The sequence below is a fragment of the Stenotrophomonas sp. Steno-Z4 genome, assembly GCF_056393145.1.
In genome coordinates this window covers 284017-341194 of record NZ_JBWJPC010000005.1, presented here as the reverse complement: position 1 = coordinate 341194, position 57178 = coordinate 284017, and the positions used below count along the sequence as shown (strand labels likewise).

Below are 57178 nucleotides of genomic sequence, written 5' to 3'. Positions count from 1 at the left end.
CATCGGCAACGGGCCATCCTTCCTGGCGTTGTAGCCCGGCGGCAGCATCAGCGTCGCGGTCAGGTCGACACCGTCGTTGCGCTTGTAGCGGATCTGTTCCTTGCTCACCCCGCGCAGCTGCGGCAGCGGATGCTCGAAACGGGTCAGCGCGCGTGGCGCGGCGGTGGCATCGGCCAGCGACTGTACGAAGTAGTTGGCCGGCGTATCGGGCGACTCGCGGGTGAGCAGCACCGAGGTGCCTTCCTGGTCGAGCAGTGCCTGCGGCAGCGAATAGGTCGGCGCCTGCGAATGGAACAAACGGGTGGCGGTGCGACTCTCGAGGTCGAAGCGGTCCACGAACGGTCGGTCGCCTTCCGGCGAAGCACCCTGGCCGATCAGGAAGATGCTGCGCCCATCGGCGGTGATCTGCAGGCGCGAACGCCCGTTCACATCGCGCACCAGCGCCGGCTTGCCGGGATCGTTGTAGCGGTCCTGGGATGAGCGCTCGGACAGCAGCTGCGGGGCCTGGTCGAGCTGGTCCGGCGCGATTCGCCACTGCTTGACCACGCGCGATTTCCACCACGATTCGTTGAGCAGCGCCAGGTCGCCCCGGCCCCACTGGATACCGGCATAGCGGCTGCCCAGCTGCGCCAGCGTCACTGGCGGCGCCTCGAACGGCGCGGCCTGCATCAGCACCGCATCGCGCACCTTGGAATCGCGGGCCGGATCGCCGCCGTCCTGCGCCTCGGCCCAGACCAGCGTAGCAGGCGCATCGGCGCGCCAGCTCACCTCGCGCACCCCGGTCGGCACCGCGTCGTTGCCGGTGGGCAGGCCCTCCACCAGCGGCAGGGTGGCCACGGTGTGCTGCAGCCGGCCATCAGCGGCGGACAGCACTTCGATGCGGCGCGGGAAATCATCGGCCGGCACCAGGTAGGAATACGGACGCTGCACGCGCTGGGCCAGCACATGCTGGCCGTCGGGCGAGATGCTGACGTCCAGGTAGACGCCGGCGGTGGACAGCGGCGCGGTCACGCCATTGAGCGCCACGCGTACCGGCTGCGAGCTGGCGTAATGATCGAACAGGCGCGCATCGGCTTCGTTGCTGAGCAGGTCCTGGTAGGTGCGGATCGCACGCACGCCGGCGTCGGCCTGGGTCTGCTGGATCGCCGGGCCGGTCGGGATGCCGCCGGCGGCGGGCGCCGGGCCCTGGCCCTTGACCTGCTGGGTGACCACCAGCCCGCGGCTGTCGGGCAGCCAGTCGTAGCCGCTGCCGAACACGGTGTTGAGGTCGGCCAGCAGGCGGCGCGCCGTGCCGCTGGCCACGTCGATGATCCACAGCTCATTGGCACCGCTGGCGGCGTGCACCTGGTTGAAGGCCAGGTACTGCTGGTCCGGCGACCATGCCAGCGAGGCCACCGACAGCGGCTGCGGCAGGCCGGTGACCTGGCGCTCCTTGCCGTCGGCGATGTTCATCAGCCACAGCTTGTCGGCGAAGGTGAAGGTGCTGGCCGAATACGTGGCCGGATTGATCCGCACGCCGGCCAGCTTCAGCTCGGGCTGGGCCACCTCGTTGATCGAAGGCAGCGGCGGGGTCTGCAGCAGGGCGGCGATATCGCGGCGCGGCGACAGGCTGAGGGTGGGCGCCCGCGGGGCGTTGGCCACCGCCTGCAGCGCCGCCGACGGCAGCTGGTAACCCTGCCCGGCCGGGGCCGCAGTGGCCTGGGGCGCCTTTTTGCCGGCCGTGGGCGTTGCCGCCAGCGCCAGCGGCGCCACCGCCAGCAGGGCCATGCCCACCATCAGCCGGCTGCTCCAGCGCGCGCGGCGCGTACGGTCAGTGCCTGTCATCTTCCCACCCCATCCTGTGCAAACCTTGGACCTTAACAGCGGGGCGCGATTTGCCCCCCTGCCGATGGTTGGGGGCGTACGCCGATTCATGCCCGGGCGGTGCGCCGGGATATAATGGGCATCCCCTCCACCGAGGGGCGCTGCGACCGCTGCCGGACCTGTTCCGCACGGCCAGGCTCGGTGGCAGGGCTGGTTCCAACGGCGCCCGGCGAAGACGAGCCATTCGTCCATTACCGGAGCTTTTGCATGAACGCTGTTGCCAAGACCTTCTCCACCGAAGGTGATTACAAGATTGCCGATATCTCGCTGGCCGACTGGGGCCGCAAGGAACTGGATATCGCCGAGCACGAAATGCCGGGCCTGATGTCGATCCGCCGCAAGCACGCCGCCACCCTGCCGCTGAAGGGCGTGCGCGTGACCGGCTCGCTGCACATGACCATCCAGACCGCCGTGCTCATCGAAACGCTGAAGGACATCGGCGCCGACGTGCGCTGGGCTTCGTGCAACATCTTCTCCACCCAGGACCATGCCGCTGCGGCGATCGCCGCGTCGGGCACCCCGGTGTTCGCCTGGAAGGGCGAGTCGCTGGAAGAGTACTGGGACTGCACCCTGGATGCGCTGACCTTCACCCTGCCCGACGGCACCCTGACCGGCCCCGAACTGGTCGTCGATGACGGTGGCGATGTCACCCTGCTGATCCACAAGGGCTATGAGCTCGAGAACGGCAGCACCTGGGTCGACGAAAAGGCGGCCTCGCACGAAGAACAGGTCATCAAGGACCTGCTCAAGCGCGTGGCCAAGGAACGCCCGGGCTACTGGGGCCGCGTGGTCAAGGACTGGAAGGGTGTTTCGGAAGAGACCACCACCGGCGTGCACCGCCTGTACCAGCTGGCCCAGGCCGGCACCCTGCTGATCCCGGCGATCAACGTCAACGACTCGGTCACCAAGTCCAAGTTCGACAACCTGTACGGCTGCCGCGAGTCGCTGGCCGATGGCCTCAAGCGCGCGATGGACGTGATGCTGGCCGGCAAGGTCGCCGTGGTCTGCGGCTACGGTGACGTGGGCAAGGGCTGCGCCGCGTCGCTGCGTGCCTACGGCGCGCGCGTGGTGGTGACCGAAATCGATCCGATCTGCGCCCTGCAGGCGGCGATGGAAGGCTTCGAGGTCAACACCATCGAATCCACCCTGGGCCGTGCGGACCTGTATGTCACCACCACCGGCAACAAGGACATCATCCGCATCGAGCACCTGAGCGCGATGAAGGACCAGGCCATCGTCTGCAACATCGGCCACTTCGACAACGAAATCCAGGTCGATGCGCTGGTCGGCTTCCCGGGCGTGCAGCACATCAACATCAAGCCGCAGGTGGACAAGTACGTGTTCCCGAACGGCAACGCGATCTTCCTGCTGGCCGAAGGCCGCCTGGTCAACCTGGGCTGCGCCACCGGCCACCCGAGCTTCGTGATGTCCAACTCGTTCGCCAACCAGACGCTCGCGCAGATCGACCTGTGGGCGAACAAGGACAGCTACGAGAAGAAGGTGTACCTGCTGCCGAAGAAGCTGGACGAGGAAGTGGCGCGCCTGCACCTGGAAAAGATCGGCGTGAAGCTGACCACCCTCACCAAGGAACAGGCCGATTACATCGGCGTGCCGGTGGAAGGTCCGTTCAAGCCGGAGCATTACCGCTACTGATCGGACGGTTGCCGACTGACAGTCGGCACTACCGGATACCACGGGCGCCTTCGGGCGCCCGTTTTCGTCATGCGAGCTTCACATCCGCGCCGGGATCATCAGCGCGCGGGGGAATATCTGGGTGCATTCCGGAGATTTCCATGAATATCAAGTTCCTAGTTCCCGCACTGCTGGTGCTGTGCGGTGCCGCTTGCATGTCCCCCGTCCACGCCGCCGACTATCGGTGCATGGTGTTTTCCGGTGCAGATGGCAAAACGCCGGAAGCGAGCTCCAACGCGGACGGGAAATACGCCATCAAGGCGGCCGACCTGAAGGCAGCAGAGGCCGGTGCGCTGGCTGCCGCCACGCGCTACAAGAAGAACAGCGTCACGCTGACCAAGGCCCAATGCGATGCGGTGGCAGGGGCATCGAGCACTGCGACATCTGCACCGACGGCGCCTGCTCCTGCTCCTGCCCCAGCACCGGCGGCAGCCGGAGGCGGCACGACGATGTACTGCATGCTCTACGACGGGCCTGAGTTCGTGAGGCCGCCTGCGGCACTACAGGCGGAAGAGATGATCTGGCGGGTGCCGGCCAAATCAATCCAGAGTGCTGAGGACGATGCGTTGGCACTTGCGAAGGCGCAGGGCAAGAAGGTCGACAGTGCGATGTGCGAAGGCAGTGTCGCGGCATTCAAGAGCGAGAGTCACTGATGCGGGTCCCCCGCAGGCATCCAAGGGTGTCTGCGGGGGCGTCCAGCTGGCCCGCACGATAGTCCTGGTCAAGCCATGTGCGGCGCGCGCCGCTACGATGCGTGCATCCCGGCAACGCGACCTGTCATGACCCCGGCCATCAATCTGCTCAAGAAGCACGGCATCGCCCACCGCGTGCTGTCCTACCACCACGATGCCAGCGCCGCCTCCTATGGCGGCGAAGCGGCGGAGCAGCTGGGGCTCGACCCCGCACTGGTGTTCAAGACCCTGCTGGCCAGTACCGAAAAGCATGAACTGCTGGTGGCGATCGTGCCGGTCAGCGGCACGCTGGACCTGAAGGCGCTGGCCGAGGCGGCAGGCTGTAGAAAGTGCGAGATGGCGGCGGTGGATGCGGCACAGCGTGCCACCGGCTACCTGGTCGGCGGAATCAGTCCGCTGGGCCAGAAGAAGAAGCACCGCGCCTTCATCGATGCCAGCGCGCAGGCGCTGCCGGTGATGCACGTCAGCGCCGGGCGGCGCGGACTGGAGGTGGCGTTGGCACCAAGGGATCTGGCGGCGTTGACCCAGGCCCACGTCGCGAACATCGCCCGGCCGTAGGGACACGCCATGCGTGTCCGCGCAGTCCTGGACGAAGCCCGGCGACGCGGGGCGTGGCGCTACGGCGTGAGGTTACGGCCGCCAGTTCGCGTGGCTATCCCAGTACGCCACGGCGCGCTGGTAGGCCTCACGATCCAGCGGCACACCGGAGCCGCCCTCTTCCACCCCCAGCGCATTGCGCATCATGGTGATCGGCGCCATCGGCACTTCTTCCGGTTCGGCGGTGTAGATGCAGCCGACGATGCCCCAGTCCGCTTCGATCGGCGAGCCTTCCTTCTCCAGTTGTTCTGCGCTGTACAAAATCACCACCAGGTAGTTCGCGCGCGGCGACTGCACGCCCTCGAACCAGCGCACCAGCACCGGCAGTTCGTCGCGGTTGCGCGCCTCATAGGCGCTGCGCAGCTGGTGGCGGTTGGCATCGGTGACCGGCACGCTCAGGCAGCGCGTGGACGTCCAGTTTTCATACACGAACAGCTTGCAGAACGGCGCGTAGCCATCGAGCACCTTGAACGGCGCGTGCGCGTTGAGGTGCGCCTGGAACTGCTCGGCGGTGCAGTCCTGGATGGTGTTGCCACGGGGCACGCGCGGGAACAGACGGGGGCGGGCGAATTCGGTGAGGACAATCGACATGGCGTACGCAGCTGGAAACAGGTGCACAGGGTAACCGGCCTCAGTCGAGGATCGCGCGCAGCGCCTTTTCCAGGGTCGGGTAGCGGAACCGGTAGCCTTCCTGCAGCGCGCGCGCCGGCACCACATTCTGCCCGGTCAGCAGCAGGCCCGCCATCTCGCCGAAGGCCAGTTTCAATGCGAATGCCGGCGTCCGCACCCACGCCGGCCGCTTCAGCACATGCGCCAGGGTGCGGGCGAATTGCGCATTGGTGACCGCCGCCGGCGCGGTGCCGTTGCAGGCGCCACGTGTTTCGGGATCGGCCAGCAGCCACAGGATCAGCCCCACCAGGTCGTCGCGATGGATCCAGCTCATCCACTGCATGCCATCGCCCATCGGCCCACCCGCGCCGATCCGGAACGGCGGCAGCATGCGCGCCAGCGCACCGCCCTCGCGGTCGAGCACGATGCCGGTGCGCAGCAGGCAGGTGCGCACGCCCAGGTCTTCGGCCTTCAGCGCCTCGGCCTCCCACCGCCGGCACAGCATGGCGGCGAAGTCGTGCCCGGGCGAGGCCGCTTCATCCAGCGGGGTGGCATCGCGCGGCCCGTAGTAGCCGATCGCCGAGCCGGACACCAGCACCTGCGGGCGAGTCGGCAACCCGCGCATCCAGTCCAGCAGGGCCCGGGTGGTGCCGATGCGTGACTCCAGCATGGCCTGCTTGCGCGCCGGGTTCCAGCGGCCTTCCACCAGCGGTTCGCCCGCCAGGTTCACCACCGCGTGCACCGGGCCCACATCGCCCAGTGCACCGACGTACTGCACCCCGGCCTGGCCGGGCCGACCCGGGCTGCGGGTCAGCACCGTGACCCGGTGCCCGGCCGCCAGCAGCCGCTGGCACAGGCGCTGGCCGATGAAGCCGGTGCCGCCGGTGATCAGGATGTCCATGCGTGCTCTCCTTGGGGAAGGCCACTTTACCCGCCCGGGTGTAAACGCAACGCCCGCCACCTTTTACATTCATCGCGATGAAGCGATATGATGGACCCACACCCGCTGCCGCCGCCGCCCATGACCGCCCTCAGCTTCGAGTTCTACCCACCCAAGACCGACGACCAGCGCGCCCAGCTCGACCGTACCGCGGCCAAGCTCAAGGCGTACGCGCCGGAATACGTGTCCTGCACGTTCGGCGCCGGCGGCTCGACCCTGAGCTACACCTCCGAAACGGTGCGACACCTCAAGCAGCACCACGGCTTCGACGCCGCGCCGCACCTGTCCTGCGTGGGCGGCAGCCGCGAGGAGATCCGCGAACTGCTCAAGCTGTACCGGGCCATCGGCTGCAGGCGGATCGTGGCGCTGCGCGGCGACCTGCCCTCCGGCATGGGCCATCCCGGCGACCTGCGCTACGCGTCGGAACTGATCGCCTTCATCCGCGCCGAGCACGGCGACGCGTTCCACATCGAGGTCGGCGCCTACCCGGAAACGCACCCGCAATCCGACGACGCGCTGCGCGACCTGAGGTACTTCAAGGCCAAGATCGACGCCGGTGCCGATGCGGCCATCACCCAGTACTTCTTCAATGCCGACGCCTATTTCCACTTCGTCGATGCGGTGCGCAAGCTGGGCGTGCAGGTGCCGATCGTGCCGGGCATCATGCCGATCTCCAACTTCAGCCAGCTGCGCCGCTTTTCCGAACAGTGCGGTGCCGAGATCCCGCGCTGGATCGGCAAGCGCATGCAGGCCTACGGCGATGACGCCGATGCGGTGCGCGCCTTCGGTGCCGAAGTGGTCGCCCAGCTGTGCGAACGGCTGGTGGCCGGTGGCGCACCGGGCCTGCATTTCTACACCCTCAACCTGGCCAAGCCCACCACCCAGGTATTGAAGCTGCTGGGCCGCTGAACATCGCGCACGCCACTGCTTGCAGATAACGCGCGTCCCGCTACCCTGCTGCGATGAGACCGGTCGTTCCGTTGCTGCTGTCGCTGTGCATGCTGTGCTGGGCCCCGTGGGCGCAGGCACAGGCGCAGCGCGTGAACCGTTGCACCAATGCGCAGGGCGAAACGGTGTTCACCGACCGCAGCTGCGATGCGCTGGGCGCGACGGCGCGGATGCCGCCGCGTGGTGATTCGGTGGGCAATACCGGCATCTACCGCGCCGGCTGCGCGCGCCGGTTGAGCGAGCTGACCGGGCAGATCCGCGATGCGGTGAGCCTGCAGGACGTCAACCGGCTGTCGTCGATCTACCTGTGGGGCAACGTCTCCAATGCCGCCGCCAACCAGATCATCGGGCGACTGGAATCGGTGGTGCAGCGGCCCCTGCTGGATATCGCCCCGGTATACCCGGAGGTCGCCGCGCCGACGCCGCTGCCGGTCGACCCGAACGCGACCCTGGTCGAGGCAGTGGAAGCGGCCGCGCCGCAGGCCAGCCGGCCGCGGCCGATCGGGCTGCGGCTGGAGCAGACACTCGGTACGACGGCCACGCCGGCGCGGACGGTGTTTGGATTGCGCCGTCAGTACGGCTGTTTCTGGATCACGCTGTAGGCCACAACGCGCGGATGGCGGCGATGCCCTGCGCGCCGTGGCGGCGCGCCTGGGTGATGTCGTCCGGGTGCAGGCCGCCCAGCGCGTACAACGGCAGCGAGACCTGTGCGCGCAGGGTTTCAAAGGCGTCCCAGCCCATCGGCACGCTGCCGGGGTGGCTGTCGGTGGCCTGGACCGGGCCGAGCACGGCGAAGTCACAGCCCAGTCGTTGCGCGGCCTGCAGCTGGGCCAGGTCGTGGCAGGACGCGGCCACCAGCTGGTCGGCCGGCAACGGCCGCGCCTCCAGCTGCAGCAACTGCTCGCCGCCCAGGTGCACGCCCACGCCAAGCCGGCGGGCCAGTTCGATATCGCGGTTCAGCAGCCACTGCACCCCGCCGCGGTGCCGGGCCACGGCCTGTTCGGCCAAGGCGATGCGGGCCTGGCTGTTTGGCGTGCGCAGCTGCACGCGGCGCACGCCCGCCTCAAGCGCGCGCGCCAGCCGTGCGTACCAGTCCTGGTGCGCGGCATCCTCGTCGGTGTCCGGTTCGGGGGTGATCAGGTAGCGGTCCGGGTGGCGCAGCGCAGCCACTACCGGCAGATCGGCCGGCGGCATCGAATAGCGCGACAGCTTGTCCGGCGCCACCCAGGTGATGGCCTGGCCTTCGCGGCCGCGCGGTGAGCCCTTCCAGCTGCGGATGTGCCGCACTTCCAGGCGAAGGTGCTTGTCCGGGTAGAGCTGCGGTACGTCCATGATCCAGTCGCCGACCTCGGCCTCGATTCCCAGCTCCTCGCGCAGTTCGCGCACCAGCGCCTGCTCGGAGCTCTCGCCCTCTTCGCGCTTGCCGCCCGGGAATTCCCACAGGCCGGCCATGTCGCGGTTCTCGGTACGGCGGTTGAGCAGGATGCGGCCGCGGGCGTCGGTGATGACGCCGGCCACGACGTGGATCGATCGTTTGGGGGATGGCATGCGACCAGAATGCCCAATCGGCCCGGGCATGCGCAATGCCGGACAGACGAAGGGCCCCATGCGGGGCCCTTCGGGTGGTTCAGGAGGCGGGTTCGATCAGAACACCACGTTCCAGTTCAGCTGGGCGCCCACTTCACGCTGGCCATCGCCGGCACGGCCCTGCGCGAACATCGACAGGCGGCTGTTGTCGGAGGTGTTCAGCGATATGCCCAGTTCGGCGATGCCCACGTTGCGCGCCAGCGGCAGGCCGCTGACGGTGAAGCTGTCACTGCCGGCCACGAAGCGGTTGCGCGAGTCGGCACGCAGTTCGCCGGCCGCGTTCTGCCAGGCCAGGCCGGCCTCCAGGCGGGCGCCGTCGGTCTGGCCACCGCTGATGTCCCACGCGGCGCGGATGCCGGCCGTGGTGGTCCAGACCTCATCCTTGCTGGATGCCACCGACAGGGCTGCGGTGCCGCCGGTTTCCGTGGCGGCCTCGCTCGACAGGCGGGTGTAGGCCACGGCCAGGTACGGGGTCAGGGTCAGCGCACTGAGCTGGATATCCCAACCGCCTTCCGCAAAGGCCTGTACCGAATGAGCGTCATGCTGGCTGCCCAGGCTCTGTTCCCAGGAGGTGCCGGCACCCAGTTCACGGCGGGTATCCAGCTCGTAGTCGGCGTAGCTGGCGCCGCCGTTGATCCAGGCCTGCTCACCACGGAAGCCGGCGTACAGGCCACCGTGCACAGCGTCGACCTCGGTGATCGCGTTGCGGTCGCGGATCTGCTGGCGCAGCGATTCCGGGCCACCGGCCACGCCGACGGTCCAGCGGTCGCCGAAGGTCCAGTCGTAGCCCACCATCAGGCCCTGGCGGGTTTCCTGGGTGCGCGAGGCGGTGCCATCGCTGTCCTGGCGCTTGGAGGCGCCGCTGCCGGCCACCCACACCGAGGAGCCGTTGAGCTTGGTGTCCGGCGTCGGGCGCAGGCGCTGGGAGATGCCTTCACGCAGGAAGCGGTCGTCCAGCAGCAGCGCACGGTTGCTGGCGTGCAGTTCGCCGCCGAGGTCATCGAAGGCAACCAGCGCACCTGCCTCATCGAGCATCAGCAGGCCGTTGTACAGCGCCAGCGCGTCGCCAGACTGCTGCAGCGAATCCAGTGCCGCGGCGGTGGCGCGCTGGTTGCCGGTGACGGCGACGGCGCCGAAGACGATCGGTGGGGTCACGCCCGGGGTGCCCGGGAAGCCGGGATCCACCGGCGTGCCGGGATCGACCGGGGTGCCCGGATCGACGGGCGTGCCCGGATCAACCGGGGTACCCGGGTCGACCGGATCCACCGGGGTCACCGGCGTGTTGACCGCGATGGTCAGCACGACCTGGTTGCCGGTCTGGGTCAGGGTGGGGGTGATGAAGGCCGAGCGCGAGATGACATCGTCGAAGCCGCCATTGATGCCGCCGGCCACGTCGAGGATCGCGTAGGTCTGGCCGTTCTGGTAGCTGGCATTCGGGTCCAGCCCGGTCACGCGCACGCCGGTGGCACCGGTGGTGCCGGCGATGCCGACGCCATGGCCGATGTAGGCCTTGCCGGTGACGGCGACCCGGTCGGACTGGCCGTTGCCAAGCAGGTCCACGTCGTAGAAGGCCTTGTCGGCCACGCTTTCGGGCACCGCGCCCGCGGCATTGATGTACAGGTCACCGTTGATGGTGAGCGTGCCGATGCCGGCATCACCCGGCGACAGCACGCCGCCATTGAACACCTGGGTGGTGCCCACGGTCGCATTGCCGGCGAGCACGCCGCCATTGCGCACCATCACGTTCGAGCTGCGCACCACGCCGGTACTGCTGCCGTAATTGATGGTCTGGTCGAAGCCGGAGTTGCCGTTGAGCACCAGGGTGCCGCCGGTGACCTCGATCTGCTGTGCAGCAGCCTGGCTGGTACCGGTATAGCTGCGCCCGGTGTACATGTCGCCATCGATGCGCAGCGTGCCGCCGTTGACCGTGACCTTGCCCCCGAAGTCGGCCAGGTCGCCGGTCAAGGTGGTGGTGCCGGCCACGCTGGTCACGCCGCCGGTGGTGCCGTTGGTACTGCTGACGGTGTTGGCCAGGCTGATGTCGCCGGTGTGGTTGAACACCAGCGCGCTGAGCGCACCGTCCATGACGATATCGGCCGCGCCCAGTTCGCCGGCCGCTTCGGCCGCCGCCCAGGTCGGGGCGCCGTCGGCGACCGACCAGGTATCCAGGCCGCCGCCCACCACGACAAAGCCCAGGGTGCCCAGCTTGAGGTCCCCGCCGGTGGCAACACGGCCGCCATTGGCCACGTTGAGGATGCCGAACGGTTCGCCGACCAGGTGGCTGCCCACCGTGACGTCGCCGGTGGCCTCAATGGCCGAACCCGCGCCGCTGACGCGGACCTGCTCATCGACCGCGCCGATCTTGAAGGTCATGGTGTTGGCGCCGCCGGACACCAGCAGCGTGTCGGTGCCGATCACCGCACCGTCCAGCACGTCCACGCCGGTGCGGATGTCCAGCTCGCCCTGGTTGGTCCAGCGGCTGCCGGTACCGGTGAGGGTTGCGGTCCCGGTGCTGCTGTAGGAGTCCTTGATACGGGCGCTGTTGGACTGGATCTGGCCGCCGTCGTCGACCAGCAGATGCGTGCTCGTCATCACGCGGTCGCCGCTCAGCACGGAGCCTGCACCGGACACCTCGATGCGGCCGATGCGCGCGTGCCTGCTCGGCAGGCCCTGCTCATCCTCGGCGGTGACGTTGCCGGTGACCGCAACGACGGCGCCGTCTTCAACGCGCAGCTTGCCGTTGCCATTTGCGGAAACGCGTAGTTCATCGGCGGCCACGGTGGAACCGGCGCCACTGACCAGCAGCGTGCCGCCCGAGTCCTGCGCCGCGCCGACACTGAGCAGCTGTGCGTTGACCTTACCGCCATTGCGCACGTTGACCGTGCCTTCTGCGTTTTTGGCAGCGCCGAGCACGAGATTGCGACCGACACTGACAGTGCCGTTGTCGATGTTGAGCGTGCCCGTCCCGCCCTCGCCAACCCGCAGCTCGTTGTCGGTGACGACCAGCTCGCCGCCGGTGTTCACGTTCACCACGCCCATGCTGCCGGCTTCAGTGCCGATGCTCATGCCGAAAGATGTACCCGCCAGCGGCCAGGGCTGGGTCACTTCGACGCGACCGCCATTGACGATGTCGAGCAGACCCGCCCCTTCGCGGCCCACCAGCAGCTGGCGTGCGCTGAGCGAGGAGCCTGCACCTTCCACCCGGCCGATGCCAAAGCCATCGGCCCCATATCCGAACGACACGGTGCCGCTGGCAACGGTGGCTGCGGCGCCCTCGCTCAGGCGCAGTTCGCCCTTGCCGGCATCACCCACGCGCACCGATGCGCTGTTAACGGTCAGCGTCGAGGTCGGGCCAGTGAAGTACAGCTTGCCGTCGCTGCCCACCGACGTACCCACCGACACCAGGCCGTTGGAGGTGATCTTGCCGCCGTCGCGGACGTCGACCTGCACCTGTCCATTGGGACCGACGCGGAAGCCGTCCACGTACGCCCGCGAATCATTGACGGTCTCCGGCGCGTTGAAGTCATACACCGCCGCGAACGCCGATGGCAGCGCAGCGGTCGACAGGCCCAGCGCGACCAGCATGGCGGCGCTCAGCGGCGAACGGCGGCGGCGGTGGTCGGTGGCAGGAGAGGAGGAAGAGGGGGACGTGGCGAGTTCGGATGCGACCTGCATCAGGCCGGTGGTGCGGTTGAACACCAGGCGATAAATCCTGTTCATGAAACTCCATGGATGGCGACTCAGGGGAAACGCGACGCTGCCGCAGCCTGCGGAGCGCAATGCGCGTCGAGCCTGCCCCGAATGCAATGCATTCGCGACAGCGCTGAACACGTTAACCCTCTGTCGTATATCCACACGTGGGTCGCATCTGACACTCGCGTGGGGATGCACCACGCTTCTGTGTCAGGTTTTTCTGAAAGATCTGCATAAGAGAAGCCGGTCACAGAACAGCGCCTTCATGCGATTGCATAGCGTTTGTGATGATGCGACGCATGGTCCTCAGTGGACACGTTGAATCGCTACACGTGGCGGGCCGATGACGCCAAGTGGCTCAGTACGTCAAACGCTCTGAAACTCAACATGAAAAGTCGCATCCAACATCCGGTTCGGCATTGCATCCTATCGCCCTGGTGATAGCCACCACACTTCGAGAGCAGAGCGCGAAAATCAGCCCATTCTGAAAGTTCGCCGACCCGATTGCACCCATTCGCCACCGCCGATACCTTCCCCGCACCGACGAGCGAAGACACGTCTCCGCTGATGTCGTCGTGCACTGAACAGGAGGCGAAATGTGCTGGTGAACTGGTGGAAGAATGGACTTCAGTTGAAGCTGCAGATGCGCATCTACCCAGATGGATTACTGCTTGCCGCCCTGTACGCGCTGGCCTGCCTGGCTGCGCGCCAGATATCAGTTGATCAGTTCAACCTGTTGGCCGGCCTTCGGATTGCCGCATTACTACTGTTTCCGACCAGACTCTGGCCTTATCTGATCCTCGGAGAGTATGCCCACCTTGCACAGGTTCGGTATCCCTTGGTTGAAAAGTACGGCATGGCGTGGGCCATCATCAGCTCGGCCCTTCTGATGCCGACTGTTGCGTTGATCGTGCGGCTTCATCGGAACCTGCTTCCCGAGGCCCCAGGTGCAAGGCTGCTCCTGCTTGCCGCAACGACCTCCATCGCCGCCGCATTGATCAACATTGGAACCGCCCAGCTGCTTTGGCCGGTAGCTTCCAGCATTCCCCTTCCAACGAGGGCGGCACATCAGATCCTTGGAAACTTCATTGGCATTTTGACTATGGCGCCACTGGCGCTGCTATGGCTGCAGCGGCAGCGACCGAACCCGACTCCGCGCCTTCCGATTGCCACCACAGGGCTGCTCCTGCTGATGCTTGCCCTTGGCCTGTCTGCGATCCAGCTTCCGGCGGCGTATGAGGGACTTCGACCGAGTCTTCAGCTGATGATGGCGCTTCCTGCCATCGTGCTGACCTGCCTGTACGGGTGGCGCGGCGCTGTGCTCGGAGTTCCGCTACTGAACCTTGTCGTCGGCCTGACCATGCCTACCACCGGTCGCGCTTGGTCCTTCGACGCTGAAACGTTCACCGTTCAGCTGATCCTGGCCGTAGCAGGGTCTGCGCTGCTCGCCTTGGGTTCGACCATCAGTCACTACTACCATCGCTACAGGACGCGGGACTTGCATAGCAGACAGGTCATATCCCTGACGAAGACATCGCACCTGACGGGTGAAAATGATCTTCGGCACCGGGCGCTGGAGATCAACCGGATCGGCGACGGCATTGACGCCTACCTCAGTGAAACAGCCGACTGGCTGAAACGCCAAGGCCATGGGGAGATTGCCAGCAGCCTGATCCGAACCTCCAGCCTGTACTCACTCAAGTTCCGCGAGCAGGCCAGCATGGTCTACCCGACAGCGCTGGAGCATGTTGGCCTGTATCTGGCGCTGCAGGTCGGCGGAATCAGCGAGGCATGGTCGAACACGGGAAGCATCGCCCAACCTCGACTTGTAGGCGATCCGTGCCGGCTGACAGTCCCGCTGCAGCTGGCCACGTACCGCACCCTCACCGAGGCGGTTTCTCTGTTGTTGCAGAATGAGTCCTCGCAGATTAGGGTCAATGCGCGTTGCGGCCGCGTGGGAGGCCGCGACGGCATCGTTGTGGTCGTGGCGCTTCTTGACCCGCGCCATCGCCTTTCCGAAGCAACCCGAACGTTGGCAATCGATCGGCTTTCTGGTCGGGCGCTCGCCTACGGCGGCGCCGTTCAGTGCCGCCACAATCGCATCCGCATGGTCCTTATGGACTCACCCGTCGTTCAACGCTCCGTTACTGGATACTCGACTGACCACACGGCGCCCCCACCCTTTCGATAGCGCACAAGTGTGAATGCTGGGTGCCGGTACACCTCGGAACGATCCATGGCGTCGACGTCCACCACGCGCCGTGGAGGCAGAACGACGTGATCTGATGTCTCCCCGGCAGGCAATGCCCAGAACAGGCCATCCAACGTGCCGATGATCAGCTGGACGCGCCCCATAGCGTCATTGACCTGGAAATATGAGATTCCATCGCGTTTGAATCCATGAACCCGCCACCCTGGATCCACACTCAGGTCTGGAGCTGAAGGGTTCTCCTGGCCCAGGCCGATGCCTTTGAGCTGCGAATTGTTGTCGTCCCCGAGACAGCAAGCAGCAGTCGCCTGCCTCGGTCCAGATCCCTCGGCCGCTGCCTCCGGTATCGGCATCGCTGTGAACAGCACCGCAGCTATCGCAGCACTACGCTGAAATTGGCCCACACCCACCTCCAGATTTCAAAAGTTGTACCCGGAGATCACTGTAGCCAGCGCAATGTACTGAGGCGTTGAACAGCGTCCGAAATATCACAGGCGCCGCCCCAAGAAAAAACCCCGCTTTCGCGGGGTTTTTCTGATCAGCTCAACTGGCCGTGGCAGTGCTTGTACTTCTTGCCGCTGCCGCAGGGGCATGGATCGTTGCGGCCGACCTTGGGCTCTTCGCGGGTCACCTGGCCGACGACGCCGTTGCGCTGGGCTTCCACGTCCGCTGCCTCTTCGTCGGCGCCGTAGCCGCCCACGTTCTGGTGCTGGAACTGCGACTGCAGCAGGCGCGCTTCGGCCTGCTGGCGCTCGGCCGCTTCCAGCGCCGCCACTTCTTCTTCGCTGCGGATGCGCACGCGGGCCAGCAGGGTCACCACTTCGCGCTTGACGTTCTCCAGCATTTCCGAGAACAGCTCGAAGGCTTCCTTCTTGTATTCCTGCTTGGGCTGCTTCTGCGCGTAACCGCGCAGGTAGATGCCCTGGCGCAGGTAATCCATCCGGGCCAGGTGCTCCTTCCAGCTCTGGTCGAGCACGGTGAGCATGACGTGCTTCTCCAGCGCGCGCATGGTCTCTTCGCCGACGCCGGCTTCCTTCTGCTCGAAGTGCTCGTCCACGCGGGCCTGCACCTTGTTGGCGATGGCTTCGGCGTCGAGTTCTTCGTGTTGCTTGACCAGGCCGGTGACGTCCATCTGCACGCCCAGGTCGGAGGCCAGGGTGGCTTCCAGGCCCGGCAGGTCCCACTGTTCGTCGATCGAGTTCGGCGGCACGAAGCGGGCCACGATGTCGTAGATCACATCGCCGCGGATGCCGTCGACGTTGTCCTTCACCGACTCGGCGTCCAGCAGCTCATCGCGCTGGGCGTAGATCACCTTGCGCTGGTCGTTGTTGACGTCGTCGAAGTCCAGCAGGTTCTTGCGGATGTCGAAGTTGTGCGCTTCGACCTTGCGCTGCGCCTTTTCGATCTGGCGGCTGACCAGGCGGTCTTCGATGACGTCGTCTTCCTTCATGCCCATCATGCGCATCGCCTTCTGGACCCAGTCCGAGGCGAAGATGCGCATCAGGTTGTCTTCCAGCGACAGGTAGAAGCGGGACGAACCCGGGTCACCCTGGCGGCCGGAACGGCCACGCAGCTGGTTGTCGATACGGCGCGATTCGTGGCGTTCGGTGCCCACGATGTGCAGGCCGCCGGCGGCCTTGACCTGGTCGTGGCGGACCTGCCAGTCGGCCTTGACCTTGGCGCGCTGCTCGGCGGTGGCATCTTCGCCCAGCGCGTGCAGCTCCGCCTCGTGCGAACCGCCCAGCACGATGTCGGTACCACGGCCGGCCATGTTGGTGGCGATGGTCACCGCACCGGGCATGCCGGCGTTGGCGATGATGGTCGCTTCGCGGTCATGCTGCTTGGCGTTGAGCACTTCGTGGTGCACGCCGGCCTTGCGCAGGTGCTCGGACAGCATTTCCGAGGTTTCGATCGAGGTAGTGCCGACCAGCACGGGCTGGCCGCGCTTGTTGCATTCCTGGATGTCGGCCAGCACGGCGTTGAACTTGCCGTTGCGGTTGAGGAACACCTGGTCCGGCGAGTCCTTGCGGATGGTCGGGCGGTTGGTCGGGATGACCACCACTTCCAGGCCGTAGATGCTCTGGAATTCGTAGGCTTCGGTGTCGGCCGTACCGGTCATGCCGGACAGCTTCTTGTACATGCGGAACAGGTTCTGGAAGGTGATGCTCGCCAGCGTCTGGTTCTCGCGCTGGACCGGCACGCCTTCCTTCGCTTCCACGGCCTGGTGCAGGCCATCGGACCAGCGGCGGCCGGCCAGGGTACGGCCGGTGAATTCGTCCACGATCACCACTTCGCCATCGCGCACGATGTAATCGACGTCGCGCTGGTAGATGGCATGCGCGCGCAGTGCGGCATTGAGGTGGTGGACCACGGTCAGGTTCTGCGCCGCGTACAGGCCTTCGGTTTCGGCGCTGAGGATGCCGGCTTCGACCAGCAGCTGCTCGGCGTGCTCCATGCCCGCTTCGGACAGGTGCACCTGCTTGCCCTTCTCATCGACCCAGAAATCGCCCTCGCCTTCTTCGGCTTCCTGGCGGATCAGGCTGGGCACCACGCGGTTGACGCGGATGTACAACTCCGGGGAATCGTCGGCCGGGCCGGAGATGATCAGCGGGGTACGCGCTTCGTCGATCAGGATCGAGTCGACTTCGTCGACGATGGCGTAGTGCAGGCCACGCTGGTAACGGTCGGCCCGCGACAGCGCCATGTTGTCGCGCAGGTAGTCGAAGCCGAATTCGTTGTTGGTGCCGTAGGTGATGTCGCTGGCATAGGCCTCGCGCTTGTCGCTGTGCGGCATGCCCGGGTAGACCACGCCGACGCTCATGCCCAGCCAGTTGTACAGCTTGCCCATCTGCGCCGAGTCGCGGCGGGCCAGGTAGTCGTTCACGGTGACCACGTGGACGCCCTTGCCTTCCAGCGCGTTCAGGTACACCGGCAGCGTGGCCACCAGGGTCTTGCCTTCACCGGTGCGCATTTCGGCGATCTTGCCCAGGTGCAGGACCATGCCGCCGATCAGCTGGACGTCGTAGTGGCGCATGCCGAGCACGCGGCGGCTGGCTTCACGGCAGACCGCGAAGGCTTCCGGGAGCACCTTGTCCAGGGCTTCACCGTCGGCGATGCGCTGCTTGAACTCCGGGGTCTTGGCCTTGAGCTGCTCGTCGGAGAGCTTTTCGATGTCCGGCTCCAACGCATTGATCTTGGCGACGATGCGGTTGAGCTGGCGCAGCTGGCGTTCGTTACGACTGCCAAAGACGCGGGTAAGCAGGCTGTTGATCATTGAAGGAACCGGTTGGAATGAGACGCCCCAACGGCGACGCTCCCTCGGGAGCCGCCCGCCGCAAACGAAACAGGGCGCATCGCGCCCTGTCTATGGCAACACCCATTGTAGCTTGGGACGAGGGCACTTGGTTTCAAGCGCCCGCGATCCGCCAGATGGCGCCCTCAGCCGCGGGAAACCCGCCCGACCGGGGTGTTGCCGCCATCGCCCAGGAACTTGCGCGGGTTGACCACCTGGCCGCGTTCCCAGACCTCGAAGTGCACGTGGGCACCGGTGGAACGGCCCGTGGAACCGGCCTTGGCCACTTCCTGGCCGGCCCGCACCAGGTCGCCCGGCTTCACCACCAGGCGCGAATTGTGCGCATAGCGGGTCACGTAGCCGTTGCCGTGGTCCACGTCGACCACGTTGCCGTAGCCGCCCTTCACGCCGGCGAAGCTGACCACGCCATCGGCCACGGCCATGACCGGGTCGCCGACCTTGGCATGGAAGTCGATGCCCTTGTGGTTGCCGCGACCGCGACCGAACGGGTCGTTGCGACCACCAAAGCTGGAGGTGATGTAGCTGTTGCGGATCGGCATGCGACCCGGCACGGCGTCCTGCTCCAGCTGGTGGTCGAACATCAGCGATTCCATCACCGACAACTGGCGGCCTGAAGCAGCGAAGCGCTGCTCCAGCACCTGTAAGTCGGCGTTGACCGCGCTGACCGGGATGTCCTGGGTCGGGCCAGGCTCGCCTTCACCGAGGCCGGGGGTCTCGTTGAAGTCGAACTCGCCGTCTTCCAGCTTGCCCATCTGGGTGAGCCGTTCGCCCAGCGCATTGAGCCGGGTCGCCTGCGCCTGCAGCTCGCCCATGCGGGCGGCCAGGGCGTTGACCTGGGTCTGGGCGTCCTTGCGGGCCTGCGCCAGGTCGCGTTCCTGCTGGGCGACCTTGGCGTGGAGCCGGGAATCGTTGAACATGCTGCCACCCAGACCGGCACCGAAGCCGATCAGGCAGCCCAGCCCGAGTACGCTGCCCAGCAGGGCGCGGGGCCTGTCCTCGAAGTAGAAACGCAAACGCGCCAGCGGCGTCTTGGCCTGTCCTTCACGCGTTTTGATTACGATCTTTTTGAATGCCATCAGTGAGTTTTCATGTCTGAGCCGAAATCCAGTGCCCGTCCTGCGTCAACGCCGAAGCCGGCGCTGGATGCAGTCATGGGTGACAAAGCTGGCAATCCGCTGCGTCGTGCCCTGTGGCTCGATGCGCTGGACCGTCAGTTGCGCCCCCATTTGCCGCCCACCCTGGCCACCCGTTGCCGGTTGGCGAATGTGAACGGCGAACACCTCGTTTTTCTCGTCGAATCCCCTGTCTGGCACGCCAAAGTTCGGCTTGCCGAGGCTCAGTTGATCGACGCGGCCCGGTCCATCGGGCTGAAGGTCACCAAGGTGACCGTCAAAACCGCGGCTGCCGCTCCTCCACGCTCCCCAGCGATCGATAACAGGAATGGCCCCCACGCAGTTTCAGCCGCCACGCACAAAGGGCTACGCGACGCGTTGGCCTGTCTAAAGGACGTGGATTCAACCAGGTCCTGAAGCCATCGGGGCATCCCGCCCCTTCCCTACCGTCGTCACGATCACGTGAATCTGGTTGGGAGCCGGCGGCCATCGTAGCCGTGCTGGGTCGTCCAGTCGTTAGTCTTTTATTAAAAGTTCGTTAAATTCAGCTCGAAACCGGATCGGGTTCACAAAAACGTGACCCAGGTACGTACACGGTTCATTGACGTCAACATCACGCCGCGCACACCGCCGAAAACGACGAACGGCGCCCAAGGCGCCGTTCTTTTCCAATCTTTTTAACGAGTTAAGCGTATGCGGGGGCGCCGTAGACGACCGGCACCACGCTGCTGGGCGCCTCATAGCTCACCCATTCCCAGGCGCTGGCATCGGCCAGCAGGGCCCGCACCAGCTTGTTGTTGAGCGCGTGGCCGGACTTGAAGCCCTCGTAGGCGCCCAGCACCTGGCCGCCGGCCAGGTACAGGTCACCAATTGCATCGAGGATCTTGTGGCGCACGAATTCGTCGGCGTAACGCAGGCCGTCGTCGTTGAGCACGCGGAATTCGTCGAGCACGATGGCGTTGTCCATCGAACCGCCCAGGCCCAGGTTGCGCTCGCGCATGTACTCCAGGTCACGCATGAATCCAAAGGTGCGCGCGCGGGAGATTTCCTTGGTGTAGGCGGCGGTGGAGAACTCGATCTCGGCGCGCGACTGCTTGGCCGGGATCATCGGGTGGTCGAACTGGATCGTGAAACCGAGCTTGTAGCCTTCATACGGCTCGAAGCGGGCGACCTTATCGCCTTCGGTGACTTCCACGGTCTTGAGAATGCGGATGAAACGCTTGGGCGCGTCCTGTTCGGCGATGCCTGCCGACTGCAGCAGGAACACGAACGGGCCCGAGGAACCGTCCATGATCGGCAGCTCGGCCGAGGACAGCTCCACGATGATGTTGTCCACACCCAGGCCGGCCAGGGCCGACATCAGGTGTTCGACGGTCTGGATCTTGGCGTCGTTGCAGGTCAGCCCGGTGCACAGGGTTACTTCGGTGACCAGGTCGGCACGGGCCGGCACTTCCACCACCGGGTCCAGGTCCACGCGCCGGAACACGATGCCATGGTTGACCGGTGCCGGGCGCAGGGTCATGTAGACCTTGTCACCGCTGTGCAGGCCAACGCCGGTGGCGCGGATCGTGTTCTTGAGGGTGCGTTGCGGAATCATGGGGGCCAGCCGGGGGAAAGCGCGCAGTCAACGCGACAGTGACAAACAAGAATAACACGCACTACCACCGCTCCTTTCTGAACCGGGGGCGGCAGACTGCCGGGCCTATCCTGGCCCGGCAGCAAGGGACATGGAGGCGCTTACCGGGGAGGACAAGACCCCGGCTGCGTTCCTCAGTCCGCCTGGCGGCGCAGGAACGCCGGGATGTCCAGGTAATCGTTGGGCAGCTCAGCCGCGGCCGGACCCGAGGCCGACGGTGCGGACGGGGCCACGGTGTCGGCGCTCGGACGGCGCAGGCCCAGGCCCATGCCGCCGACGGCCTTGGACACGGCATCGCCGCCGTTGTCGAAATCGCCGAACTCCGGCTGGCCGGTGGTGGCGTTGCGGACCAGCTTGATCGGCGCGCGCTCGCCCGGACGCTGGGACTTGGCGGCCACGGCACGGTTCAGGCCGGTCGCAACCACGGTCACGCGGACTTCGTCCTGCATGTCCGGATCCAGCACGGTACCGACCACCACGGTGGCGTCTTCGGAGGCGAAGCCATCGATGGTACGGCCGATCTCGTCGAACTCGGCCATGGTGAAGTCGGCGCCGGCGGTGATGTTGACCAGGATGCCGTTGGCACCGGCCAGGTTCACATCGTCCAGCAGCGGGTTCTGGATGGCGGCTTCGGCGGCGGCCTGGGCGCGGTCATCGCCACGGGCGGTGCCGGTGCCCATCATCGCCAGGCCCATTTCGGACATGACGGTGCGCACGTCGGCGAAGTCGACGTTGATCAGGCCCGGGCGCACGATCAGGTCGGCGATGCCCTGCACGGCGCCCTGGAGGACGTCGTTGGCGGCACGGAAGGCCTGGATCATGGTGGCGTTGCGGCCCAGCACGGTGATCAGCTTTTCGTTCGGAATGGTGATCAGCGAGTCGCAGTGCTGGCTCAGTTCCTCGATGCCCTTCAACGCGACCTGCATGCGGCGGCGGCCTTCGAACGGGAACGGCTTGGTGACCACGGCGACGGTCAGGATGCCCATCTCCTTGGCCAGCTGTGCCACCACCGGTGCAGCGCCGGTGCCGGTGCCACCGCCCATGCCGGCGGTGATGAACACCATGTCCGCACCCTGCAGGGCGTCCATGATGCGCTCGCGGTCTTCCAGCGCGGCCTGACGGCCTACTTCCGGATTCGCGCCTGCGCCCAGGCCCTTGGTGACGTTGGTACCCAGCTGCAGCTGCAGCTTGGCACCGCAATTCTTGATGGCCTGCGAATCGGTGTTGGCGGTGATGAATTCCACGCCGTCCACGCTGGTGCTGACCATGTGCGCCACGGCGTTGCCGCCGCCGCCGCCCACGCCGATCACCTTGATCACCGCATTGGGTGCCATCTTCTCAATCAGTTCGAAATGCGCCATGTCCGTGTCCTCGTTGTATCCGCTTGTGGTTGGCATGGGCGTGTTGGCGTCCTGCCTTCGCGCTGCATGTTGCCGTTGCGGCTGTGTGGGTTGTGTGTTGCTTTTCTGTTGCGCCGGCGGGGGCCGGTTTGAAACACGCGTCGCCGCGTTGAGGTGCCGCGTCAGAACTCGCCGCGGAACCAGGTTTTCAATTTGTTGAACATGCTGCCTGCGCGCCCGGTGGGCAGCGACGGGCGGCGCGGGTGTTCGATCTGGCTGCCCATCAGCAGCAGGCCCACGCCGGTGGCGTGCACCGGGTTGCCGACCACTTCGCCCAGCCCCGTGACGTGCTGCGGAATGCCTACGCGCACCGGCATCTGCAGCATTTCCTCGGCCAGTTCGACCACGCCTTCCATCTTCGAGGCACCGCCGGTGAGCACCATGCCGGCGCGCACCAGTTCCTCGAAGCCGGAACGGCGCAGTTCGGCCTGCACCATCTCGAAGATTTCCTCGTAACGGCCCTGCACGGCCTGCGCCAGCGCATGGCGCGGCATGCGGCGCGGCGGACGGTCGCCCACGCTGGGCACCTGGATGCTTTCCTCGGCGGTGGCCAGCTGGGCCAGCGCGCACGCGTAGCGCACCTTGATCTGCTCGGCTTCCGGGGTCGGCGTGCGCAGCATGTGCGCGATGTCGTTGGTGACGTGGTCGCCGGCGATCGGCAGCGAGGCGGTGTGGCAGATCGCGCCCTGCACGAACACGGCCAGGTCGGTGGTGCCGGCGCCCATGTCGACCAGCACCACGCCCAGTTCGCGCTCGTCGGCGGTCAGCACGGCCACGCTGGAGGCCAGCGAGGACAGGACCAGGTCATCCACCTGCAGGCCGCAGCGCTGCACGCACTTGCTGATGTTGGCCGCGGCCGACTGCGCGCATACCACCAGGTGCGCATGCACCTCCAGGCGCACGCCGGTCATGCCGACCGGGTTGCGGATGCCTTCCTGAGAATCGTCCAGCACGTATTCGCGCGGAATCGCGTGCAGGATCTTCTGGTCGGCCGGGATCGCCACGGCCTTGGCCGCGTCGAGCACGCGGTCCAGGTCGCCCCAGGTCACTTCACCGTCGCGGATCGGCACGATCCCCGGCGAGTTCTTGCACTGCACATGGTTGCCGGAGATGGAGGCGTACACCGAGCGGATCTCGCAGCCGGCCATCAGCTCGGCCTCTTCGACCGCGCGCTGGATCGACTGCACGGTCGATTCGATGTCCACCACCACGCCGCGCTTGAGGCCGCGCGACTCATGCGAACCGATGCCGATCACCTCGATGGGATTGCCCGGCGAGTACTCGCCAACCAGCGCCACCACCTTGGAGGTGCCGATATCGAGCCCGACGATCAGCGATTTGTCACCCTTGCGATTCATGTCCTGTCCTGCGTGCGTTGCGCCACATTGGCCGGCGCGGCCGGGGCCGGGGGAGTACCCCAGCTCAGCGTGAAACCATTGGTATAACGGAGGTCGGCGCGTTCGATCGGCGCCTGCTGGTTGGCCAGCTGCGGCAGCACGCGCACGAAGCGCTGCAGGCGCGAGCGCGCGTCATCGCGGCCGACCACCACTTCGGTGCCGTTGCTCAGCAGCAGCGACCAGCTGCCGCGCGCATCCATGCTGACCCGGGTGACATCCACCCCGGCCGGCGCGAACAGCGCGCGGGCGTCGTTGTACAGCGCCACCACTTCTTCGGTCTGCGTGTCCGGGCCATCCAGGTCCGGCAATGCCAGGTCCTGCAGCTTCTGCGGGGTGGCGAACAGCTTGCCCTGCTCGGACAGCAGCCGGTCCTTGCCCCAGCGCGCGAAGGGCTTGTGCTCGACCAGGGTGATTTCCAGCACGTCGGGCCACTGCTTGCGCACCTGCGCGCTTTCCACCCATGGCAGCTTTTCGATGGCGTCCTGCGCGTCCTGCAGCTTTACCGCGAAGAAGCCGGACTTCGCATACGGCAGCACCACCTGCTGCAGCTGCTCGGCGGGCACCCGCTTGAATTCACCGTGCACGCGCAGCTTGGCCAACGGCCAGCGTTCGGCACCGACCCAGCCGTTGAGCACCGCCACCACGGGCAGCGCTACCAGCGACAGGGCCAGCAACCAGACGAAGATGCGCAGCACCGCGTTCATGCGTAGGCGGCCTCCGAGGTGCCGAAGCCTTGCGGCAACGTCTGTTCCAGCACGCGCCAGACCAGCTCTTCAAACCCGATGCCGGCCTGGCCAGCCGCCTTGGGCACCAGCGAATGGCTGGTCATGCCCGGCGCGGTATTCACTTCGAGCAGGTAGAACGCGCCGCTGTTGCGGTCGCGCATCACGTCAACGCGACCCCAGCCACGGCAGCCGGCGGCGCGGAACGCAGCCAGCGCGATCCGGCGGATCTCCGCTTCGTCGTCGCCTTCCAGGCCCGGGCACAGGTACTGGGTGTCTTCCGCGATGTACTTGGCGTTGTAGTCGTACCACTGGCCCTTGGGCACGATGCGGATCGACGGCAGCGCCTGGTCGCCGAGGATGCCCACGGTGAGTTCGTCGCCGACCACCATCTGCTCCATCAGCAGCTGGCCGTCGTAGCGGGCCGCCAGGGCGACCGCCTCATCCAGGCCAGCCTCGTCGGTGACCCGGCTGATGCCGACGCTGGAGCCTTCGTTGGCCGGCTTGACCACCACCGGCAGGCCGAGTTCGGCTGCCAGGGCGTGGACATTGGTGCTGTCCACCTTCCGGTACTGCGGGGTCGGCAGGCCCAGCGACAGCCACACCTGCTTGGTGCGGATCTTGTCCATGCCCAGCGCCGAACCGAGCACGTCCGAACCGGTGTACGGCACGCCGAAGGCTTCCATCAGCCCCTGCACGATGCCGTCCTCACCGCCGCCGTTGTGGCCGTGCAGGATGTTGAACACGCGGTCGAAGCGCTTTTCCACCAGCGCCAGGGCCAGGGCCGGAATGCCGTCCACCGCGGTGGCGTTGACACCGCGCGCGCGCAGCGCCTCGATCACGTTGCGGCCGGAATCCAGCGACACTTCGCGTTCGCTGGAGGTGCCGCCCAGCAGCACGGCAACGCGGCCGAACACGGCCGGGTCGGTGGTGCGCAGCGGCGGGAAGGTCAGCGTGCTCATGCGGCGGGTGCCTCGTTGAAGCCTTCGGTGGCGACCAGGTGGGCAACGTGGCCGATGTCGCCCGCGCCCATCATCAGCAGCAGGTCACCGTCCTGCAGCACGTCAGGCAGCACGTGCTGCAGTTCGGCCGCCTGGCCGACCACGACCGGTTCGCTGCGGCCGCGCGCGCGGATGGCGCGGGCCAGCGAGCGCGAATCGGCACCGGGAATCGGCGCTTCGCCGGCCGGGTAGACCTCGCTCAGCACCAGGGCGTCCACTTCGGACAGCACCGCGGCGAACGCGTCGAACTGGTCACGGGTACGGCTGTAGCGGTGCGGCTGGAACGCCACCACCAGGCGCTGCGACGGCCAGCCGCCACGCGCGGCGGCGAACACCGCAGCCAGCTCACGTGGGTGATGGCCGTAGTCGTCAATCACGCGCACCTTGGCACCGGTGCGGGTGGTGACGATGCCCAGGTCGTTGAAGCGGCGACCGATGCCGGCGAAGCTTTCCAGCGCGCGGGCGATCGCATCCGGGGCCACGCCCAGCTGCCAGCCCACCGCAGCGGCGGCCAGCGCGTTGAGCACGTTGTGCGCGCCCGGCAGCGCCAGGGTCACCGGGTAGCTGCTGCCTTCGGGCAGACGCAGGGTGAAGCGCATGCGCGGCCCATCCTGGACCACGTCTTCGGCGCGCACGTCCGCATTGCTGCTCATGCCGTAGCTCATGACATGGCGCGGGGTCTGCGCGGCCAGCGCGGCCACTTCCGGGTCGTCGATGCACAGCACCGCCAGCCCATAGAACGGCAGGCGCTGCAGGAATTCGGCAAAGGCGGCCTGCACGCGGGAGAAGTCGTTGCCGTAGTTTTCCAGGTGGTCCGCATCAATGTTGGTGATCACCGACACCAGCGGATTCAGGCGCAGGAAGCTGCCATCGCTTTCGTCGGCTTCGGCCACCAGCCACTGGCCACTGCCGAGCTTGGCGTTGGCACCGGCGGCCAGCAGCTGGCCACCGATCACGAACGTCGGGTCCAGCCCGCCTTCGCTCAGCACCGCCGCGGTCAGGCTGGTGGTGGTCGTCTTTCCGTGCGTGCCGGCCACGGCAATGCCGCGGCGGAAGCGCATCAGCTCGGCCAGCATGGCCGCGCGCGGCATGATCGGAATGCGCTGGCTGCGCGCTTCCATCAGTTCGGGGTTGTCCTCGCGGATCGCGCTGGACACCACCACGCAGTCGGTGCCCAGCACATTGGCGGCCGAATGGCCGCGCATCACGCGCGCGCCCAGCCCTGCCAGGCGACGGGTGGCGGCGTTGTCGGCATTGTCCGAACCGGACACCTCATACCCCAGCGTCAGCATCACTTCGGCGATGCCGCTCATGCCGGTGCCACCGATGCCGACGAAGTGCACGCGCGGGAAGGCGCGCACCAGGTCATTGGTGTCGTGCAGGCGGCGGATCATGCGCGGCCTCGCGTAACGGTGTTCATTTGGATTCCTCGAGAATGATGTCGGCGATGCGCTCGGCGGCATCGACCTTGGCCAGGGCACGCGCGGCGGTTGCCATCTGCATGCGGCGGGCGGAATTTTCGGACAGATCGCGCAGTACGTCCTGCAGGCGCGTGGCCAGCGTTTCGTCCTGCTTCAGCAACACGGCCGCACCACGTTCGACCAGGTACTCCGCGTTGCGGGTCTGGTGATCGTCGACGGCCGCCGCGAACGGCACCAGCACGCTGCCCACGCCGACCGCGCACAGCTCGGCCAGGGTGGACGCGCCGGAGCGGCAGACCACCAGGTCGGCCCAGGCGAACGCTTCGGCCATGTCGGCGATGAACGGCTCGACGCGCGCAGTGACACCGGCATCCTGGTACGCCTGCAGCGCTTCGGCGTGCAGCTTCTCACCGCTCTGGTGGCGCACGTCGACCGCGATGCGACCGGCCAGTGCGGCGAGTGCCTGGGGCACGGCGTTGTTGAGGGCACGCGCACCCTGGCTTCCACCGAGCACCAGCACCCGCAGCGGGCCTTCGCGACCGGCCAGGCGCTGTTCGGGTCCGGCAATGGCGGCAATCTCGGCCCGCACCGGGTTACCGACCGCTTCTTCACGCTGGGCGAAGCTGCCCGGGAACCCGGTCAGCACGCGGCGTGCGAAGCGCGACAGCACGCGGTTGGTCAGGCCCGGCGCGCGGTTCTGTTCGTGCACCAGCAACGGCAGGCCGTGCAGGCGTGCGGCCAGCCCCCCGGGACCGGAGGCGAAGCCGCCGAAGGCGATCACCGCGCGCGGCTGGCGGTCGCGGATCAGGAAGCCGGCCGAGCGCACGGCGCGCAGCAGGCGGCCAGGCGCGGTCAGCAGCGCCAGCTTGCCCTTGCCACGCAGGCCGCTGATCGCCAGCGTGTCGATATGAATGTCGTGCTGCGGCACCAGGCGCGTTTCCATGCCGCCGATGCTGCCCAGCCAGGTCACGGGAATGCCGCGTTCGCGCAGCACCTTGGCCACGGCCAGGCCGGGGAAGATGTGGCCACCGGTACCGCCGGCCATGATCATCACCGGACGCGGGGAATGCTGGGCGTTCATCCCATCCTCCCCAGGGTCGGCTCGATCCGCTGCTGCATGCGGCTGGTCCCACGCGGGGCGCTGTCGCGCTGCGCGGAGGCACGTGCGCTGCTTTCCTGCATGGCAGCGGCCACGGCGCTGGCACGGGCCGGCGCATCGACGGGCGCGGCATCATCCAGTTCTGCCGCGCCCATGCGCACGGCCTGGCGGCGCTCGGCACGGTCCAGTTCGTAGGACACGCGCAGCAGCAGGCCCATCGCCACGCAGGTCATCAGGATGCTCGAACCGCCAGACGAAATCAGTGGCAGGGTCAGGCCCTTGGTCGGCAGGATGCCCAGGTTCACGCCGATCGAGACGAAACTCTGCATGCTCACCCACAGGCCGATGCCGAAGGCGATGTAGCCGGAGAAGTGCCGCTTCATTTCCACGCAGCGCATGCCGATCCAGAACGCGCGGCCGGCCAGCAGCGCGTACAGCGCCACGATCAGGCAGGTGCCGACGAACCCCAGTTCTTCGGCGGTGACCGAGAAGATGAAGTCGGTGTGTGCTTCGGGCAGGTAGTACAGCTTCTGCACCGAATTGCCCAGGCCCACGCCGGTCCACTCGCCACGGCCCACCGCCATCAGCGCGTTGGACAACTGGTAGCCGTCGCCCTGCTGGTCGGCCCACGGGTCCCAGAACGAGGTGATGCGGCGCATGCGGTACGGTTCGATGATCGCCAGCGCGCTCATCGCCACCAGGCCGAACACGATCGGCATCGACATGCGCGGCAGGTTCACCCCGCCCAGCACCAGCATGCCGGCGGTGATCGCCAGCAGCAGGGTGGAGGAACCGAAGTCGGGCTGAAGCAGCAGCAGCACCACCAGCGCGCCGGCCACGCCCAGCGGCTTGAGCATCGCCGGCCAGGTCGCGTTGACTTCGTCGCGGAAGCGCACCAGGTAGCTGGACAGCCACACGATGTAGAGCACCTTCACTGCTTCGACGGTCTGGAACTTGGAGAAACCCAGGTTGATCCAGCGCCGGGCGCCGTTGACGCTGCTGCCCAGGCCGGGAATGAACACCACCACCAGCAGCGCGAAGCAGCCCAGCAGCAGCATCTGGTTGTACTGCTCGATGCTCTTGAGCTCGGTGCGCATGGCCAGCCCGGCCAGCACGATGCCCACCGCCAGGAAGATCAGATGGCGGTTGAGGTAGTAGAACGGGCTGCTCATCAGGGCGATCGAGCTCGACGCGACCATCACCACGCCCAGCCCGGTGAGCGTGATGATCGCGCCCAGCAGCCACTTGTCGAAGTGGCCTCCGATGGCTTCAAGGCGGGTTGCCTGGCGCGACAGGTCGTTCATCAGCGGACCTTCAACGTGGCCAGGCCGATCAGCACCAGCACCACCGATATGATCCAGAAGCGCACGATCACGCGCGGCTCCGGCCAGCCCTTGAGCTCGAAGTGGTGGTGGATCGGCGCCATGCGGAACACGCGCTTGCCGGTCAGCTTGAACGAGGCGACCTGGATCATCACCGACAGCGTTTCAATCACGAACACGCCGCCCATGATCACCAGCACCAGTTCCTGGCGGGTGATCACCGCGATGGTGCCCAGCACCGCGCCCAGCGCCAGCGCGCCGATGTCGCCCATGAACACCATGGCCGGGTAGGTGTTGAACCACAGGAAGCCCAGGCCCGCGCCGGCGATCGCCGCGCAGATGATCACCAGTTCGCCCGCCCCGGGGATCTGCGGGATCTGCAGGTAGTTGGAGAACACCACGTTGCCCGAGGCATAGGCGAACACGCCCAGCGCGCAGGCCACCAGCACCGTCGGCATGATCGCCAACCCATCCAGGCCGTCGGTCAGGTTGACCGCGTTGGAGAAGCCGACGATCCAGAAGTAGGCGATGGCCACGAAGCTGATGCCCGCCAGCGGCAACGCCACCGACTTGAACATCGGGATGTAGAAGGTCAGCGCGGCCGGCACGTCGGCGGTGTAGAACAGGAACAGGCCGGCGGCCAGGCCGAAGATCGACTGCAGCAGGTACTTCCAGCGCGACTTCAGGCCGTTCGGGTCGCGGCGCACGATCTTGATCCAGTCGTCGTACCAGCCGATGGCGCCGAAGCACAGCATCACCGCCAGCACCACCCACACGTAGCGGTTGCGCAGGTCGGCCCACAGCAGCACCGACAGGGTGATGGTGAGCAGGATCAGCGAACCGCCCATGGTCGGCGTGCCGGCCTTGGAGAAGTGGGTCTGCGGGCCGTCGGTACGGATCGGCTGGCCACCCTTGAACTGGGCCAGCTTGCGGATCATCGCCGGGCCCAGCCACAGCGACAGGAACAGCGCGGTAAGCGCGGCCAGGATGCCTCGCAGAGTCAGGTAGCCGAACAGCCCGAACAGGCTCTCCAACTGCTGCAACCATCGGGCCAGTTCAAGCAACATGGGGGGTTTCCTCTCCTCGCGCCAGCAGCGCTTTTACAATCTTGTCCATGGCGCTGCCGCGCGAGCCCTTGACCAGGCAGCGCACGCCAGCATGCAGTTCGTCGGCCAGCGCGGCAGCCAGCGCGTCGTGGCTCTGGAAATGACGGCCACCGTCGCCGAACGCCTGCGATGCCGCCGCGCTCAGCGTGCCCAGCGTGTACAGCCGCTTCAGGCCGGCATCGCGGGCACGGCGCCCGGCCTGCGCATGCAGTGCCTCGCCATCCGGGCCGAGTTCGCGCATGTCGCCCAGCACCAGCCAGGCCTCGTCCTTCGACGCGGCCAGCGCATCGATGGCAGCGGCCAGCGAACCGGGGTTGGCGTTGTAGCTGTCATCGATCAGCACGGCGCCATTGGGCAGCCGGTACGCGATCTGGCGGCCCGGTACCGGTTCGGCACGGGCCAGGCCGGCGGCAATCGAATCCAGGCCGATGCCCGCCGCCAGCGCCAGCGATGCGGCGGCCAGGGCGTTGCTGACGTTGTGGCGGCCCGGCAGCGCCAAGGCGATATCCACGCTGCCGGCCGGACTGACGAGCAGGAACCGGCTGCCGTCGGCGGTCGCGCGGATCTGCTGGGCGGTCACGTCGGCGCTGTGGTCCAGGCCATAACGCAGCACGCGGCTGCGCGGCGGCTGGCCGACGATGTGCTGTTCAAACCAGATGCCGAAGGCGTCATCGGCATTGATCACCGCCACGCCATCGGCCGGCAGTGCAGCGTAGATGGCGCCCTTGGTGCTGGCCACGCCCTGCAGGCTGCCCATCCGCTCCAGGTGGGCCGGGGCGATGTTGTTGACCAGTGCGTACTGCGGGCGCGCGATGTCGGTGAGGTAGGCGATGTCACCCGGCTTGCCGGCGCCCATCTCGTAGATGGCGTAATCGGCATCTTCCGGCGCATCGATCACCGCCAGCGGCAGGCCGATCTCGTTGTTGCGGTTGCCCGGGTTGGCGTACACCACCGCGCGCTGCTCGCGCGCGACCTGCTGCAGGATCGCCAGCAGCAGGCTCTTGACGCTGGTCTTGCCGTTGCTGCCGGTGATGGCGAACACGCGTGCGGCGCGGTCGCGCTGCATCCCAGCCGCGATCCGGCCAAGCGCATGCTCGCTGTCGCCGACCACGATCTGCGGCACGGCCACGTCGAGCAGGCGCTCGACCAGCATCGCGCTGGCGCCACGGGCCACCGCGTCGGCAGCGAAATCATGGCCGTCGAAGCGCTCGCCACGCAGTGCCACGTACAGGCTGCCCGGCGCCAGCGTGCGGGTGTCGTTGCTGATGGCGTCGATGGCGGTGTCATCGCCATGGATGTCACCCCCGGCCCAATGGGCGATCAGCGAGAGCGGCGTGCGCTTCACAGGATGGCCTCCTTGGCGCTGAGCGCGGCAGCGGCCACCAGGGTGTCGTCGAAGTCGTGCTTGACTCCGCGCACTTCCTGATAGGGCTCATGGCCCTTGCCGGCCAGCAGCACGATGTCGCCAGGGCCGGCCAGCTTCACCGCCAGGCCGATCGCGCGCGCGCGGTTGCGCTGCACGGTGACCGCGTCGGGGGCAGTGAAACCAGCCAGGATGTCGGCCACGATGGCGTCGCCATCCTCGCCGCGCGGATTGTCGTCGGTGACGATCACCTTCTGGGCCAGGCGTTCGGCGATGGCCGCCATCTGCGGGCGCTTGCCCGCGTCGCGTTCGCCGCCGCAGCCGAACACGCAGAACAGCCTGCCCTGCAGGTGGCCCTGCAGGCTCTGCAGGGCCTGCTCCAATGCATCGGGGGTATGCGCGTAATCGACCACCACGGTCGGCAGGCCGCGTTCGCCGCCGAGGCGGTTCATGCGCCCGGCGATCGGCTGCAGCTGCGACACCAGCGCGGCGATCGCCTCGGGGGCATGGCCCAGCGCGTGCAGCACGCCGGCCACGGCCAGCAGGTTGTCCACGTTGAAGCGGCCCAGCAGCGGCGACTGCACCGGGTGACGTGCACCGTCGACCACCAGATCGAAGGCAATGCCACGGCCATCGAGCTTGAGCGAGTCGGCGCGCAAAGTGGCCTGCTGCGCACCGCGCGAGCTGACCCCGATCCGGGCGACGCCGGCATCGACCGTGCGCAGCAGTTCGCTGCCGAAGCTGTCATCCAGGTTCACCACCGCGGCCTTCAGGCCGGCGCGGTGGAACAGCTTGGCCTTGGCCGCGCCGTACTGGGCCATGTCGCCGTGGTAATCGAGATGGTCGCGGGTGAGGTTGGTGAACACCGCCACGTCGTAGTGCACGGCATCCACGCGGCCCTGGTCGAGCGCATGCGAGCTCACTTCCATGGCCACCGCCCTGGCGCCCTGGTCACGCAGCTGCGCCAGCACTTCGTGCATCTGCAGCACCAGCGGCGTGGTGAAGCCGGTCGGCACCACATCGCCGTACAGGCCCACGCCCAGCGTACCGATGCTGCCACTGGCGGTGCCGAGCAGGTGCCAGGCCTGGGCCAGCAGCTGCACGGTGGAGGTTTTTCCGTTGGTGCCGGTCACGCCGACCATGGTCATCGCGCGCGAGGGCTGGCCATGGAACTGGTCGGCCATGGCGCCCATGCGCGTGCGCAGGCCCGGCACGGCAATGGCATCGGCCGGTGCCGGCAGCTCCGCCGGGGCCGGCGGTTCGAACAGGATCGCGGCCGCACCGGCGGCGCGGGCCTGGTCGACAAAGCCCAGCCCGTGCGCCCCGAAGCCGGCAATCGCGACAAAGGCATTGCCGGGGCGTACCGCGCGGCTGTCCAGCACCAGGCCGGTGATGGACGGGTCGTGGCTCAGCACCACATCGGGAAGCAACTGCGAAAGCAACATCATCTGGCTCATTGCGTGCCTCCCTGCGCGGGCGGCAACGTGGCGTGCGCGCTGGGCAGCGCGGCATCGAATTCGGCGGCGGCGTCCGGGGCAACGACCGCCTCGGCCGGCGGCGGGGTCGGCAGCGAGGAGGCGGCGTGGCCCATCTTTCCGGACTGCTGGGCCGCCAGCCAGGAATCGATGTCGTCCGGCGGCACGTCCATCAGGCGCAGCGCGCCTTCCATGACGTTGTGGAACACCGGGGCGGACACCAGGCCGCCGTAGTACTTGCCGGCCTGCGGGTCGTTGATGACGATCACCGTGGCAAAGCGCGGGTTGCTGGCCGGCACCACGCCGGCGAACAGCGCGTTGTAGTGGCCACGCTCGTAGCCGCCCGGGCCGGCCTTGCGTGCGGTACCGGTCTTGCCGGCCACGTGGTAACCCAGCACCGCCGCCTGCTTGGCGCCGCCCTGGGTGACCACCGTTTCCATCATCGCCACGACCTCTTTGGCGATGTTCTCGTCGATGATCTGCTTGCCTTCGTTGCGCTGGCCCTTGACGAAGGTCGGCGCGATCAGCTTGCCGCCATTGCCCAGCGCCGAGTACGCCGTGGCGATCTGCAGCGGGGTGACATTCAGGCCATAGCCGTAGGACATGGTGGTCTTGGACGAACCGCTCCAGCGCGCCGGGCGCGGCAGCACGCCCGCCGATTCGCCGGGGAAACCGCTGTGCGGAGCGCTGCCATAGCCGAAGCTGTGGACGTGGTCGTAGAACACCTGGTCGGGCATCTTGGCCGCGATCTTGGCCGCGCCGATGTTCGAGCTGCGGGTGATCACGCCGGTGACGTTGAGCACGCCGTTGTTCCGCGGCACGTCCTTGATGGTGTAGCGGCCGATCGCCATGTAGCCCGGGTTGGTGTCGACCGTGGTGTCCTTGGTGACCACGCCGGACTGCAGCGCCGAGGCGATGGTCAGCGGCTTCATGGTCGAACCCGGCTCGACCAGGTCGGTCACGGCGCGGTTGCGGCGGGTGTCCGGCGCCGCGCCGCCCACCGCATTGGGGTTGTAGGTCGGCAGGTTGACCATGGCCAGCACTTCGCCGGTGGCCACGTCCATGATCACCATCGAACCGCCCGCGGCCTTGTTCTCGATCAGCGCGTTGCGCAGTTCCTTGAACGCCAGGAACTGGATGCGACGGTCGATGCTCAGGGTCAGGTCCTTGCCCGGTTCGGCGGCGCGCAGCAGGTCGCTTTCGACGGTCTCGCCCTTGCGGTTGCGGATCACCCGCTTGGCCCCGGCCTTGCCGCGCAGCCATTCGTCGAAGGCCAGCTCCAGCCCTTCCTGGCCGCGGTCGTCGATGTTGGTGAAGCCGAGCACGTGCGCCATCGCCTCACCCTGCGGGTAGAAGCGGCGGAACTCGCGCTGCGAGGCCACGCCCGGGATCTTCAGGGCAACCACCTTCTCGGCGTCGTCGGGATTGATCCGGCGGCGCAGGTACATGAATTCCTTGTCCGCCTTCTGGCTCAGCTTCGAGGTCAGCTCGTCCAGCGGCATGCCCAGCGCGGTGGCCAGTTCCGGAATGCGGTCGGGCGAGCGCATCAGCTCCTGCGGGTTGACCCAGATCGAGGCGACCGGGGTGGACACCGCCACCGGTTCGCCGTTGCGGTCGGTGATCATGCCGCGCGAGGTGTTGATGGGCAGCTCGCGCAGGTAGCGGGCTTCGCCCTGGCGCTGGTAGAAATCGCTGTTGATGATCTGCACGTAGGCGGCGCGGCCGACCAGCGACACCGAGCACAGGCCCAGCGCCAGGCCGACCCACTTCAGGCGCTGGCGCAGGTTGAAGGCGTTGCGGGTGCGGTTGCGGCCGGTCTTGTTCATGGCCGTACCACCACGACATCGGCCGCTTCGGGGAACTTCATGCCCAGCCGCTCGCGGGCCACGCGGTCAACCCGGGTGGCTTCGGCCAGGGTGGCCTGTTCCAGCTGCAGGCGGCCGAATTCAATGTTCAGTTCGTCGCGGGCGCGCTCCACGCGCGACAGCTCCACGAAGGTCTGCCGGTGGCGGTGGCGCATGAACACCACCCCGATCGCCGAGGCGATGGTGCAGGCCAGCAGCACGACCAGCAGCAGGCGGCTCATCACACCACCCCGCGCTTTTCGGCCACGCGCAGCACGGCGCTGCGCGAGCGCGGGTTGACCGCCAGCTCGTCGTCCTCGGCCTTGATGGCGCCGCCGATCAGGTCCAGCGTCGGCACGAACGCTGCCAGCTCGGGCAACCGGCGATTGGTCGGCGGGGCCTTGGCGTGGCGGTTCATGAACTGCTTGACGATGCGGTCTTCCAGCGAATGGAAGCTGATCACCGCCAGCCGGCCACCCGGCTTGAGGCGCGCCATCGCCGCGTCCAGGCCGGCTTCAAGATCGGCCAGTTCGCGATTGATGTGGATGCGGATGGCCTGGAAGCTGCGCGTGGCCGGGTGGATCTTGTCTTTGCCACGCGGCATCACCGAAGCGATCAGTTCAGCCAGCTCGGCGGTGCGGGTGAACGGCTGCTTGTCGCGGCGGGCGATGATCGCGCGGGCGATGCGGCGCCCCTGGCGTTCTTCGCCATAGGTCCACAGCACATCCATCAGCTCGCGCTCTTCGACACGGTTGAGCCACTGCGCCGCGCTTTCGCCGCTGTCCGGGTCCATGCGCATGTCCAGCGGGCCGTCCTTGCCGAAGCTGAAACCGCGCTCGGCCACGTCCAGCTGCGGCGAGGACACGCCGAGGTCGAACAGCACCCCGTCCAGGCCGTCGGCGGTTGCGTTCCAGTGCAGCAGGTCGGCGAAACTGCCACGGAAGATCGAGACGCGCGGGTCCGGCGCGAAATCACGCTCGGCTACCGCGATTGCCTCCGGATCCTTGTCCATGACCAGCAGCCGGCCTCCAGGACCGAGTTGCTCGAGCACGCCGCGGGCGTGACCGCCACGACCAAACGTGCCATCGAGATACGTTCCGTTTTCGATCACCCTCAGGCCGTCCAGGACCTGCGTGTACAGCACCGGCAGATGGCCCGCCGGCGACTGCGACACCGGAAGGTGACCGGCCTGCGCGCCTCCGCGCACCCGGGCACCCCGGGTCACAACTTCAGGTCGAGCAACCCATCGCCCAGATCCTCGTCAGACAACGTCTGCTGGATCAGTGCGCGATGAGCCTGCTCGCTCCACAATTCGAATTTGTCGCCCATGCCGAGCAACACCGCCTTCTTTTCAATGCCAACAGCGTTGCGGTGGCTTGCCGGGATACTGATGCGACCGTTGCCATCCAGCTCCAGATGCGCGGCCGAACCGACCAGCTTCTGTTGCAGCAGGCGCACGACGCGCTGTGTGTTGGGCTTGGCCATGACGTCGTCGCGGACCCGTTCCCACTCCTGCTCGGCATACAGCCAGAGGCAGCCGGACTCGAAGGGGTTGTAGGTCAGGACCAGGCGGTTGTTGCTCACACGCGCGACGAGGTCGCGATGCGCGGTGGGGACCGCCATGCGTCCTTTATCGTCAACCGTGATGGCCGTCTCGCCCTGAAACACGACGCGTACACCTTTCCTTCGCCTGGATGAAACATTGAACCACGAAAAACCACAAAAAACCCGGTTTCCCCTCTGTTGCCCACCTTAGCAGTGCCGATTGGGTTGTCAACAGTTTTGCGAAGGGGAAATCACCTTGGACATCAAGGGCTTGCAGCAATGTTTAGAGACTTGTTCAAGGCTTATCCACAAGTTGCTGTTTCGTCTCATTTTTTGAGATTGGGGCGAAGTTCAGGGGTGTGGAGGTGGCGTGAAACATCCCCGCGCATTCATCCGCCCCCATGCCCCAAGCGACCCGTTGCTGCGCAAAACCGGCACAATGCCGGGCATGTGTCTGCTTGCCTTGGCCTGGAAGGTCCACCCCCGCTGGCAGTTGCTGATGGCCGGCAACCGCGATGAATTCCATGCACGCCCCACCGCCGGGTTGGCGGCGTGGCCCGCACCGGACCTGGGCGTGCTGGCCGGGCGCGACCTGCGTTCGGGTGGCACCTGGGCCGGCGTCGGCCTGGATGGCCGGCTGGCGGTGGTGACCAACGTGCGCGACCCGCTGGCCCGGCAGACCGGCCCGTCACGCGGTGCACTGGTGGCCGACTACCTGCGCGGCACCGGGTCTGCGGCCGCCTTTGCCGACGCGCTGGCCGGCAACGCCCCGGCCTTTGCCCCGTTCAACCTGCTGCTGGCCGATCGGGACAGCTGCCAGTTCCTGGGCAACCACCCGCTGCTGCGGCAGACCCTGGCCCCAGGTATCCACGGCATGTCCAACGGCCCGCTGGACGCGCCATGGCCCAAGACCCTGGCCTTGAATGCCGCCCTGCAGGACTGGGTGGACGCCGGCCGCGAGGACCTGGCGCCGCTGTGGGCGGCACTGGCCGACGAGAACCGCGCCGACGACGCCCGACTGCCCGACACCGGCATTGGCCTGGAGCGGGAGCGCTGGCTGTCGGCCGCCTTCATCCGCAGCCCGGAGTACGGCACCCGGGCCAGCACCGTGATCGCACTGGATGCACAGGGCCAGGGCTTCATCCGCGAGCGTCGTTTCGACCCGTCGGGCGCGTGCGTGGGCGAGACCGCGCTCACGGTCGGCCCGCCCGGGCCGTTGCCCAGCCCCGCTGCAGGGTGAATGAAGCGGGGGCGGTCCGGATCGTTCCCGCCCGCTCGTCGCTCTTGTCTGGTACCGGCGCAGTTGGCGCCCTCCAGCCGAGACCCTTGATGAATCGACGAATTACCGTTTTCCTGGCCACCCATGTGCTGACCCTGGCAGCGGGCTTCGGCAGCGGGGTATACCTGTTGCCCATCCTTACCGCACCGGATGGGCCCAGCGCGTCCAGCGTTGCCGAGGCGATGGCCAACAGCACCCATGAAGCCCGCTTCCGCCGCGACCTCAAGGGCAGTGACGCGGTGCATTGGGCCGACGGCAAGGTCAGCGTGAGCCACAGCCAGATCGCCTTCGATGGCCGCATGGGCCCCGGCCCGGATTACAAGGTGTACCTGTCGCGCGAATACGTCGACACCCGCGGCGATTTCCTGCGGATCAAGCAGGACGCCACGCTGATCGGTGACGTAAAGACCTTCAACCGCTTCCTGTTGGACGTGCCCGACCACGTGGACATCGACGACTACACCACCGTGGTGGTGTGGTGCGAAGCGTTCAGCCAGTTCATCTCGGCGGCCCAGTATCGAATGGGCCCGCAAGCCTGACGAACGAGGAGCCCCCTTAGCTGAGGGGGCTTCTTCGCCGTCGGCGGAAAAAGCGGCAGAGCCGGCCGATAAGCCGGGTTTTGTCGTGGACAGTCATTCTTCTAGGCGCCACGTCACCGTGGCGCTCAAGCAACCTACCCGGTCCCGACGCGGGCCGCGCCATGAGGACCCTATTTGGTCTTGCTCCAGGTGGGGTTTGCCGTGCCGGTCTGTTGCCAGACTCGCGGTGCGCTCTTACCGCACCATTTCACCCTTACCGGCTCCCCGAAGGGAACGTAGGCGGTATCTTTCTGTTGCACTTTCCGTCGGCTCGCGCCGCCCAGGCGTTACCTGGCACCTTGCCCTGCGGAGCCCGGACTTTCCTCGGCATTCCCGAAGGAATGACGCGACTGTCTAGCCGACTCTGCCGTGCGCAGTCTACCAGCTCAGCTGCCGTAGAGGGCTTTTCGCGGGGCGCCGGTGAGTTCGGCGGCGAGTTTGGCGGCTGTTGAGGGTGGCAGGTGTTCGCTGAGCTTGGCGTACAGGCGGCGGCCCTGCGCGAGCTGGGCTTCTTCATCGTTGGCCGCACCCTGCACCATCACCACGAATTCGCCTTTGCGCTGGTTGTCGTCGGCTTCGACCTGCTGCAGCAGGCTGGCCAGGTCGCCGTCGAGCACAGTCTCGAACAGCTTGGTCAGTTCGCGCGCCAGCACTGCGGGCCGTGTTGGGCCGAATGCGGCCACCATGTCTGCGAGCGACTCCGCGATGCGGTGTGAGGATTCGTAGAACACCAGCGTGCGGGTTTCCCCTGCCAGCGCCTGCAGGCGTTCGCGGCGGCCGGACCCCTTGGCCGGCAGGAAGCCTTCGAAGGTGAAGCGGTCGCTGGGCAGCCCGGCCACGCTGAGCGCGGCAATGGCCGCACAGGCGCCGGGAACCGGGCTGACCCGGATGCCGGCTTCGCGCGCGGCACGGACCAGCCGGTAGCCGGGGTCGCTGACCAGCGGCGTGCCGGCATCACTGACCAGCGCCAGCGATTCGCCCGCCTGCAGCCGCGCCACGATGCGCTGGGCCAGCACCTCTTCATTGTGGTCGTGCAGCGCCACCAGCGGCTGCTGGATGCCGAAGTGGGCCAGCAATTGGCCGCTGCGGCGGGTGTCCTCGGCGCAGATCGCGGCCACCGAACGCAGCACCTCCTGCGCCCGCGGCGTCAGGTCGGACAGGTTGCCGATCGGGGTGGCAACGACATACAGCGTGGGGACAGCACTCATCGCAACGGCACTCACAGGTCAAGGGTAGAATCCTAACGTGTACGAGCCACCCTCGAATGGACCTGATGATGAACAAGCCCGCCGCACGCATCTCCGCCCTGTCGTTGTCGCTGCTGCTGCTTGCCGGCTGCGCCACGACCAGCCTGACCAGCGCCCCGGAATCGCCGGCGCAGAGCCAGGCCCTGGCGCTGATCGACCAGGGCAAGCCGCGTGACGCCGCCGTACAGCTGGAAGCGCTGGCCAACACCCTGCGCGGCAACGCCCGCGGCGCCGCGCTGGCCGATGCGGCCTTTGCCTGGCGCGAGGCCGGCGACAACGCCCGCGCGCGCAGCCTGCTGGCCCAGGTCACCGCGCGCCAGCTCAGCGGCGCCAGCCTGCAGCGCTTCCAGCTGACCAGCGCCGAGTTGGCCCTGGCCGACAAGCAGCCGGCCCAGGCACTGGCCTTCCTGAACGAATCCTCCGACACCGTCTCCGCGCCGCTGCGCACGCGCTGGCAGCTGGCGCGCGCCAACGCGCTGCAGGCCACCGGCGATGCAATGGGTGCGGCCACCGAGCGCGCCCGTGCGCACGCCGCGCTGACCGGCCAGGCACGCACCGACAACCAGCAGGCCATTGCCGGCCTGCTCGGCACGCTGGACGATGCCACCCTGCGTGCCCGCGCGGCCGCGCTGCCGGCCAACGAGCCGCTGTACAACTTCGCCGGCCGCGCCCTGATCGCACGTGGGCTGCCGCTGCCGCGCCCGTTCGACCGTGATGGCGTGGCCCAGTTCGACACCAGCAAGCGTCCGCCGGCGATGAGCGATGGCTACCGCCCGCCGGTGAAGATGGCCGTGCTGCTGCCGCTCAGCGGCCGCCTGGCCACCGCCGCCCAGCCCGTGCGCGATGGCCTGCTCAGCGGCTACTACGGTGAAAGCCGGCAGCGCCCGGATATCCAGTTCATCGATACCGCCGGTACCCCGGCCGGCGCCGTGGCCGCGTATGACAAGGCCGTCGTTGCCGGCGTGGACTTCATCGTCGGGCCGCTGGGCCGCGATGAAGTGGACGCCGTGTTCGGCCGTACCGAACTGCCGGTGCCGGTGCTGGCACTGAACCGCGGCAAGAGCAGTCCGCCGGCCGGCAGCGCCGGTTTTTCGCTGGCACCGGAAGACGACGGCATCATCGCCGCCGAGTACCTGCGCAGCCGCGAACGCAGCAAGGTGCTGGTGCTCCACAGCAATGACGACAACGGCCGCCGTACCGCCGCCGCCTTCCGCGAGCGCTTCACCCAGCGCGGCGGCCAGGTGCTGGCCACGGTGGGTGTGAGCGACACCGTGGGCGACATCGGCGCGCAGCTGCGTGCCGCCGGCGCGGTGGACGGCGTGCTGCTGGCGGTGAAGGCACCGCAGGCGCGCGCGCTGGCCCCGCAACTGGCGCTGGCCGGTGTGGGCGGCGCCACCCGCGTGGGCACCTCGCAGCTGACCCTGGGCACCGGCAAGCCGGAAGAAGACATGGCGCTGGACGGCATCGTCTACCCGAACGAAGCCTGGAACGTGCGCGGCGTGGCCGGCCTGCCCCCAGCCGCGACCGCCGGGCAGATCCTGCCGACCGCGCGCGGCGCGGCCGGTCGCCTGTTCGCATTCGGTTTCGACGCCTGGAAGATCAGCGCCTACCTGGACAAGGTCGCGACCGAAGGCGGCCTGGCCGGCGCGACCGGGACGCTGTTCCTGGACAGCAATGGCAACGTCCTGCGGGTGCCGGCGTGGTCGACCTTCAGCGGCGGCCGGCCGATGCCGGTGGGCAACAACTAAGGCCATGCCCACCCAGCGGGCGCAGCGCGGGGCGGCGGTGGAAACCGCCGCGCTGGCGCACCTGCGGCGCGCCGGGCTTGCTCCGGTTGCGCGCAACGTCCGCTACAAGGGCGGTGAGCTGGACCTGGTGATGCGCGATGGCGACACCACCGTGTTCGTGGAAGTGCGCTATCGCGCCACCGCCGATTTTGGGGGTGGCGCGGCCTCGGTGGACCTGCGCAAACGCCGCAGACTGGTGTTGGCCGCACAGCTGTTCCTGCAGTCGCATCCCACGCTGGCGCAGGGACCCTGCCGTTTCGACGTGATTGATGCCAGCGGCGACCCACCCCGCCTGGACTGGTTGCGCGACGCCTTCCGGCTGGAAGACTGCGGTTTCGATCGATGACTATGAGGGCCGCCCAACGGGCGGCGCTACCGGATGGCTGCAATGACGACGACCCTGCCTGCTGAATTTTCCGCCACCCTGCAGGCGCTGCTCGGTGAGGATGGCTGGCGCACCGATGCCACCACGCTGGCTGCACATGCACAGGACAACTCCTGGCGGCATGCGCTGCCCAACGGCGTGGCGCTGCCGCGCGACCGCGAGCAGGTGCAGCAGATCGTGCGCGCCTGCCGCGCACACGGGGTGCCGGTGGTGGCGCGCGGCGCCGGTACCGGCACCACCGGTGCGGCGGTACCGGTCAACGGCAGCATCGTGCTGTCGTTCGCGCGCATGGACCGCATCCTCGACATCCAGCCGGGCAACCGCTGCGCGGTGGTGGAACCGGGCGTGCTCAATGGCAACCTGCAGCACGCCCTGGTCGGGCACGGGCTGTTCTGGGCACCGGATCCGTCCAGCGCCGATATCTGCAGCATCGGTGGCAACCTGGCCTGCAACGCGGGCGGCCCACGCGCGGTGAAGTACGGTACCAGCCGCGACAACGTGCTTGGGCTCGTTGCGGTCACCGGCGCCGGTGAACTGATCCAGTGCGGCGGCGCCTATACCAAGGACGCCACCGGCTACGACCTGACCCACCTGCTGGTGGGCAGCGAAGGCACCCTGGCGCTGATCGTGGAAGCCACCTTGAAGCTGACCCCGTTGCCGGTGGCCCAGGCCGGGCTGCGGGTGCTGTACCGCGACGCGGACGCGGCGGCGGCGGCGGTGTCGCGGCTGATGGCGCAGCCGGTGGTGCCGACCCGGCTGGAGTTCATGGATGCGCGCAGCCTGGAGCTGCTGCGCCGCAATGGCGCCGAGGTGCCGGAGGCCGGCGCGATGCTGCTGGTCGAAGCCGATGGAGACCACGACACCCTGCCCTACCTGCTGCAGGCCTTGGCCACGGCCGCCGAAGGCGACGGCATGCTGGCGCTGGATGTGGCAATGGAAGGCAGTGCGCGCGAGAAGCTGTGGGCCGCGCGCAAGGCACTGTCACCCGCACTGCGCAGCATCGCGCCGGGCAAGATCAACGAAGACGTGGTGGTGCCGGTGTCGCGCATTCCGGACCTGGTGGCCGGTGTGCAGGGACTGGCGCAGCAGTACACGCTGACCATCGTCACCTTCGGCCATGCCGGCAATGGCAACCTGCACGTGAACATCCTGTACCACCCCGACGACGCGGACGAGAACGCGCGTGCGCAGGCGGCGTTGCCGAAGATCTTCGAACTCACCCTGGCGCTGGGCGGCACGCTGTCGGGCGAGCATGGCATCGGATTGGCCAAACGCGACTTCATGACGCAGGCCTTTACGCCGGCTACGTTGGCGGCGATGCGCGCGATCAAGCACGCACTCGACCCGGACGACATCCTCAATCCGGGCAAGGTGCTGCCGCCGCTGTAATCGACGACGTTTTCGCCACGTCGTCGCAAAGGGCGGAGCGCGTCACGCGCAAAGTGTGATGCTTTGCAATTCCTTGCATGGGCCGCGCGCGCATCGCTGCGCATTCTTGTCGCCCCCTGGACATCCGGCCTGCCTGCGCAACAGCGTGCTGCGCGACCGGCCTGCCTGCATCCCAACGCTGTGCCGATGGTCGGGTGTCCCTCTGCCCTCCGACCAGAACGCCCGACGATGATGCCAAACCGCTCCTCCTCCGCCCGTGTTTCGATGCGCCCGCTCGCGTCCTCCCTGATGCTGGCCCTGCTGATGCTCCCACCGGGCGATGCCAGCGCACGCGAACTCGACGGCGAAGCGCACGAAGTCACGCAGGGCGATCCCCAGGAATGGTGGCTGCTGACCAACGGCGCGGACCTTCTGGTCAATGGAGGCCGCACGTACAGCATCAGCGCACGGGACGGCAGCCTGGTCACGCTGATGAATGCACAGGTCGAACGCGAGCATTCCAACGCGGAAGCCATCGAACTGCGCGGTGGCTCCGCGCTGATGTCCAGCTACTCGCGCATCGAGCACGGTGGCATCCGCTCATGGACCAGCTCCTCGGTATACCTGCACTACAGCCGGGTCACTATTGGCGAGGAGGCCCCCGAGTCCGTCCCGACGGTCGGCATCATGATGATCGACAGCACCACCGACGCCCGGGTGACGCTGGATGCCTCGACCCTCCACGTGGTGGACAGGCCGGATCACCCGCATTACGCCACGGGCATCGGCATTCGCCACGGCGCGGGCGTAGTGGAACTGCTGAACGGCTCGCACATCGATGCGGGCAACGTCGGGGTGATGCTTCACGACAGCCGTGGCGACGGCCGCTTGATCGTCGAGGAGTCGACGATCCTCTCCCGCCGCGGTGCGGCGATCGAGGTCCTGGATGCCAATCACACCTATGACGTGCGCATTGCCAACGACGCCCGCCTCACCGGTGGCGACGGTCATCTGCTGCGCGTGCGCAACTCGACCGACGCCGCAGGTGGCGGCCAACCGCATGTCAACGTGGTGGTCGACAACGCACGCCTGCAGGGTGACATCACCCTCGATGACAGTGCCGCTGGCGGGCGTATCGACCTGCTGCTGGAGAACAACGCGCGCATCGAGGGCCGCCTGTCCAACGTGACCTCGGCGGGAATCGGCAGCGGCAGCAGCTGGCTGCTGACCGGCGACAGCAGCGTCGGCCACCTGCAGCTGGACGGTGCCGGCACGGTTGCGCTGGGCAGTGGCGTCGCATTCAACACGCTGAGCGTGGACAACTTCGTGGGCAACGGCGGCACCCTGGCCTTCAACACCGTGCTCGGCGATGACGCCTCGCGCACGGACCGCCTGGTGATCACCGGTGATGCCAACGGCCAGGCCAACGTGCGCGTGCTCAACGTGGGCGGCGCCGGCGCGAAGACCGACCGTGGCATCGCGCTGATCAGCATCGTCGGCGAATCCAACGCGCAGTTCGACCTGGTCGGGCGTGCCGTCGGCGGCCAGTACGAGTATTTCCTGGTCAAGGGCATCGACGGCAGCTGGTACCTGCGCTCGGAGGGCGGCCCCACGCCGGATCCGTGCGAGGTTGATCCCAGCCTGCCGCAGTGCGAGCCGATTGATCCGATTGATCCGGTCGACCCCGTTGATCCGGTGGACCCGGTGGACCCAATTGATCCGGTAGATCCCGTCGATCCAGTGGATCCGGTCGATCCCGATGAGCCCGCGGATCCCGTCGATCCCGGACAGCCGGCTCCCGTGCTTCGCCCCGAAACCGGCGCCTACCTGGCCAACCAGTTCGCGCTCCACCATCTGCTGCGCCACAGTGCGCGCGAGCGCACCGCGCAGCACGCGTCTACCCGTGGGAACGTGCGCGCGTGGGCGACGCTGGATGGAACCCATACCCGGCTGGGCGCGGTCAAGGACCAGCTTGCGCTCGATGTGGACCGCTCGCGCCTGCTGGTCGGCACCGACATCGGCGCGTTCGCTGCCGACCGGGGCCGCGTGGGCGTGATGCTCACGGCCGCGCAGTCGCAGGCGACCTCGCGCTCGTCCCTCACCGGCTACCGCGCACGCGGCAAGGTGGAAGGCGGCGCGGCAGGTGTGTACGGCAGCTGGCGCAATGACGCCGTGTCCGTGGATGCATCGGTGCAGCGCGGCCGGTTCCGCAACCGCGTGGAAGGCGATGGCCTGCAGACCGAGCGCTACGACGCGGACCTGTGGCAGTCGTCGCTGGAAGTCGGCTACCGCGTGGATGTCGGTCGCATCGGCGCCACGGCGCTGAGCCTGCAGCCGGAGCTGCAACTGCTCCATACCGATGCTGCCATGGACGTGCATCGCGAGGGCAACGGCACCACGGTACGCAGCCTGGGCGACCACGGCCTGTCGGGCCGGCTGGGCATGCGCCTGGAAGGCGCGACCGAGCGCAGCAGTGGCACCATGTCCCTGCAGCCGTACGCAACGGCGAACTGGTATCGCGACGGGGCCGGCAACGGCATCGCCTTCGACGACGAGGCGCTGCGCGCCAGCACCCCGCGCAACCGCTACGCGCTCGGCGCGGGCGCCCGCGTCGGTGTCGGCCGGGGCGTTTCGGCATGGGGTGGGCTGGCGCTGACGCGCGGCGATGGCGGCTACCGGGAAACCGCCGCGCAGCTGGGGCTGTCCTGCGACTGGTAAGCACGTCACGCGCAAAGTGTGACGCTTTGCAATTCCTTGCATGGGCCGGGCGCGCATCGCTGCGCATTCTTGTCGCCCCCTGGACACCCGGCCTGCCACACGGCCCCGCGGTGGATGCGCGGACTTTGGCCACGTCGTCCCACGCCCTCCTGCAGCCAACGCCGTGGTGATGGTCGGGAGTCCTCTGCCCCCGACCAGGACGCCAGACGATGATGCCGCCCCGCCGTACCCGCCCCACCCCTCTTTCGATGCGCACCTCGTTGGCCAACAGCGTGATGCTCGCGCTGCTGGCGCTGCCGTTGGGCGGCCTCGCCGCGCGCGAACTCGACGGGGAAGACCAGACCGCCGTGATCGGGCCCGGGGACGGCAGCGAGTCGTGGTCCCTGCGCAACGGCGCCTCACTGGTGGTCCATCTTGGCCAATCGCGCTCGATCGATGCCGACAGCGGATCGCACGTCACCTTGTCCGGTGCCACCGTCACCCGCAATGCCAACTACGGCCGGACGGCCGTACTAAGCGGCGGCGCCAGACTGGAGGCAGCCGGCACCCGGTTCTTGGGCGGCGGGCTGTGGCTCAACGGTGCGTCTTCGGCCCACCTGGTCGGCAGCGACATCCTGATGGAGAACCTCGGCGCGGACTTCGTCGGCGGGAGCGTGGGCATTGCGCTGCTGCCCTTCGATGGGTCCGACCACGGCCCGATGCAGGTGGTGCTGGATTCCAGCCGCGTCCACGTCCGCGACGTGGAAGGCGTTGCCGACCGCGATTCGGGAGTGGGCGTGCGCCTGGACCACGGCCGGGTGGACATCCTCGACCGCTCGCACATCGAGGCCGCGAACGTAGGCGTTCTGTTCGAAGGCTTGGTCGGCAGGGACGGTGTAGGCCACGTCCGCGTGGACAATTCGACCATCCGCTCGGGCCGTGGCGCCGCCATCCATGTCAACGCGCTCTACACCGATGCCTCGGATCGCCTTTATGACATCGAGATCGTCAACGGTTCCCAGCTGTTCGGCGGCGATGGCAATCTGCTGCGGGTTGACGGCAACCCGAACGCCGGGCAGCGCTGGATCAACTTCAGCGTGGACGATGCGCAGCTTGCAGGCGATATAAGCGTGAACGGGGCGGGCGACAACCTCCATGTGGACGTGGCCCTGCGCAACAGTGCGCGCATCGAGGGCCGATTCCTCGGTGTCGGATCGGCCACGCTGGGCACGGATGCCTCCTGGCAGTTGACCGGCGACAGCAGGGTGGGCCGCCTGCGGATCGACACCACCGGCACCGTCGCGCTGAGCGATGGAACCACCTTCAACACCCTCACCGTCGATGATTTCCTGGGCAATGGTGGCACCCTGGCGTTCAATACCGTGCTCGGCGATGACGCCTCGCTCACGGACCGCCTGGTGATCACCGGTGATGCCAACGGCCAGGCTGGCGTACGCGTGCTCAATGTGGGCGGTGCCGGCGCGAAGACCGACCGTGGCATCGCGCTCATCAGCATCGTCGGCGAATCCAACGCGCGGTTCGACCTGGTCGGGCGTGCCGTCGGCGGCCAGTATGAGTATTTCCTGGTCAAGGGCATCGACGGCAGCTGGTACCTGCGCTCGGAGGGCGGCCCCACGCCGGATCCGTGCGAGGTTGATCCCAGCCTGCCGCAGTGCGAGCCGATTGATCCGATTGACCCCGTTGATCCGGTGGACCCGGTGGACCCGGTGGACCCAATTGATCCGGTAGATCCCGTCGATCCAGTGGATCCGGTCGATCCCGATGAGCCCGCGGATCCCGTCGATCCCGGACAGCCGGCTCCCGTGCTTCGCCCCGAAACCGGCGCCTACCTGGCCAACCAGTTCGCGGTCCACCACCTGCTGCGCCACAGTGCGCGCGAGCGCACCGCGCAGCACGCGTCTACCCGCAGCGACGTGCGCGCCTGGGCGACGCTGGATGGAACCCATACCCGCCTGGGCGCGGTCAAGGACCAGCTTGCCCTTGATGTAGACCGCTCGCGCCTGCTGGTCGGCACCGACATCGGCGCGTTTGCTGCCGACCGTGGCCGCGTGGGCGTGATGCTCGCGGCCGCCCGGTCGCAGGCGACCTCACGCTCCTCCCTCACCGGCTACCGCGCACGCGGCAAGGTGGAAGGCGGCGCGGCAGGCGTGTACGGCAGCTGGCGCAATGACGCCGTGTGGGTGGACGCATCGCTGCAGCGCGGAAAGTTCCGCAGCCGCGTGGAAGGCGATGGCCTGGAGACCGAGCGCTACGACGCGGACCTGTGGCAGTCGTCGCTGGAAGTCGGCTACCGCCTGGATGTCGGTCGCATCGGCGCCACGGCGCTGAGCCTGCAGCCGGAGCTGCAACTGCTCCATACCGCTGCTGCCATGGACGTGCACCGCGAGCGCAACGGCACCACGGTACGCAGCCTGGGCGACCACGGCCTGTCGGGCCGGCTGGGCATGCGCCTGGAAGGGGCGACCGACCGCGGCAGTGGCGCCGTGTCCCTGCAGCCGTACGCAACGGCGAACTGGTACCGCGACGGGGCCGGCAACGGCATCGCCTTCGACGACGAGGCGCTGCGCGCCAGCACGCCGCGCAACCGCTACGCGCTCGGCGCGGGCGCCCGCGTCGGTGTCGGCCGGGGCGTTTCGGCATGGGGCGGGCTGGCGCTGACGCGCGGCGATGGCGGCTACCGGGAAACCGCCGCGCAACTGGGGCTGTCCTGCGATTGGTGAGCGCTTCGGTTCGGCGCTACAGCTCGGTGAAGTGCTCGTAGCCGCGATGGCCGGTGGTTTCGCCACCGGCATCCACGCCCTGGCCTGCCACGATCGCGCCGATGCGGGTGAGTGGCAGCGCCAGGCGCGCGGCGATGGCCTCGACCGCCCCCTGTTGCGCAGCGGCGGCGGTGAAGCAGAGTTCGTAATCGTCGCCGCCGCGCAGCGCGGCCTCGCGCGCATGGGTCAGACCCACCCGTGCCCGCGCTGCGTCGGACACCGGCAGGCGCTCGGGGTCCACGCGCGCGCCTACGCCACTGCGTTCGCAGATGTGTCCCAGGTCCGCCAGCAGGCCATCGGAGATATCGACGGCCGCATGCGCCACACCCACCAGCGCGGCGCCGAGGGCCACCCGCGGTGTGGGCCGGGCCAGGCGCTGGCGAAGGTAGTCCACCGGCGCATCTTCGGCGGGCCGACGCACGTCGAGGGTACCGCCCTGCCAGGCGCGCAGGGCCACGGCGGCGTCGCCGAGCGTGCCGCTGACCCAGACATCGTCGCCCACCTGCGCGCCATCGCGGCGCAGTGCCGCACCCGGCGCCACCTGCCCCATCGCGGTCACCGACAGCGACAACGGGCCACGCGTGGTGTCGCCCCCGATCAGCACGATGTCGTGCGCATCGGCCAAGGCGAAAAAGCCGTCGGCAAACGCATCCACCCAGTCCGGGTCGGCGTCGGGCAGCGACAGTGCCAGCACGCACCAGGCCGGCTGCGCGCCCATCGACGCCAGGTCGGAAAGATTCACCGCCAAGGTCTTCCAGCCGATGTCATACGCCGGGGTTTCCGCAGGGAAATGCACGCCGCTGTTGAGCGTATCGGCGGTGACCACCAGCTGTTGGCCGGCACGCGGCTGCAGCAGCGCGGCATCGTCGCCGATGCCGAGCACCACATCGGCACGCGCGCGGGTGCGCGTGCGGATGCGTTCGATCAGGGAGAATTCGGCGAGGGACATGGGCGTTCCCCGACCCGGCTCAGTGCCCGCTTTCGACCTTGCGCCACTCCACCGCAGCGCGATCCAGCACGCCGTTGACGTAAGTGTGGCCGTGTTCGGAACCAAACTTCTTGGTCGATTCGATCGCTTCGTTGATCACCACGCGGTACGGCACGTCCATGCGGTAGCGCAGCTCGAACGCGGCCACGCGCAGCGCGGCACGCTCGATGGCGTCCACTTCCTCGATGCCGCGGTCCACGAACGGATCCAGCGCCTCGTCGAGGTCCTTGCGGTGGTCGAGCACGCCGCTCACCAGCGCCTCGAAATACGCCAGGTCGGCGATCTCGCGCGCCTGCTCGTGGGCGAACTGGGCGATCAGGGCCTGCGCGTTGCCGCCGGAGATCTGCCAGGCGTAGATCGCCTGCAGGGCACGACGACGCGCGCGCGAGCGCAGCACCGGGTCGATGCCATCGCGGCGGACCGGCTTGCCGGCGGGCTTGCCCGGGTTTGACTTGTTCACGGCAACTGCTCCAGAAGATTGACCATTTCCAACGCCGTCAGTGCGGCTTCCTCACCCTTGTTGCCGTGGCTGCCACCGGCGCGGGCCTCGGCATCCTCGGCGCGTTCGACCGCCAGCACGCCATTGAGCACCGGCACGCCGAAATCCAGCTGCACACGCATCAGGCCTTCGGCGCAGCGGTCGGCCACGTGTTCGTAGTGGCGGGTGTCGCCACGGATCACACAGCCCAGGGCGATGATCGCGGCATGTTCGTGCGCTGCCGCCAGGCGCGCGGCCACCAGGGGCAGTTCCCACGCGCCCGGCACCCGGATCACGTCGATGGCCGCTTCCTGGATCCCGTTGCCGGCCAGGCTCTGGCGCGCGCCGGCCACCAGCACGTCGGTGATGCGGGCATTCCAGCGGCTGGCGAGGATGGCGAAACGGGCCTGTTCCGGTGTCCGGAGATCGCCTTCGTAGTGGCTCATGATCGGCGTGGGGTCCATTTAATAGATGAATATTCTAGCGCATGGCCGCGCGTAGCCGGATTGCGGCACGCTGCGGGACGGGTCGGGTGGAAAAGCCCCCTGAGTCAGGGGGCTGCCGCGAAGCGGCGGGGGTCTGGGTGATGGTAAGAGGGGCCCGCGGTTTGCGAAGCAGATCGTGGGGCGTCAGCGCGCATGCGATGACGGGCTCCCCACCGTTTCGATGATCTCCAGGCCGTAGCCGGCCAGGCCGATCTGGCGGCGCGGGGTGCCCAGCACGCGCAGCTGGCCCAGGCCCAGGTCGGACAGGATCTGGGCGCCGGCACCGTTGCGGCGCCACTGGCTCACGTCCTTGTCCTTGCCCGGGGTGACCGGCTGCGGCTGCTGGCGCAGGCGGGCCAGCAGGCTGTTGCTGTCACGCGGGGCCGACAGCACCACCATCACGCCGCGCTCGGCGGCCGCGATGGCGCGCAGGGCGTCGGTGGACGCCACGCCGAAATCGTCGCGGCGCCAGTGCAGCAGATCGGCCAAGGGGTTCTCCACCTGCACCCGGACCAGGGTCGGCTGGGTATCGGGGGTGCCGCGGACCAGGGCGAAATGCAGGTCGTGTGCGATCCGGTCGCGGTAGGTCACCAGCTTGAACGGGCCGAATTCGGTGTCGATCTCACGCTCATCGACCCGTTCGACCGTCTTCTCGGTGGCCAGGCGGTAGGCGATCAGGTCGGCGATGGAGCCGATCTTCAGGCCGTGCTCGCGCGCGAACACCTCCAGCTCCGGGCGGCGCGCCATGCTGCCATCGGGGTTGAGGATCTCCACCAGCACCCCGGCCGGCTCCAGCCCGGCCAGCATGGCCAGGTCCACACCCGCTTCGGTATGGCCGGCGCGGGTCAGCACGCCGCCCGGCTGGGCGATCAGCGGGAAGATGTGCCCCGGCTGGTGCAGGTCGGCCGGCTTGGCATCGGGCTTCACCGCCGTGCGGATGGTATGCGCGCGGTCGTAGGCCGAAATGCCGGTGGTGACGCCTTCGGCGGCCTCGATGCTGACCGTGAAGTTGGTCTGGAACTGGGCGGTATTGGCCTGCACCATCGGCGCCAGGCCGAGGTCGGCGGCACGTTCGCGGGTCAACGGCAGGCACACCAGGCCACGGCCGTGGGTGACCATGAAGTTGATGTCCGACGGCTTGACCAGTTCGGCGGCCATGATCAGGTCGCCTTCGTTCTCGCGGTCTTCGTCATCGACGATGACCACCATGCGGCCCAGGCGGATGTCCTCGAGGATTTCGGGGATGGGAGCGAAATTCATGCGCGGGTGTCCTGTACCTGGGGGGCGACCAGCCGTTCGACGTAACGGGCGACCAGGTCGATTTCGAGATTGACCGCACTGCCCACGCCGGTGGCGGCAAAGGCGGTGTTGGCCACGGTATGCGGAATAAGCGCGACCTCGAAGCCGGCGTCATCCACCTCGTTGACGGTCAGGCTGACCCCGTCCACGCAGATCGAGCCCTTCTTGGCGATATAGCGCAGCAGACCGGCCGGCGCGGCAAAGCGCCAGCGCTGGGCGCGCGCGTCCTCGTGGATGGACAGCACCTGGCCGAGGCCGTCCACATGGCCGCTGACCAGGTGGCCACCGAGGCGGTCGGTCGGGCGCATGGCGCGCTCCAGGTTGATCACCGCACCCGGCGCCAGCTGGCCCAGCGTGGTCAGGCCCAGGGTCTCGGTCGAGGCATCGGCCTGGAACGAAGTGGCATCATGGGCGATGACGGTCAGGCACACGCCGTTGATGGCGATGCTCTCGCCGAGCTGCACGTGCTCGAACGGCAGGCTGCCGACGTGGAAGGTGAAGCGGACATCGCCGCCGAGGGGATCGCGTGCGGCCACATGGCCGACGCCTTCGATGATTCCAGTAAACACTAACGTTCTCCGCGAAAAGTGAGCGAAAAACGCCGCAAGGCAAACAGGCGGGCGCAGGGCCATGCAGGCCCTGTAGCACCGTCTTCTTTCATCCGGACTATACCGTCGGCTCCGGCATCGGACCGGATCTGCTGACCTTCCGGCGGGGCCGGAAGCGCTCGCGGGCTCGTGCTTGCGCACCTACCGCCGGTGGGGAATCGCACCCCGCCCTGAAGACGTTTGTATACCGGCGAACCGGCGCGGCCATTGTAGCAGCGCTGGCTGAGCGCTCGCTTTCTGTAAACAATTTGTTAAGATGCGCCGCGCGGCGATGATCGCCGCCCTGCCGCCCACGACGGGCTGGCTGAAATGGACCTCACTTTCCAAGGAATTCCGATGCGCAAGATGCTCGTCCTGGCCGCCGCCCTGCTGGCCGCCGCTCCGATGGCCGCCTCTGCTGCCGACGCCATGAGCTACACCTATGTTGAAGGCGGCTGGACCCAGCTGCAGGTCAGCACCCCCGGCAGCAACCCCAAGCTGGACGGCGGCTTCATCCGCGGTTCGTTCGCCATTGCCGAGCAGGTGTACGTGTTCGGCGGCTACAGCACTGTTTCCGAGACCTACCACCTGGAAGACAGCATCGGCGAGTACCGCATCAAGAACACCATCGACCAGCCGGAGGCAGGCATCGGCTACCACATGCCGTTCACCGACCGCCTGGACTTCACCGCGGACATCGCGTGGATGCGCATCAACAACGAAGTGAAGTTCGAGGACGGCGAGTTCAGCGAAACCGAGAAGGTGCATACCAATGCCGGCCGCGGTGCGCTGGGCCTGCGTGGCAAGCCCTCGCGCGCGACCGAAGCCTGGCTGAAGGCCGGCTACATCGACGGCAGCGACATGGACGGCGAGTGGATCGGCACCCTGGGCGGCCAGGTCAGCTTCAACCGCAACTGGGGCCTCATCGGCGAAGTCCAGTACTTCGACGACATCACCCAGTACTCGGTCGGCGTGCGCGCCAGCTTCTAAGTTACTGATCGGGCAGCGCTAACCCGCGCCATGATCGACGGGCCCCGCAAGGGGCCCGTTTTTTTTGGGCAAGCGGTGGCAACCTATCGCTTTCCGGAACTTGATCGAATACTCGAAAAATACACAGAGTGAGGTGTGAACGGCTGCCCCTTCTGGTGTGATGGTGCAAGGTAAGGTGGCTGGCAACCCTACGCAGATAACGTATACTTATGCACGCCGTGTTCGTGGAGATGCCGGCGTTCTCGCGCCACCGTGCCGCCTACCTCGACAACGATGGGCTCTGCGCGCTTCAGCAGTTCCTGCTGCGGGCGCCGGAGGCTGGCGACGTGATCGTAGGCACTGGCGGTCTCCGCAAGCTTCGCTTTTCCGACGACCGCAGGCAGCGTGGCAAGGGCGTCCAGGACGACCTGGACGCGATGCAGAAAAGACTGTTGAAAAGAATGCTTGAGGCCGAACTTCTGGCGAGGACCACATGATGAAACGCGACGTATTTGCCGAGCTTGTCGAAGGGCTGCACGCGCTGGAGGACGAGCGCTCGGGGAAGAGCACGCTGCGCACGCACAACGTTCGACTGCAGCCGTTGCCCCCGCTGCATGCGGAAGAGCTGGTCGCGATCCGTGAACAGCTGAACATGTCACGGCCGGTGTTTGCCACGTACCTGCGTACCAATGCTCGCACGCTGGAGAACTGGGAGCAGGGCCGCGCGCGTCCCAACGCGCAGGCATCGACCCTCATTCGACTGGTGCAACAGTTTCCACAGACCGTTCGCCACCTGGAGGCGCTGCAGCCGGACGTCGCCTCCTGATCTGCCCGCCGCCGTGCGGCGCCACCCGACCAACGGTCGGGTGCTACCGGCCTACCCGAGGCGTAGTGCCACGCCCTGCGTGGCAGAAGCCTCACACGCGCAGCAACAACCTCAGATCCGCTCCCACCTGCCGCTGATCGACGACCCGCAGCCGTCGCTGCTGCGCCATGTCGTGAATGCCCAGGCCGCCCAGCAGCGGCCGGCCATGCTCTCCCAGCAGCGTGGGCGCCTGGTACAGCAGCAGCTCATCGACCCAGCCGCCGGCCAGCAGCGCGCCGGACAGCGTGGCCCCGGCTTCGGTATGCACTTCATTGATGCCGCGTTCGGCCAACAGCGCCAATACGGCACCCAGATCCAGTCGCCCGTCCAGGCTGGGCACGCTGGCAAATTCGGCATCGGCCGCATCAGGCGGGCTCACCGACGCATCGTGCAGGTACAGGGTCGGCGACCCACCTTCGCGCACCCGCGCGCATTCGAGCGACCGAAGGCGCGTATCGAGCACCACCCGCAACGGCGGCATGACCTCGGTATCGGCCAGCCGCACGGTCAACTGCGGGTCATCGGCCAACACGGTATCGGCCCCGGTCAGGATCGCACCGGCTCGTGCGCGCCAGCGCTGCACGTCAGTGCGGGCCGCGTCGCCGGTAATCCACTTGGAGGTGCCATCGGCCATCGCCGTGCGCCCGTCCAGGCTGGCGGCCAGCTTCACCCGCAGCCACGGCCGGCCACGTTCAACGCGCGACAGGAAGCCACGATTCAACTCACGCGCCTGCGCCGCCATCAAACCTTCAGCCACCTCGATGCCCGCCTCGCGCAGCAGCACGAAGCCGCCGCCATCCACCTTGGGGAACGGGTCGCGCATGGCCGCCACCACCCTGGCTACCCGGGCCTCGATCAATGCCAGCGCGCACGGCGGGGTGCGCCCGTGATGGGCGCAGGGTTCCAGGGTCACGTAGGCGGTGGCACGGCGCGCCTCTTCGCCGGCCTGGCGCAGCGCGAACACTTCGGCGTGCGGGCCACCGGTGCGCTGGTGCCAGCCCTCGCCGACCACCCGGTCGCCGTGCGCGATGACGCAGCCGACCATCGGGTTGGGCCGGGCGGTGAACCGGCCGCGTTCGGCCAGGCGCAGCGCGCGGGCCATGTGCAGGTGATCCAACGTGGAGAAATCGCTCATGGCGGGCATGGTAACGCCAAGCCCCGGCAGAGCGGACTGTCAGTCCGCTGCCGCCAAGGCATGGTAGGGCGGACTGTCAGTCCGCTGCTTCGGCAAGAAGCGGATCAAGAGCAGCGGACTAACAGTCCGCTCTACCCCTTCTTTTTTTTGGTCAGGGCGATCACATCGCCCAGCAGCTGCAACTGTTCGGTACTGGACGGCAGCTCGCGTTCGAGCTTCTCGATTTCCTCGCGGAAATCGGCCACGTCCTCGAAGCTTCGGTAAACCGAGGCAAACCGTACATATGCCACGTGGTCGAGCTTGCGCAGTTCGTTCATCACGAACTCGCCGACCTTGATCGACGGAATCTCGCGCTCGCCGCACATGCGCAGTTGCTGCATCACCGCGCGCACCGCCAGTTCGATCTTGTCTTCGGGCACCGGGCGCTTCTGCAGCGCGCGGTCGAAGCCCACCCGCAGCTTGCGCGCATCGAACTGCTCGCGGCTGCCATCGCTCTTCACGATCGCCGGCAGCTTCAATTCGATGGTTTCCAGGGTGCTGAAGCGCTCGCTGCACGCCTCGCATTCACGCCGACGGCGGATCGTCGCACCGTCTTCGGAGACGCGCGAGTCGATCACCCGGGTATCGGCATGCTGGCAGAACGGACAGTACATGGAACGCCTTGCATCGGAGAAACGTCATGCCGTGGTCACGGCAGCGTCGCAACGGTACCTGAGAAGACCCCGGCGTACAAATCGCGATGTCGATCAGGATTCGCCGGCAGCGGCCGGAACCGTCCGCAACCAGAGCAGATGCGCGCTGCAGACCAGCAGGGGCGGACCCACGAGCAGATAGCCCAGCGCCCGCCACGAGCTGCCGGAAAGCGAGTTGTAAGCGACCAGTGCGACCACGCCCAGCGCGGCCACCACGCCCAACCCCAGCCCCACCCACGGCAGCAGGCCGGTGCTGCGCAGGGCGGTTCGCCCCCTGCGCAGGTAGACCACGCTCAGCCAGGCCCAGCCCAGCAGGCCACACACCCCGGCCAAGGCCCATCCCAGCAGGAACAGGCCTTCACGATTGGCCATGTAGCCGTGGCGGTCGAAGAAGACGTACAACGCCAGCCCGGCCACGCCGCCACCGGCGACCAGCGCGGGCAACCCCAGCAGCAGCGCCTGCGCGATGTACAGGCGCCGCTGCAGGGTCTCGCCCATTACCCGTAGACCGGGTACTTGCGGCACTGCGCGCTGACCGCATCGCGCACGCGGGCGATCACCGCCTCATCGGCCGGGGCGTCCAGCACGTCGGCAATCCAGTTGGCCAGTTCGACGCAGTCGGCTTCCTGGTAGCCGCGGGTGGTCACCGCCGGGGTGCCCAGGCGCAGGCCCGAGGTCACGAACGGCGAGCGCGGGTCGTTGGGTACCGAGTTCTTGTTGACCGTGATGTGGGCCTTGCCCAGCGCGGCTTCCGCGTCCTTGCCGGAAACGTCCTTGCCGATCATGTCGACCAGCATCAGGTGGTTCTCGGTGCCGCCGGAGACGATCTTGTAGCCGCGCGCGATCAGCGTGGTGGCCATCGCCTGGGCATTCTTCACCACCTGCTGCTGGTAGGCCTTGAAGCCCGGCTCCAGCGCTTCCTTGAAGGCCACGGCCTTGGCCGCGATGACGTGCATCAGCGGGCCGCCCTGGA

The 57178-nt window shown here is 67.6% G+C and carries 49 protein-coding genes, 1 other RNA gene and 2 riboswitches (2 of these 52 running past the window's edge); of the genes, 17 read left to right on the top strand and 33 right to left on the bottom strand.

Going from position 1 to position 57178, the window contains the following annotated elements; all coding sequences use genetic code 11:
* Positions 1–1824, bottom strand: partial view of a S9 family peptidase gene (locus AC06E7_RS14030; RefSeq protein ID WP_478065109.1) — the 5' portion only. It extends 699 nt beyond the left edge of the window; the window shows 1824 of its 2523 coding nt (coding positions 1–1824); it begins with the start codon at positions 1822–1824; its stop codon lies off the left edge, out of view.
* Positions 1825–1950: 126 nt separating this feature from the next.
* A riboswitch (S-adenosyl-L-homocysteine riboswitch) is annotated at positions 1951–2038 on the top strand.
* 32 nt (positions 2039–2070) lie between these two features.
* Here AC06E7_RS14030 and ahcY point away from each other — a divergent pair.
* The 3 genes from ahcY to ybaK all read left to right on the top strand — a co-directional run bounded on the left by ahcY (position 2071) and on the right by ybaK (position 4805).
* The gene (gene ahcY, locus AC06E7_RS14025) at positions 2071–3516 is read left to right on the top strand and encodes an adenosylhomocysteinase (RefSeq protein WP_320459130.1); all 1446 of its coding nucleotides are present in this window, start codon (positions 2071–2073) and stop codon (positions 3514–3516) included.
* Positions 3517–3656: 140 nt separating this feature from the next.
* A complete protein-coding gene (locus AC06E7_RS14020) occupies positions 3657–4208 on the top strand; it encodes a hypothetical protein (protein WP_478065108.1) in 552 nt (183 codons plus the stop codon).
* 126 nt (positions 4209–4334) lie between these two features.
* A complete protein-coding gene (ybaK, locus tag AC06E7_RS14015; RefSeq protein ID WP_478065107.1) occupies positions 4335–4805 on the top strand; it encodes a Cys-tRNA(Pro) deacylase in 471 nt (156 codons plus the stop codon).
* 72 nt (positions 4806–4877) lie between these two features.
* Here the strand turns inward: ybaK and AC06E7_RS14010 are convergent, their stop codons facing one another.
* Positions 4878–5435 carry a DUF3228 family protein gene (locus AC06E7_RS14010; RefSeq protein ID WP_478065106.1) on the bottom strand — a complete coding sequence of 186 codons (558 nt, stop codon included), beginning with the start codon at positions 5433–5435 and terminating at the stop codon, positions 4878–4880.
* Between the two features lie 40 nt (positions 5436–5475).
* On the bottom strand, positions 5476–6354 hold the full coding sequence (locus AC06E7_RS14005; protein WP_478065105.1) for a TIGR01777 family oxidoreductase: 879 nt from the start codon (positions 6352–6354) through the stop codon (positions 5476–5478).
* Between the two features lie 120 nt (positions 6355–6474).
* Here AC06E7_RS14005 and metF point away from each other — a divergent pair, with 120 nt between their 5' ends.
* Positions 6475–7302 (top strand): methylenetetrahydrofolate reductase [NAD(P)H], encoded by an 828-nt coding sequence (metF, locus tag AC06E7_RS14000; protein ID WP_217537088.1) that lies wholly within the window; start codon positions 6475–6477, stop codon positions 7300–7302.
* 53 nt (positions 7303–7355) lie between these two features.
* Positions 7356–7943 (top strand): DUF4124 domain-containing protein, encoded by a 588-nt coding sequence (locus AC06E7_RS13995; protein ID WP_095364502.1) that lies wholly within the window; start codon positions 7356–7358, stop codon positions 7941–7943.
* Here AC06E7_RS13995 and AC06E7_RS13990 read toward each other — a convergent pair.
* Complete coding sequence (locus tag AC06E7_RS13990) at positions 7933–8889, bottom strand: Nudix family hydrolase (protein WP_478065104.1); 957 nt, start codon at positions 8887–8889, stop codon at positions 7933–7935. The genes AC06E7_RS13995 and AC06E7_RS13990 overlap by 11 nt on opposite strands.
* A gap of 96 nt (positions 8890–8985) precedes the next feature.
* Positions 8986–12648, bottom strand: a complete 3663-nt coding sequence (locus AC06E7_RS13985) for an autotransporter domain-containing protein (protein ID WP_478065103.1) — start codon at positions 12646–12648, stop codon at positions 8986–8988.
* Between the two features lie 571 nt (positions 12649–13219).
* On the opposite strand from AC06E7_RS13985, the gene AC06E7_RS13980 reads away from it, so the two are divergent.
* Complete coding sequence (locus AC06E7_RS13980) at positions 13220–14812, top strand: MASE1 domain-containing protein (RefSeq protein WP_478065102.1); 1593 nt, start codon at positions 13220–13222, stop codon at positions 14810–14812.
* A 556-nt stretch (positions 14813–15368) separates the two neighbouring features.
* Here the strand turns inward: AC06E7_RS13980 and secA are convergent.
* Both secA and AC06E7_RS13970 read right to left on the bottom strand, forming a co-directional pair.
* On the bottom strand, positions 15369–18104 hold the full coding sequence (gene secA, locus AC06E7_RS13975) for a preprotein translocase subunit SecA (protein ID WP_093536075.1): 2736 nt from the start codon (positions 18102–18104) through the stop codon (positions 15369–15371).
* A 164-nt stretch (positions 18105–18268) separates the two neighbouring features.
* Complete coding sequence (locus AC06E7_RS13970; RefSeq protein WP_068849249.1) at positions 18269–19219, bottom strand: M23 family metallopeptidase; 951 nt, start codon at positions 19217–19219, stop codon at positions 18269–18271.
* A 12-nt stretch (positions 19220–19231) separates the two neighbouring features.
* On the opposite strand from AC06E7_RS13970, the gene AC06E7_RS13965 reads away from it, so the two are divergent.
* A complete protein-coding gene (locus tag AC06E7_RS13965; RefSeq protein WP_083214065.1) occupies positions 19232–19672 on the top strand; it encodes a DciA family protein in 441 nt (146 codons plus the stop codon).
* A 268-nt stretch (positions 19673–19940) separates the two neighbouring features.
* Here AC06E7_RS13965 and lpxC read toward each other — a convergent pair whose 3' ends face one another.
* The 15 genes from lpxC to mraZ form a co-directional block, all read right to left on the bottom strand.
* Positions 19941–20852, bottom strand: a complete 912-nt coding sequence (lpxC, locus tag AC06E7_RS13960; protein WP_184124746.1) for a UDP-3-O-acyl-N-acetylglucosamine deacetylase — start codon at positions 20850–20852, stop codon at positions 19941–19943.
* A gap of 173 nt (positions 20853–21025) precedes the next feature.
* Positions 21026–22252, bottom strand: coding sequence for a cell division protein FtsZ (ftsZ, locus tag AC06E7_RS13955; protein ID WP_068849242.1), 1227 nt, complete (start codon positions 22250–22252; stop codon positions 21026–21028).
* A 161-nt stretch (positions 22253–22413) separates the two neighbouring features.
* Positions 22414–23649 carry a cell division protein FtsA gene (ftsA, locus tag AC06E7_RS13950; protein ID WP_068849240.1) on the bottom strand — a complete coding sequence of 412 codons (1236 nt, stop codon included), beginning with the start codon at positions 23647–23649 and terminating at the stop codon, positions 22414–22416.
* Positions 23646–24392: a cell division protein FtsQ/DivIB gene (locus AC06E7_RS13945; protein ID WP_478065101.1), complete on the bottom strand. Its 747-nt coding sequence runs from the start codon at positions 24390–24392 to the stop codon at positions 23646–23648. The genes ftsA and AC06E7_RS13945 overlap by 4 nt, the downstream gene beginning before the upstream one ends.
* Positions 24389–25372: a D-alanine--D-alanine ligase gene (locus AC06E7_RS13940; RefSeq protein WP_210132012.1), complete on the bottom strand. Its 984-nt coding sequence runs from the start codon at positions 25370–25372 to the stop codon at positions 24389–24391. The genes AC06E7_RS13945 and AC06E7_RS13940 overlap by 4 nt, the downstream gene beginning before the upstream one ends.
* Positions 25369–26805, bottom strand: coding sequence for a UDP-N-acetylmuramate--L-alanine ligase (murC, locus tag AC06E7_RS13935; RefSeq protein WP_426805605.1), 1437 nt, complete (start codon positions 26803–26805; stop codon positions 25369–25371). The genes AC06E7_RS13940 and murC overlap by 4 nt, the downstream gene beginning before the upstream one ends.
* Positions 26806–26827: 22 nt before the next feature.
* Entirely contained in the window at positions 26828–27913 is a 1086-nt protein-coding gene (gene murG, locus AC06E7_RS13930; protein WP_210132014.1) for an undecaprenyldiphospho-muramoylpentapeptide beta-N-acetylglucosaminyltransferase, read from the bottom strand.
* On the bottom strand, positions 27910–29235 hold the full coding sequence (ftsW, locus tag AC06E7_RS13925) for a putative lipid II flippase FtsW (RefSeq protein ID WP_478065100.1): 1326 nt from the start codon (positions 29233–29235) through the stop codon (positions 27910–27912). Before ftsW ends, murG begins: the two co-directional genes overlap by 4 nt.
* Positions 29235–30320: a phospho-N-acetylmuramoyl-pentapeptide-transferase gene (gene mraY / locus AC06E7_RS13920; RefSeq protein WP_068849228.1), complete on the bottom strand. Its 1086-nt coding sequence runs from the start codon at positions 30318–30320 to the stop codon at positions 29235–29237. The genes ftsW and mraY overlap by 1 nt, the downstream gene beginning before the upstream one ends.
* A complete protein-coding gene (locus AC06E7_RS13915) occupies positions 30310–31704 on the bottom strand; it encodes a UDP-N-acetylmuramoyl-tripeptide--D-alanyl-D-alanine ligase (RefSeq protein WP_478065099.1) in 1395 nt (464 codons plus the stop codon). Before AC06E7_RS13915 ends, mraY begins: the two co-directional genes overlap by 11 nt.
* Positions 31701–33179, bottom strand: a complete 1479-nt coding sequence (locus tag AC06E7_RS13910; protein ID WP_478065098.1) for a UDP-N-acetylmuramoyl-L-alanyl-D-glutamate--2,6-diaminopimelate ligase — start codon at positions 33177–33179, stop codon at positions 31701–31703. The genes AC06E7_RS13915 and AC06E7_RS13910 overlap by 4 nt, the downstream gene beginning before the upstream one ends.
* Positions 33176–35023, bottom strand: a complete 1848-nt coding sequence (locus tag AC06E7_RS13905; RefSeq protein ID WP_068849223.1) for a peptidoglycan D,D-transpeptidase FtsI family protein — start codon at positions 35021–35023, stop codon at positions 33176–33178. Before AC06E7_RS13905 ends, AC06E7_RS13910 begins: the two co-directional genes overlap by 4 nt.
* The gene (ftsL, locus tag AC06E7_RS13900; protein ID WP_068849221.1) at positions 35020–35283 is read right to left on the bottom strand and encodes a cell division protein FtsL; all 264 of its coding nucleotides are present in this window, start codon (positions 35281–35283) and stop codon (positions 35020–35022) included. Before ftsL ends, AC06E7_RS13905 begins: the two co-directional genes overlap by 4 nt.
* Positions 35283–36248: a 16S rRNA (cytosine(1402)-N(4))-methyltransferase RsmH gene (gene rsmH / locus AC06E7_RS13895; protein WP_184125439.1), complete on the bottom strand. Its 966-nt coding sequence runs from the start codon at positions 36246–36248 to the stop codon at positions 35283–35285. Before rsmH ends, ftsL begins: the two co-directional genes overlap by 1 nt.
* Positions 36249–36262: 14 nt before the next feature.
* Entirely contained in the window at positions 36263–36709 is a 447-nt protein-coding gene (gene mraZ, locus AC06E7_RS13890; protein WP_093536097.1) for a division/cell wall cluster transcriptional repressor MraZ, read from the bottom strand.
* Positions 36710–37034: 325 nt separating this feature from the next.
* On the opposite strand from mraZ, the gene AC06E7_RS13885 reads away from it, so the two are divergent.
* Both AC06E7_RS13885 and AC06E7_RS13880 read left to right on the top strand, forming a co-directional pair.
* On the top strand, positions 37035–37826 hold the full coding sequence (locus AC06E7_RS13885; RefSeq protein WP_478065097.1) for an NRDE family protein: 792 nt from the start codon (positions 37035–37037) through the stop codon (positions 37824–37826).
* Between the two features lie 89 nt (positions 37827–37915).
* Positions 37916–38404 (top strand): DM13 domain-containing protein, encoded by a 489-nt coding sequence (locus tag AC06E7_RS13880; RefSeq protein ID WP_184124729.1) that lies wholly within the window; start codon positions 37916–37918, stop codon positions 38402–38404.
* A gap of 53 nt (positions 38405–38457) precedes the next feature.
* Here AC06E7_RS13880 and rnpB read toward each other — a convergent pair.
* Together rnpB and rsmI are read right to left on the bottom strand one after the other, a co-directional pair.
* Positions 38458–38809, bottom strand: an RNA gene (gene rnpB / locus AC06E7_RS13875) — RNase P RNA component class A.
* 20 nt (positions 38810–38829) lie between these two features.
* Positions 38830–39651 carry a 16S rRNA (cytidine(1402)-2'-O)-methyltransferase gene (gene rsmI / locus AC06E7_RS13870; RefSeq protein WP_093536101.1) on the bottom strand — a complete coding sequence of 274 codons (822 nt, stop codon included), beginning with the start codon at positions 39649–39651 and terminating at the stop codon, positions 38830–38832.
* Positions 39652–39719: 68 nt separating this feature from the next.
* On the opposite strand from rsmI, the gene AC06E7_RS13865 reads away from it, so the two are divergent.
* From AC06E7_RS13865 to AC06E7_RS13845, 5 genes are all read left to right on the top strand, one after another.
* Complete coding sequence (locus AC06E7_RS13865; RefSeq protein WP_478065096.1) at positions 39720–41438, top strand: penicillin-binding protein activator; 1719 nt, start codon at positions 39720–39722, stop codon at positions 41436–41438.
* Between the two features lie 4 nt (positions 41439–41442).
* On the top strand, positions 41443–41823 hold the full coding sequence (locus tag AC06E7_RS13860; protein WP_478065095.1) for a YraN family protein: 381 nt from the start codon (positions 41443–41445) through the stop codon (positions 41821–41823).
* 42 nt (positions 41824–41865) lie between these two features.
* A complete protein-coding gene (locus AC06E7_RS13855; protein ID WP_478065094.1) occupies positions 41866–43251 on the top strand; it encodes an FAD-binding oxidoreductase in 1386 nt (461 codons plus the stop codon).
* 264 nt (positions 43252–43515) lie between these two features.
* On the top strand, positions 43516–45948 hold the full coding sequence (locus AC06E7_RS13850; RefSeq protein ID WP_478065093.1) for an autotransporter family protein: 2433 nt from the start codon (positions 43516–43518) through the stop codon (positions 45946–45948).
* 209 nt (positions 45949–46157) lie between these two features.
* On the top strand, positions 46158–48668 hold the full coding sequence (locus tag AC06E7_RS13845; RefSeq protein WP_478065092.1) for an autotransporter family protein: 2511 nt from the start codon (positions 46158–46160) through the stop codon (positions 48666–48668).
* Between the two features lie 16 nt (positions 48669–48684).
* Here AC06E7_RS13845 and thiL read toward each other — a convergent pair whose 3' ends face one another.
* The 5 genes from thiL to AC06E7_RS13820 form a co-directional block, all read right to left on the bottom strand.
* Entirely contained in the window at positions 48685–49656 is a 972-nt protein-coding gene (gene thiL, locus AC06E7_RS13840) for a thiamine-phosphate kinase (RefSeq protein ID WP_320458077.1), read from the bottom strand.
* A 19-nt stretch (positions 49657–49675) separates the two neighbouring features.
* Positions 49676–50155, bottom strand: a complete 480-nt coding sequence (gene nusB, locus AC06E7_RS13835) for a transcription antitermination factor NusB (protein WP_478065091.1) — start codon at positions 50153–50155, stop codon at positions 49676–49678.
* Entirely contained in the window at positions 50152–50619 is a 468-nt protein-coding gene (gene ribH / locus AC06E7_RS13830; protein ID WP_068854542.1) for a 6,7-dimethyl-8-ribityllumazine synthase, read from the bottom strand. Before ribH ends, nusB begins: the two co-directional genes overlap by 4 nt.
* A gap of 183 nt (positions 50620–50802) precedes the next feature.
* On the bottom strand, positions 50803–51918 hold the full coding sequence (gene ribB / locus AC06E7_RS13825; protein WP_068849203.1) for a 3,4-dihydroxy-2-butanone-4-phosphate synthase: 1116 nt from the start codon (positions 51916–51918) through the stop codon (positions 50803–50805).
* Entirely contained in the window at positions 51915–52526 is a 612-nt protein-coding gene (locus AC06E7_RS13820; protein ID WP_093536107.1) for a riboflavin synthase, read from the bottom strand. Before AC06E7_RS13820 ends, ribB begins: the two co-directional genes overlap by 4 nt.
* Before the next feature lie 76 nt (positions 52527–52602).
* Positions 52603–52747: riboswitch (FMN riboswitch) on the bottom strand.
* A gap of 154 nt (positions 52748–52901) precedes the next feature.
* Here AC06E7_RS13820 and AC06E7_RS13815 point away from each other — a divergent pair.
* The 3 genes from AC06E7_RS13815 to AC06E7_RS13805 all read left to right on the top strand — a co-directional run bounded on the left by AC06E7_RS13815 (position 52902) and on the right by AC06E7_RS13805 (position 54339).
* The gene (locus AC06E7_RS13815; RefSeq protein WP_320458078.1) at positions 52902–53534 is read left to right on the top strand and encodes an outer membrane beta-barrel protein; all 633 of its coding nucleotides are present in this window, start codon (positions 52902–52904) and stop codon (positions 53532–53534) included.
* Positions 53535–53743: 209 nt separating this feature from the next.
* Entirely contained in the window at positions 53744–54010 is a 267-nt protein-coding gene (locus AC06E7_RS13810) for a hypothetical protein (RefSeq protein WP_068849197.1), read from the top strand.
* Positions 54010–54339 (top strand): helix-turn-helix domain-containing protein, encoded by a 330-nt coding sequence (locus AC06E7_RS13805; protein WP_478065090.1) that lies wholly within the window; start codon positions 54010–54012, stop codon positions 54337–54339. Before AC06E7_RS13810 ends, AC06E7_RS13805 begins: the two co-directional genes overlap by 1 nt.
* Positions 54340–54430: 91 nt before the next feature.
* On the opposite strand, the gene ribD is transcribed toward AC06E7_RS13805, so the two are convergent.
* The 4 genes from ribD to glyA all read right to left on the bottom strand — a co-directional run.
* Positions 54431–55513, bottom strand: a complete 1083-nt coding sequence (gene ribD, locus AC06E7_RS13800; RefSeq protein WP_478065089.1) for a bifunctional diaminohydroxyphosphoribosylaminopyrimidine deaminase/5-amino-6-(5-phosphoribosylamino)uracil reductase RibD — start codon at positions 55511–55513, stop codon at positions 54431–54433.
* A 131-nt stretch (positions 55514–55644) separates the two neighbouring features.
* The gene (nrdR, locus tag AC06E7_RS13795) at positions 55645–56166 is read right to left on the bottom strand and encodes a transcriptional regulator NrdR (protein ID WP_068849191.1); all 522 of its coding nucleotides are present in this window, start codon (positions 56164–56166) and stop codon (positions 55645–55647) included.
* Between the two features lie 93 nt (positions 56167–56259).
* The gene (locus AC06E7_RS13790; RefSeq protein ID WP_320458082.1) at positions 56260–56703 is read right to left on the bottom strand and encodes a hypothetical protein; all 444 of its coding nucleotides are present in this window, start codon (positions 56701–56703) and stop codon (positions 56260–56262) included.
* Positions 56703–57178: the 3' portion of a serine hydroxymethyltransferase gene (glyA, locus tag AC06E7_RS13785; RefSeq protein ID WP_093536117.1), read on the bottom strand. 778 nt of this gene lie beyond the right edge of the window; only the last 476 of its 1254 coding nucleotides appear in the window; its start codon lies beyond the right edge, outside the window — the gene reads right to left on this strand; the stop codon is at positions 56703–56705. The genes AC06E7_RS13790 and glyA overlap by 1 nt, the downstream gene beginning before the upstream one ends.

Coding starts and splice junctions, on each gene's coding strand:
- metF (WP_217537088.1), top strand. CDS start 6,475: ATGACCGCCCTCAGCTTCGAGTTCTACCCACCCAAGACCGACGACCAG.
- thiL (WP_320458077.1), bottom strand. CDS start 49,656: ATGTCCCTCGCCGAATTCTCCCTGATCGAACGCATCCGCACGCGCACC.
- AC06E7_RS13970 (WP_068849249.1), bottom strand. CDS start 19,219: ATGGCATTCAAAAAGATCGTAATCAAAACGCGTGAAGGACAGGCCAAG.
- nrdR (WP_068849191.1), bottom strand. CDS start 56,166: ATGTACTGTCCGTTCTGCCAGCATGCCGATACCCGGGTGATCGACTCG.
- AC06E7_RS13865 (WP_478065096.1), top strand. CDS start 39,720: ATGAACAAGCCCGCCGCACGCATCTCCGCCCTGTCGTTGTCGCTGCTG.
- AC06E7_RS13860 (WP_478065095.1), top strand. CDS start 41,443: ATGCCCACCCAGCGGGCGCAGCGCGGGGCGGCGGTGGAAACCGCCGCG.
- AC06E7_RS13965 (WP_083214065.1), top strand. CDS start 19,232: ATGTCTGAGCCGAAATCCAGTGCCCGTCCTGCGTCAACGCCGAAGCCG.
- AC06E7_RS13810 (WP_068849197.1), top strand. CDS start 53,744: ATGCACGCCGTGTTCGTGGAGATGCCGGCGTTCTCGCGCCACCGTGCC.
- AC06E7_RS13885 (WP_478065097.1), top strand. CDS start 37,035: ATGTGTCTGCTTGCCTTGGCCTGGAAGGTCCACCCCCGCTGGCAGTTG.
- AC06E7_RS13995 (WP_095364502.1), top strand. CDS start 7,356: ATGAGACCGGTCGTTCCGTTGCTGCTGTCGCTGTGCATGCTGTGCTGG.
- secA (WP_093536075.1), bottom strand. CDS start 18,104: ATGATCAACAGCCTGCTTACCCGCGTCTTTGGCAGTCGTAACGAACGC.
- AC06E7_RS13985 (WP_478065103.1), bottom strand. CDS start 12,648: ATGAACAGGATTTATCGCCTGGTGTTCAACCGCACCACCGGCCTGATG.
- lpxC (WP_184124746.1), bottom strand. CDS start 20,852: ATGATTCCGCAACGCACCCTCAAGAACACGATCCGCGCCACCGGCGTT.
- AC06E7_RS13845 (WP_478065092.1), top strand. CDS start 46,158: ATGATGCCGCCCCGCCGTACCCGCCCCACCCCTCTTTCGATGCGCACC.
- murC (WP_426805605.1), bottom strand. CDS start 26,805: ATGATCCGCCGCCTGCACGACACCAATGACCTGGTGCGCGCCTTCCCG.
- AC06E7_RS13940 (WP_210132012.1), bottom strand. CDS start 25,372: ATGAGCACGCTGACCTTCCCGCCGCTGCGCACCACCGACCCGGCCGTG.
- AC06E7_RS13990 (WP_478065104.1), bottom strand. CDS start 8,889: ATGCCATCCCCCAAACGATCGATCCACGTCGTGGCCGGCGTCATCACC.
- ftsW (WP_478065100.1), bottom strand. CDS start 29,235: ATGAACGACCTGTCGCGCCAGGCAACCCGCCTTGAAGCCATCGGAGGC.
- ybaK (WP_478065107.1), top strand. CDS start 4,335: ATGACCCCGGCCATCAATCTGCTCAAGAAGCACGGCATCGCCCACCGC.
- ahcY (WP_320459130.1), top strand. CDS start 2,071: ATGAACGCTGTTGCCAAGACCTTCTCCACCGAAGGTGATTACAAGATT.
- AC06E7_RS13850 (WP_478065093.1), top strand. CDS start 43,516: ATGCGCCCGCTCGCGTCCTCCCTGATGCTGGCCCTGCTGATGCTCCCA.
- ribB (WP_068849203.1), bottom strand. CDS start 51,918: ATGAATTTCGCTCCCATCCCCGAAATCCTCGAGGACATCCGCCTGGGC.
- AC06E7_RS13805 (WP_478065090.1), top strand. CDS start 54,010: ATGAAACGCGACGTATTTGCCGAGCTTGTCGAAGGGCTGCACGCGCTG.
- AC06E7_RS13905 (WP_068849223.1), bottom strand. CDS start 35,023: ATGAACAAGACCGGCCGCAACCGCACCCGCAACGCCTTCAACCTGCGC.
- mraY (WP_068849228.1), bottom strand. CDS start 30,320: ATGTTGCTTGAACTGGCCCGATGGTTGCAGCAGTTGGAGAGCCTGTTC.
- murG (WP_210132014.1), bottom strand. CDS start 27,913: ATGAACGCCCAGCATTCCCCGCGTCCGGTGATGATCATGGCCGGCGGT.
- AC06E7_RS13910 (WP_478065098.1), bottom strand. CDS start 33,179: ATGAGCCAGATGATGTTGCTTTCGCAGTTGCTTCCCGATGTGGTGCTG.
- AC06E7_RS14020 (WP_478065108.1), top strand. CDS start 3,657: ATGAATATCAAGTTCCTAGTTCCCGCACTGCTGGTGCTGTGCGGTGCC.
- AC06E7_RS13945 (WP_478065101.1), bottom strand. CDS start 24,392: ATGAACGCGGTGCTGCGCATCTTCGTCTGGTTGCTGGCCCTGTCGCTG.
- rsmI (WP_093536101.1), bottom strand. CDS start 39,651: ATGAGTGCTGTCCCCACGCTGTATGTCGTTGCCACCCCGATCGGCAAC.
- ftsL (WP_068849221.1), bottom strand. CDS start 35,283: ATGAGCCGCCTGCTGCTGGTCGTGCTGCTGGCCTGCACCATCGCCTCG.
- ftsA (WP_068849240.1), bottom strand. CDS start 23,649: ATGAATCGCAAGGGTGACAAATCGCTGATCGTCGGGCTCGATATCGGC.
- ribH (WP_068854542.1), bottom strand. CDS start 50,619: ATGAGCCACTACGAAGGCGATCTCCGGACACCGGAACAGGCCCGTTTC.
- AC06E7_RS14010 (WP_478065106.1), bottom strand. CDS start 5,435: ATGTCGATTGTCCTCACCGAATTCGCCCGCCCCCGTCTGTTCCCGCGC.
- AC06E7_RS14005 (WP_478065105.1), bottom strand. CDS start 6,354: ATGGACATCCTGATCACCGGCGGCACCGGCTTCATCGGCCAGCGCCTG.
- AC06E7_RS13790 (WP_320458082.1), bottom strand. CDS start 56,703: ATGGGCGAGACCCTGCAGCGGCGCCTGTACATCGCGCAGGCGCTGCTG.
- AC06E7_RS13855 (WP_478065094.1), top strand. CDS start 41,866: ATGACGACGACCCTGCCTGCTGAATTTTCCGCCACCCTGCAGGCGCTG.
- ftsZ (WP_068849242.1), bottom strand. CDS start 22,252: ATGGCGCATTTCGAACTGATTGAGAAGATGGCACCCAATGCGGTGATC.
- ribD (WP_478065089.1), bottom strand. CDS start 55,513: ATGAGCGATTTCTCCACGTTGGATCACCTGCACATGGCCCGCGCGCTG.
- AC06E7_RS13815 (WP_320458078.1), top strand. CDS start 52,902: ATGCGCAAGATGCTCGTCCTGGCCGCCGCCCTGCTGGCCGCCGCTCCG.
- AC06E7_RS13880 (WP_184124729.1), top strand. CDS start 37,916: ATGAATCGACGAATTACCGTTTTCCTGGCCACCCATGTGCTGACCCTG.